Raw genomic sequence first — 45273 nt, 5'->3', positions numbered from 1 at the left:
TCATGATGGAGCGTCAGTGGCAAAGCGAATATCAGGACTACTTTCACCCCGAGCAGGAGGCCCCCTCCCTCCCCCGCTTTAATTTGATGCTCCCCCGCTCTGCTTGTCCCCACTGCGGCCATGCCATCACGGCGCTCGAAAATATCCCCATCATCAGCTGGCTCGCCCTGCGCGGGCGTTGCAGAGGCTGCCAGGCCCCCATCTCACCACGTTATCCCATGGTCGAGGCCACCACGGCCTTGCTCTCGCTCCTGGTCGCGTGGCAGTTGCCCGCCGGCTTGCCACTGCTGGCCGGTCTGCTGATCACCTGGATGCTGATTGCACTGACCCTTATCGATCTCGACAAGATGCTGCTTCCCGATGAGCTGACGCTTCCCCTGTTGTGGGTCGGCCTGCTCATCAACCTTGGCGGCACCCTGGCCTCGCTGGAAGATGCGGTGATCGGCGCCGTAGCCGGTTATCTGCTGCTATGGAGCCTCTATTGGGCTTTTAAGCTGCTCACCGGCAAGGAGGGAATGGGCTATGGCGACTTCAAACTGCTGGCGGCGCTCGGCGCCTGCCTGGGGTGGCAGAAGCTGCCGCTGATTCTGATGCTCTCTGCCCTGCTGGGGGCTCTGGTGGGGATATTGCTCATCGTGCTGCGCCGTCATGAGCAGGGTAAACCGATCCCCTTTGGTCCCTATCTGGCGCTGGCCGGCTGGGTCGCCCTACTCTGGGGAGAGCGCATCAACAACTGGTACCTCAGTACCCTGTTGTAACGAGGAGCATCCATGTACGTTGTGGCCCTGACTGGCGGCATCGGCAGCGGCAAAACCACCATTGCCAACCACTTCCACGCACTCGGTGTCGAGATGGTCGATGCCGATCTGGTCGCCCGCCAGGTGGTTGAGCCAGGGACCCCTGCCCTGGCCGCCATTGCCGAACACTTCGGCCCGGCCATCATTGCGGCCGACGGCAGCTTGGATCGCCGGGCACTGCGCGAACGGATCTTCCGCCAACCAGAGGATAAGGCCTGGCTCAACGCCCTGCTGCATCCTCTGATCCGTGAAGAGATGATCCGCCAGTGCGCCGCCACCCGCTCCCCCTATTGTCTGCTGGTGGTGCCGCTGCTGGTCGAGAACCACCTGACCGGGCTGGGTAACCGGGTACTGGTCATCGATGTGGATGAAGCGGTGCAAATCGAGCGAACCTGTCGCCGGGATGAGGTCAGCGCGTCTCAGGTGCGCGCCATTCTCGCCTCTCAGGCCAGTCGCGCCGAGCGCCTGGCGGCCGCCGATGACGTGATCCGCAATCAGGATCAGACCCCGGAAGCGCTGCAACGCGAGATTTTGCGGTTACATGAGGCATATCTGCGATTTGCCACTCAACAAGCCCACTCTCAATAGGTACACTAGCGCGTGTTTTAACTGGCTCGGTACAGGCATGATTTACGACTTCCCCCTTAATGAAAAAAGCCGGACCTACCTGCGTCTGGAATCCCTGTTTGCCCAGATCAGCGACAACCTCGAGACTGAATTGCCCTGGGGGCATATCGCCTGTTTCAAGGCCATCTTCGATCTTCAGGAACTACTCGATCGCGGCGACCTGCGTGCCGATCTCATCAAGGATCTCGAGCGCCTCAGCCAACGTTTGAGCCGCTGGGCCGCACTGCCCGAAGCCGACATCGAGCAGATAGAGCAGATGCAGTCCGAGCTGATCGCGCTCTCTCGTCAACTGCTCAGCGCCCCCCGCCCCGGCGCCAAGCTAAAAGAAGATCGCCTGCTCACCTCGATCCGTCAGCGCTTCTCCATTCCCGGCGGCCTGTGCGCCTTCGATGTTCCGCAACTGCACCACTGGCTAGCGCTTCCTCACAGCCAGCGCCTCCCGCAGATGCAGGGTTGGTTGGACGATATCGCCCTGATCATTGAGGCCATTCACCAGTTGCTGCGCCTGTGGCGTGAATCGGGCGCCTTCTGTGACAAGATTGCCGTCAACGGCTTCTATCAGGACATGGCCGATGGCGCAGAGCTTATCCGCATCAAGCTGGAGCATGGCCAGGGTTGCTACCCGACCTTAAGTGGCCACAAGAACCGCTTTGCCCTGCGTTTCCTGCCGGCCAGCGAGCACCCCATTGGGGATGTCAAATTCCAGCTCTCCTGCTGTTAAGGAGGAAAATATGGTCACCAAGGTCAAGTGTCCGACCTGCCAAAAAGAGATCGAATGGGGCCCGCAAAGCCCCTTCCGCCCCTTCTGTAGCAAGCGTTGCCAGCTCATCGATCTGGGTGAGTGGGCCAGCGAAGAGAAGCGAATTCCGGGTACCCAGGCCGATGTGCAGCCCGATTTCGGCGACGATGAATGGCAGTGATGATGCCGCAATGAAAAGAGGGCCCATCGGCCCTCTTTTCATTGCAACGCGCTATACCGCACGTTGCAGCAAACGTTGCACTATGGGGGCATTGGCATCGGGGAAGTGGTAGTCATGCAGGTGTGCAAGGGGCACCCAGCGGCACTCCTGACCCTCCTTGCCGTAAGGCTCCCCTTCGAAGCGGGTCACCCGCCAGATATCGAGCAGCACCGACTTGTCGGGGTAATCGTGGCACAGCTCCATGAAGGGGGAGCAGTCGAGCACACGAATGCCGATCTCTTCCCACAACTCGCGATCGAGCGCCGCCAGCAGGTCTTCCCCGGTTTCCACCTTACCACCGGGAAACTCCCAGCGATCGCCTTGATGTTGCTCGGCCGAGCGCTTGGCTAAGAAGATCTCGCCCCGCTCATTCTCGATGACCCCGACCGCCACCCAGACCCGTTTTTTCTCTTCCATCTTCATATCCCTCAACATAACGAGGCGGGCCATAGGCCCGCCTCATCACTACCGGTACAAACGAGTTTTTAGCTCAGCTGACCGTGGCAATGCTTGTACTTCTTGCCTGAACCGCAGGGGCAGGGGTCGTTGCGACCGATCTTCTGCTCATCGCGCACGAAGGTGGTGCTGCCTTCCTGCTCGTCAGCCAGCTGATTTTCCGCCTCTGCGTGAGAGTAGGTGTGCGCTGCGGCCTCGGCACGCTGGCGCTGCTGCTCCTCCATGGTCTCGACGTCACGCTCCTGCACCTGAACCCGGCTCAGCACGCTGATCACATCGCGCTTGAGGCTTTCCAGCATCTGGGTAAACAGCTCGAAGGATTCGCGCTTGTACTCCTGCTTGGGGTTCTTCTGAGCATAACCGCGCAGGTGGATACCTTGACGCAGATAATCCATGGCCGCAAGGTGCTCCTTCCACAGACCATCGAGGGTCTGCAGCATCACCGCCTTCTCGAAGTTGCGCAGCACATCGGTGCCAACCAACTCCTCCTTACGGGAGTAAACCTGGGCAGCCTCGGCCAGAATGCGCTCACGCAGCTTCTCTTCGTAGAGCTTGTCATCCTCTTCCAGCCACTTCACCAGCGGCAGATCGAGGGCGAAATCGCTGCGCAGGCGGGCTTCCAGACCCGGCACATCCCACATCTCTTCCAGCGACTGGGGCGGGATGTACTCATCGATGATGCCGTTGTAGACGTCATCACGGATGACATGGATGGTATCGGAGATGTTGGCGCTGTCGAGCAGCTCATTGCGCTGTTCGTAGACCACCTTACGCTGGTCGTTGGCCACGTCATCAAACTCGAGCAGGCTCTTACGGATATCGAAGTTACGCCCTTCCACCTTGCGCTGGGCATTTTCGATCGCCTTGGTCACCCAGGAGTGCTCGATGGCTTCGCCCTCTTCCATCCCCAGCTTCTTCATCATGGCGCTGACGCGGTCGGAGGCGAAGATACGCATCAGACTGTCTTCCATGGAGAGATAGAAACGGGAGGAGCCAGGGTCACCCTGACGACCGGAACGACCGCGCAACTGGTTGTCGATACGGCGGGATTCGTGGCGCTCGGTACCGATGATGTGCAAGCCGCCCGCGGCGATCACGGCATCGTGCCGCACCTGCCAATTGGCCTTGACGGTGGCGATCTGCTCGTCAGTCGGCTCCTCGAGCTTGGCAAGCTCAGATTGCAGGTTGCCACCGAGCACGATGTCGGTACCACGACCGGCCATGTTGGTGGCAATCGTGACGGCAGAAGGCTGGCCCGCCTGGGCCACGATCTCGGCCTCCATGGCGTGGAACTTGGCGTTCAACACCTGGTGGGCAATCCCTTCGCTCTTGAGGATGCCGGAGATGAGTTCGGAGTTCTCGATAGAGACAGTACCGACCAGCACCGGCTGACCGCGCTTCACACAGTCACGGATGTCCTGCACGATGGCGCCATACTTCTCCTTGGCGGTCAGGTAGACCAGATCGCCCATGTCTTTACGCAGCATCGGCTTGTTGGTCGGAATGACCACGGTGTCGAGGCCGTAAATCTGACGGAACTCGAACGCCTCGGTGTCAGCAGTACCGGTCATACCGGCCAGCTTGTCGTAGAGACGGAAGTAGTTCTGGAAGGTGATGGAGGCCAGGGTCTGGTTTTCGTTCTGGATCTTGACCCCTTCTTTCGCTTCTACCGCCTGATGCAGACCGTCGGACCAGCGGCGACCCGGCATGGTACGACCGGTATGCTCGTCAACGATGACGATCTCGCCCTCTTGCACGATATAGTCGACGTTGCGCTCGAACAGGGTGTGGGCACGCAGGCCGGCATTGACGTGGTGCAGCAGGCTGATGTTGCCGGCAGAGAACAGGGAGTCATGCTCATCGAGCAGCCCCTCCTGCTTGAGCAGATCCTCGACGAAGATCTGACCGTTTTCGGTCAGCAGCGCCTGACGGTTCTTCTCGTCCACCGTGTAGTGGCCATCACCGGTGTACTCCTCGGTGTCTTCCTTGTCCTGCTTGACCAGCTTGGGGATCAGCGTGTTGACGCGGATATAGAGCTCGGAGCTGTCTTCGGCAGGGCCGGAGATGATCAGCGGGGTACGGGCCTCATCGATGAGCACCGAGTCCACCTCATCCACCAGGGCGTAGTTGAGCGGACGCTGCACGCGCTGATCCGGCGAGAACGCCATGTTGTCGCGCAGGTAATCAAAACCGAATTCGTTGTTGGTACCGTAGGTGATATCGGCAGCATAGGCTTCACGCTTCTCACCCGGCCCCATGCCCGGCACGTTACAGGCCACCGTCATACCCAGGAAGGCAAACAGCGGGCGGTTGGCCTCGGCGTCACGCTTGGCCAGATAGTCGTTCACGGTCACCACGTGCACGCCGCGGCCGGTCAGGGCGTTCAGGTAGGCAGGCAGGGTCGCCGTCAGGGTTTTACCTTCACCGGTCTTCATCTCAGCGATGCGGTTGGAATCAAGCACCATGCCACCGATCAGCTGCACGTCGAAATGGCGCATGCCGAAGACGCGCTTGGAGGCTTCACGCACGGTGGCGAAGGCTTCCGGCAACAGCTGGTCGAGGGTTTCGCCCTGCTCAAGACGCTGACGGTATTCGGCAGTCTTGGCCTGCAGTTCGGCATCGGAGAGGGCCTCGAACTGCGGCTCCATCGCATTGATCTGTTTGACAATCTTGCGCAGCGCCTTGAGCGTTCTGTCATTGCGGCTGCCGATAATCTTGGTTAGCAGTGTGCTGATCATGTGTACCAACTGTTTCTGATTATTGTGTGTCCCCAGAGGGAGACCAAAAGGAAAAAACTAACCCCGACGCACCGTCATGAAGCGGGAGGGGTTGACCTGACGACCATCTTTCAACACTTCGTAATGCAGGTGCACACCGGTTGCACGACCGGTGCGCCCCATCAGGGCGATCCTCTGCCCCTTGTCGACCAGGGTGCCTACCTGCACCAAAGCCTTGGAATTGTGCGCATAGCGGGTGACCAGCCCATTGCCGTGGCTGATCTCGACCATGATACCAAACTCGGGGTGACGACCGGACCAACTCACGACGCCGGGCCCGGAGGCGAGGATGGGCGTGCCCACCTTGCCGCGAAAATCGATTCCCTTATGCATCTTGGCGCGGCCGTTGAACGGATCGACCCGACCACCAAACCCGGAAGAGACCCAGGCACGGCGACCCGCCACCGGCTCCCCATCGATGAGCCCCTTATCCGCAATATTGTGATTCATCATGAAGGATTCAAGGACAGCCAGCTGTTCTTCACGATTACCGAGCTGATAGCTCAGATTCTGCATCGATTGTTGCAGTTCATTGAGACCGACTTCTAGATCAGGATCATAGGAAGGGCCTCCCATGGGAGGAAGTTCGTTAAAGTTGAACTCGTCGGGATCAAGATCGGCTTCTTCGGTGAGGCGCTCACCGAGGGCATTAAGACGACCCAACTGGGCTTGCATCGTCCCCACTTGGGCGGCCAGCATGGCCAATTGCTGTTTGGAGGCCTCTTCGGCGCTACCTTCGGCCTGGCTCTGGGCAAGATCCAGGGCCAGCTCGAGGGTATCGATGCGGGTCTGCCAGTGTTGCCATATAGCCCAACTACCGGCACCCGCCAGTGAACAGAGCAATACGCCCATTCCCAGCAGACTGATACGGGGAATGTGCAGGCGGCGGCGACGTTTGCCGTTGAAAATCAGGGTAATACTCATGGAAGTGTCATCTGCTCGGTCGTCATGAAAACAGGCCGGGAGAGGCAGTATTCATATTTGAAGGGGGCGTAGAAAAACAGGACGTCGGTGCGGAGAGGATACCGACGTCCCGATTTTCATCCTATCGGGCCAGAACCAGACCGTTGTCGTAGTAGGCGATAGGAGCCTTGGCCTGCTCACCCTCAAAGGTCACCAGTTCCCAGGCTTCCTGGTTGGCGAGCAGGGCGCGCAGCAGCTTGTTGTTGAGTGCGTGACCGGTCTTGTAGGCACGGAACTCACCGATGATGCTGCGGTTGCACATGTAGAGGTCACCGATGGCATCGAGCATCTTGTGCTTGACGAACTCGTCCTCGTAGCGCAGACCCTCTTCGTTCAGCACGCGATAGTCATCCAGCACCACGGCGTTTTCCAGACTGCCACCGAGGGCCAGATTCTGGGAGCGCAGGTACTCGATATCACGCATGAAACCAAAGGTACGCGCCCGGCTGATCTCCTTCACGAAGGAGCTGCCAGAGAAGTCCAGCACACAACGCTGGTTTCGCCCTTCGATAGCCGGGTGTTGGAAATCGATCTCGAGATCCATCTTGAAGCCGTTGGCATAGGGGTGGAATTCCGCCCACTTGTCGCCGTCTTCAACCCGTACACGCTGCTTGATGCGCACAAACTGCTTGGGCGCATTCTGCTCACGGATCCCCACTTCCTGCAGCAGATAGATGAAAGGCTGGGCACTGCCATCCATCACCGGTACTTCCGGTGCATCCACTTCCACATACAGGTTGTCGATCCCCATGCCTGCCAAGGCGGCAGAGAGGTGTTCGATGGTCGATACACGTACGCCCTGATCATTGACCAGAGCAGTACACAGCAAGGTGTCACGCACCTGATCTGCATTCGCCGGCAGTTCCACCACAGGATTCAGATCGGTACGCAAGTAAACGATCCCTGTGTTCACAGGCGCCGGACGGAAGGTCATGGTCACTTTCCGTCCAGAATGCAGGCCTACACCAGTGGCCTGGACACTCGTTTTCAAGGTTCTTTGTCTAATCATGGGTGCATCCGCTCAAAGCAAAATTCATGGCTCGAAAGCCGTGGCAGCCCATCATAGCACAATCCTTAAGCAACAAACAAACCGAGGTCGGATGACCTTAGTCTGCCTGCTTGCGCAGGAAGGCCGGGATGTCCAGATAGTCGGGTTCGCGACGGGCCTGCGGCTCGGCGTTGACCACCTTGGCCGGGGCTTCTTCGATCACGCGGCCCTGCATCATGTCGTTCAGGGGCTGGCGAACCGGGCGCTCCTGCACCTGGCTGTTCTTGACCAGGGTGATGTCCGGCTTGCGCTCGGCACCGATACCGGTGGCGACCACGGTGACACGCAGCTCGTCCTGCATCTCCGGGTCGATGACGGTACCCACCACCACGGTAGCGTTCTCGGAGGCGAAAGCCTTGACCGCGTTACCCACGGTTTCGAACTCTTCGATGGTCATGTCGAGGCCGGCTGTGATGTTGACCAGGATGCCGCGAGCACCGGCCAGATCCACGTCTTCTAGCAGCGGGCTGGAGATGGCCTTCTCGGCGGCTTCTTCAGCGCGATCATCACCGGAGGCAGAGCCGGTACCCATCATGGCGGTTCCCATCTCACGCATCACGGTACGCACGTCCGCGAAGTCGACGTTGATGAGGCCCGGACGGGTGATCAGCTCGGCGATGCCCTGTACGGCGCCCAGCAGCACGTCGTTGGCGGCCTTGAAGGCATCCAGCAGGGAGATACCGCGACCCAGCACCTTCAGCAGCTTGTCGTTCGGGATGGTGATCAGGGAGTCCACATTCTTGGAGAGCTCCTCGATACCATGAGCGGCAAAGCCCATGCGCTTCTTGCCTTCGAAGGAGAAGGGCTTAGTCACCACGGCGACCGTCAGGATCCCCATCTCGCGAGCCACTTCGGCCACGATCGGTGCCGCACCGGTACCGGTACCGCCACCCATGCCGGCGGCGATGAAGACCATGTCGGAACCCGCCAGCAGTTCGCGCAAACTTTCGCGATCTTCCATGGCCGCGTCACGACCCACCTCGGGGTTGGCGCCTGCGCCGAGGCCCTTGGTGATGCCACCACCGATCTGCAGGGTGGTATTGGCGCTGGAGTTGCGCAGCGCCTGGGCGTCGGTGTTCACTGTGATGAACTCCACGCCCTCAATGTTCTGGCGCACCATATGCTCAACGGCGTTGCCACCGCCGCCACCGACACCGATCACCTTGATGACCGCTTCGTCGGTGTGACTATCCATAAATTCAAACATGTTGTCTCTCCGCTTTATTTGCTGACTTCAGCAAAATTCTTAAAACTCGCCACGCAGCCAGGTGCTGACCCGTTTAACCAGGCCACCCACACTTGTCTTGGCGATGTATTCCTTGCTCGGACCACTGCTTTGATGCATGCGGCCATACTGCAGCAGACCCACGGCGGTCGAATAGACCGGAGCCTGCACGTAATCGCTCAGGCCACGCACGTTGAGGGGCTCCCCCACCCGCACCTGGCACTGGAAAATTTGCTCGGCACACTCGACGACACCCTCAATCTGGGCGGCACCGCCGGTGAGCACTACGCCGGCAGCCAACTGATGCTTGACCCCCTGCTGTTTCAAATCGTTCTGCACCTTCACCAGCTCGTCATGCACCATGGAGAGCAGCTCGGTGTAACGGGGCTCGATCACCTCGGCCAGGGTCTGGCGTTGCAGACTGCGGGCCGGACGGCCACCCACACTCGGCACCTCAATGGTGTCTTCCTTGCTGACCAAGCGGCCCAAGGCGCAGCCGTAGCGCACCTTGATGGCTTCGGCGTCCAGCGGCGGTGTGCCGAAGGCATAAGCGATGTCGCTGGTCACCGTACTGCCGGCGTACGGGATCACCTTGGTGTGGCGCAGCGCACCACCGGTGAACAGGGACATATCCATGGTGCCACCGCCGATGTCCACCACGCAGACCCCCAGCTCCTTTTCATCCTCAGTGAGGACGGCATAGCTGGACGCCAGGGCTGAGAAGATCAGCTGGTCGACGCGCAGCCCCACCTTCTCGACACATTTTTCGATGTTGCGTGCCATGTCGTTGTGGCAGGTCACCAAATGTACCTTGGCGGCCATGCGCACGCCGGAGAGACCGACTGGATTTTTGATCCCTTCCTGGTAGTCGATGGCGAACTCCTGCGGCAGCACGTGCAGCACGCGCAGCTCATCGGAGAGACGCACCGACTTGGCGGTGTGGATCACGTTATCCACGTCCTCCTGGGTCACCTCCTCGTCGGAGATGGGCACCATGCCCGTCTCGTTACGGCAGTCGATGTGCTTGCCGGAGAGCCCCAGATAGACGGAGCTAATCTGGCAGTCGGCCATCATCTCGGCCTCTTCGACGGCCCGACGCAAGGACTTGACCACGGAATCAAGGTCGTTCACGCCCCCTTTATCCATGCCGCGCGAGGTGTGGCTGCCCATGCCGATGACGTTGAGTTCGCCGTCCGGCAGGACCTCACCGACCAGTACCGCTACCTTGGTGGTACCGATATCCAGTCCGACAATCAGGTTTCTATCTGCGGCTTTGGTCATGCACTTTCTCTTCGTTTCTCTTCCAGCCAACTGCCAATCCGGTGTCGTATCGCAGGTCCACGTAAGCGATCAGCTCACGGGGCTGGATCTCCGGAAAGACATCGATAAACCGCTGTAACCGGGCCATTTCATCCGAACGCCCGAGAAACAGCTGAACGCCTCCCTCCAGGGTCAACTCCCAAGCATGACGTGCCGTGAGATTGACCTTGACCACCCGAAATCCCTTGGGGGCCAGCAGTGCATCAAACTGGCGGTAGCTCTCGAGCACCCGCTTTGCCTGGTCATCCGGTCCCGACAGGGAGACCAGTGGAAACTTGACCCGATCCGGCGCAGAGAAAATCTCCCCAGTTTTACTCAGGAAGCGGTTATTGCTCCAGCGCGTCGCGACCGTTTGTTCAGTCAGAAAGACCTTTATCTTGTTTGGCCATTTCTTACGCACCGACACCTGGGCAACCCAAGGCAGCGCATCTAGGCGCGCCTGCACCGCATCCACATCCAGATCGAAGAAGTTGCGCAGCTCGGAGCCGTCTAACACGGCCTGGCGCACCTCCTCCGGCTTCACATATTCATGCTGCCCCTGCAGCAACAACTCGCTCATGGGCAACTGATTTGCATCCGTCAGCCAACCGCTGACATTCAAGGCGCACCGATAGAGGCCCCACAGTACCAGCAGGAAGAACATTACTCCTGCCAGAAAGCCCCCCTTGGTACGCGGTTGTGCCCTTGCCTCCAACCTGTGCTCCCCGTCCGACGCCTTATTCTGCCGGCATGTAAACCGGACTCGCCATTATATAGGCCCCGGCATGACGGTCAAAACACTCATTAAGGGCTCAAGCACCCGATTTCATGCTGCTTACATCCAATTTCATCTCGGCCAGGCGGCGGCAAAGTGCCCCGACGTTGCCGGCGCCCTGGGTCAACACCAGGTCACCTTCACCAACGATACCGGCCAGCACCGCCGGGACATCCTCCGGCGTCGCGACAAAGATGGGTTCCAAGGCGCCGCGCGAGCGGATGGTGCGGCACAGCGCGCGACCATCGGCGCCCGGAATCGGCTCCTCTCCGGCAGCATACACTTCGAGCATCACCAGCACATCCACCTTGGAGAGCACCTCGGCGAAATCCTCGTAGAGATCACGCGTACGGCTATAACGGTGCGGTTGAAACACCATCACCAGACGCTTTTCCGGCCATCCGGCCCGGGCGGCGTTGATGGTCACCTTCACCTCACTCGGATGGTGGCCGTAATCGTCGACCAGCATCGCCTTGCCACGGCCGGTCTCGAACTCACCGTATTGCTGGAAGCGGCGCCCCACCCCTTCGAACTTCTCGAGCGCGCGCACAATCGCCTCATCGGCGATGCCATCTTCGGTCGCGACCGCGATGGCGGCGGCGGCGTTGAGGGCGTTGTGGATCCCCGGCAGGTTCAGTTTCACTGCCAACTCTCCCCCCTCCTTGCGGCGCAGGCGGAAGGTGCTGTGATGGGCGGTCTGAACAAAATCGAGCACCTGCACATCGGCGTCATCACACAGGCCGTAAGTCACGGTCGGGCGACCAATCTCCGGCAGCATGCCGCGGATCACCGGGTCATCGACGCACACCACGGCCAGCCCGTAGAAGGGCAGGTTATGCAGAAACTCGATGAAGGTGCTGCGCAGCTTGGAGAAATCGCCGCCATAGGTGTCCATGTGATCCGCTTCGATATTGGTCACGATGGAGACCATCGGCTGCAAGTGCAGGAAGGACGCGTCGCTCTCGTCTGCCTCGGCAATCAGATAGCGACTGCTGCCCAGACGCGCATTAGTGCCAGCGCTGTTGAGCAGGCCACCGATGACGAAGGTCGGATCCCGCTCGGCCTCGGCATAGATGCTCGCCACCAGACTGGTGGTGGTGGTCTTGCCGTGGGTGCCAGCAATGGCAATGCCATGACGAAAACGCATCAGCTCGGCCAGCATCTCGGCACGGCGCACCACCGGGATACGCAGCTCGCGGGCGGCCAGCAGCTCCGGGTTGTCCTGTTTGATGGCGGTCGAGACCACCACCACGCTGACATCGTGAATATTCTCGGCACGGTGACCGAGGTAGATCTCCGCCCCCAGTGAGCTCAGGCGCTCAGTCACGGTGTTACGCGCCAGATCCGAGCCGCTCACCTGATAACCTTCATTGGCCAGGACCTCGGCGATCCCCCCCATGCCGGCACCACCGATGCCGATGAAGTGGATGCGACGCACGCGGCGCATCTGGGGGATCATGGTACGCAGTTTTGCCAGTTCAACCTTGGTCATAGCTCTCTCTCATTCGGCCAGCCGTTTGCATTCATCGGCGACACGCTCGGCTGCATCGGTGATCGCGATGCGGCGGGCGGCCACGGCCATGTTCAATAACGTGTCTCGACGTCCCGCCAGCCAGACCAAACGGGCGGCCAACGAGGCCGGGGTCAATTCGCTCTGGGGCAGGAATTCGGCCGCACCGCCATCGACCAGGGTCAGGGCGTTGCGAGTCTGGTGATCATCCACTGCATGGGGCAAGGGGACGAAGATGGCTGCGACACCTGCTGCCGCAACTTCGGATACCGTCAGCGCACCTGCGCGACAAACAACCAGATCGGCCCAGGCATAGGCCCCGGCCATGTCCTTGATGAAGTCACTGACCTCGGCCTCAAGCCCCAGCTGGCGGTAGGCCACCCCCACCGATTCCTGGTTGCCGCGCCCGGTCTGATGACGTACCTCGATGGGCATGGCGGCAGCCGCGACGGCCAGCGGCACCTGTTCGTTCAGCACCCTGGCGCCAAGACTACCACCAATGACGAGAAGGCGCAGTGGGCGCTCACCTGCACCCATCCGTTCGGTCGGCTCCGGCAGGGCCACCACTTCGCTGCGCACCGGGTTACCAACCACGGCGGTGCGGCTGTTCGGGGCAAAGGCGCCGGGGAAGGCCATCAGCACCCGCTTGGCGATGTGGGCCAGCAGCTTGTTGGTCATGCCGGCCGAGGCATTCTGCTCGTGCAGCAGCAAGGGGATACCACTGAGCCAAGCTGCGACCCCACCGGGGCCGGAGGCAAAGCCCCCCATGCCGAGCACCACATCGGGGCGGATCTCCTTGAGCACCTTGCGGGCCTGCAGAATCGACTTGATGATGCGATAAGGGGCCGCCAGCAAGCGCTTGAGGCCGTTGCCGCGCACCCCCTGGATGTCGATAAAGGAGATGGGATAGCCATGAGCGGGTACTAACTCCGCCTCCATCCGGTCGGCGGTGCCGAGCCAGTGTACGCTCCAGCCCTGCTCCTTGAGTCGATCGGCCACGGCGAGACCGGGGAAGACATGCCCACCGGTACCCCCCGCCATCACCAACAAGGTCTTGCTCACTATGCCTCCCGCACGCGCGCCTGGGCACTCGCCTGACGCAGCTCGAAATCAATACGAATCAACATACTCACGGCCACTGACATGATGATCAGACTGGAGCCACCGTAGCTCACCAGTGGCAGGGTCAGCCCCTTGGTGGGCATCATGCCGCTGGCGGCGCCCACGTTAACGAAGGTCTGGAAGCTGAACCAGATGCCGATACCGATGGCCAGATAGCCCTCATACAGCCGTTGAGCTTGTAGACAGGCATGGCCGAGGCGCAGAGCCTTGGCCGCCATACAAAATTGCAGCGCCAGCACCGCCAGCACGCCGATATAACCGAGCTCCTCACCGAGGATGGCGAACACGAAGTCTGTGTGGGCCTCCGGCAGGTACTCAAGCTTCTGAATCGAGTTACCGAGCCCCTCGCCAAACCAGCTGCCGCGACCGAAGGCCATCAGCGACTGGGTCAGCTGATAACCACTGCCGAACGGATCGGCCCAGGGGTCGAGGAAGGAGGTGACCCGCCGCATCCGATAAGGCTCGGCGATGATCAGGGTCACCACCGCGCTCACCCCCACCAAGATGAGGCCGATGAACTGCACCAGCCGAGCGCCGGCCAAGAACAGCATGCCGAGGGTGGTGACGAACATCACGACCACCGATCCCAAGTCAGGCTGCAACAGCAGCAGGATGGCGAGCACGAACAGCACCGCCATCGGCTTCATGAAGCCGATGAAGCGCTCGCGCACCTCGTTCTGGCGCCGCACCAGATAACCGGCCAGATAGACAAACAGCGCCAGCTTGCCGAACTCGGCCGGCTGCAGGTTGAAGGGCCCCAGGGGCAGCCAGCGCACCGAGCCGTTGACGCTGCGCCCCGCCACCAACACCAGCACCAGCATGATGATGGCGAGCAACAACATAGAGCCGTTGTACTGCTGCCAACGGGTCATCGGGATCTGCAACACCACCCAGGCGATGCCGAGCGCCATCACCAGGAACATGCCGTGGCGTTTAACGAACATGAACGGATCGTTGGCCAGCGAAATCCCCTCGGGGATCGAGGCCGAAGCCACGATGACCAGCCCAACCGACATCAGGGCAAAGGCCAGGGTCACCAGTTGGCGATCATAGAGGGCACCGGGCCGCTGGGGCATCAGCACGCCCCACAGCCAGACCCCGCTGCTGCGCAGCCAGGCCTTCATAGGGCCATCACCTGTTCGGTGAAGCGATCGCCACGCACCTCGAAGGACTTGAACTGATCCAAGCTGGCGCAAGCCGGTGCCAGCAGCACCCAGTCACCGGGACGGGCATCCGCAGCAGCACGGGCAATAGCCTCGTCCATGTCCGCCACCAGCTCGGTCTGCTCGCCGAGGGCGGCCAGCAGGGCGCCATCTTGACCGAAGCAGTACATCTTGTCGATCTGGCTGCCGAGCAGGGCCTGCAACGGCGCAAAGTCCTGACCCTTGCCCTGGCCGCCGGCCAGCAGGATCAGCTTGCCCTTGACCGCCTCGCGCACCCCGGCGACCGCCGCCAGGGTGGCGCCGATGTTGGTGGCCTTGGAGTCGTTGATCCAGCGCACGCCGTTCACCTCGCGCACGAAACGGGCACGGTGGGGCAGCCCCTCGAAGCGGCGCAGCACGGTGAGCTGCGGCTCACGCGCGATGCCGACCGCATCGCACAGTGCCATGGCCGCCAGGGCGTTGGCCTGGTTGTGAGCACCGACGATCTTCATCTCATCCACCGCCAGCAGCGGCTCACCATAGAGCGAGAGCCAGAGCCGGCCGTCGATCTCGACGCGGCCATAGGCGCTGCCATCGAGACCAAAGCTGCTCCAGGCGCTGCCGACATCCGGCCGGGTCAGGGGATCGTCGCGATTGATCAGGATGTGCTGGGAGTGCTGATGGATCTCCTGCTTGGCGGCGCGATAGTCCGCCATGCCATGGTAGCGATCCATGTGATCCTCGGAGAGGTTGAGCACCACGGAGGCGGCGGCGCGCAGACTGTGAGTGGTCTCGAGCTGGAAGCTGGAGAGCTCCAGCACATACAGATCGGCCGGTTGCTTGAGTAAATCCAGCGCCGGCGTGCCGATATTGCCGCCGACGCCCACCTTGAGGCCGGCCTCGGCAATCATCTCGCCGACCAGAGTGGTGACCGTGCTCTTGCCGTTGGAGCCGGTGATGGCGACAATCGGGGCCTTGGCCTCGCGCACGAACAGCTCGATGTCACCGACGATCTCAACACCGCGCTCGGCGGCCGCCTTGAGCTCGGGCGTCGCCAGCGCGATGCCGGGGCTGGCCACGATCAGGTGGGCCTGCTTGAAACGCTCCTCGTCCAGACCGTGAACCAGCTCCACCTCGGGTGGCAGTTGATCGCGGCCGGGCGGGTTGGCGCGGGTGTCCATCACCAGAGGGGTGACCCCCTTGGCCAGGAAGTAGTCGACGCAGGAGAGGCCGGTCTTGCCGAGGCCGATGATGATGACCATGGCTTACCTCACCTTCAGGGTCGCCAGACCCAGCAGCACGAGTACCAGGGTGATGATCCAAAAGCGCACGATGACGCGCGGCTCCGGCCAGCCCTTCTTCTCGTAGTGGTGGTGAATGGGCGCCATGCGGAAGATGCGCACTCCGCGCAGTTTGTAAGAGCCCACTTGCAGGATCACCGACAGGGTCTCCATCACGAACACACCGCCCATGATGACCAGCAGGAACTCCTGACGCACCAGCACGGCGATGGTGCCGAGCGCGCCGCCCAGCGCCAGAGAGCCCACATCCCCCATGAAGACCTGGGCCGGGTAGGTGTTAAACCACAGGAAACCCAGCCCGGCGCCGATGATAGCAGTGCACACCACCACCAGCTCGGAGGTGTAGGGTACATAGGGAATGTGCAGGTATTCGGCGAAGTTGACGTTACCGGTGGCCCAGGCGATCAAGGCAAAGCCGGCGGCGACCATGACGGTCGGCATGATGGCGAGGCCATCGAGGCCGTCGGTCAGGTTGACGGCGTTGGAGGTGCCCACGATGACGAAGTAGACCAGCACGATGAACAGCAGGCCGAGTTGGGGCATCACCTCCTTGAAGAAGGGCACCACCAGCTGGGTCTGCCCTTCATGGGTGGCGGTCGCGTACAGGACGAAGGCCACGATCAGTGCCACCAGCGACTGCCAGAAGTACTTCCAGCGGGCGATCAGGCCATCGGTGTTCTTGCGCACCACCTTGCGATAGTCATCGACAAAGCCGATGGCCCCATAGGCCCCCAGCACAAACAGCACCAGCCAGACATAACCGTTGTCGAGGCGGCACCACAGCAGGGTCGAAACAAAGATGGAGGCGAGGATCATCAGCCCCCCCATGGTCGGGGTGCCGGCCTTGCTCAGGTGGGACTCGGGCCCCTCCTGGCGGATCACCTGGCCGAATTTCAACACCTGCAAGCGGCGGATGAGGCGCGGCCCCATCCACAGCGCGAAGAACAGGCCGGTCAGGATCGACAAAATGGCGCGAAACGTCAGGTAGGAGAAGACGTTGAAGAAGGTGAAGTGCGGGGTCAGCAGTTCCGCCAGCCAGACTAGCATTGGGCCTGCTCCTGATGGTGCTTGACCATCTCGACGATCTCTTCCATCCGGGAGCCGCGGGCCCCCTTTACCAGTACCGCTATCTCGGCGTGATTCTCAATCATGGTTGCCAGCACTTCGTACAATGACGCCTTGTTATCAAAATGTCGTCCGCCCGCCGCGTCTGCGGTATGACGGCTCTCTTCCCCGACGCAGAGCACGGCATCCAGGCCGCGCGCCTTGGCGTGGCGACCGACCCGGGCATGCTGCTCGGCCGACTCGGCCCCCAGCTCGCGCATGTCGCCAAACACCAGCACCTTGTAGCCGGCCATGTTGGTCAGGGCATCGATGCCCGCCAGCACCGACTCGACGCTGGCGTTGTAGGTATCGTCGATCAGGGTCAGGCCGCCCCAGCGCTGCACGCAGAAGCGCCCCTTGACCGGAGCCATGGCGGCCAGGCCATCACGGATCGCCGTAAGCGATGCGCCCAGCGCTTGGCAACCGGCCGCCGCCGCCAGGGCATTGCCGATGTTGTGGCGCCCAGGGATGGCCAGAGTGACCGCCACCTCCCCCTGAGGGGTGACCATGACGAACTCGGCGCAGCCGCCGGCATTCATGACGATGTCACGGGCGTGGAACGGCTGGCGCTGATCGTCGATGGAGAAGGCGCAGCTGAGCCCACGCTCGCGCCACTGGGGCCAGAACTCGTTGTCGGCGTTGACGATGGCACAGCCGCCCTCGCCCAGCCCCTCGAAGATCTCGCTCTTGGCGTGGAACACCCCTTCCAGGGAGCCGAAGCCCTCCAGGTGCGAGGCCGCCACGTTGTTGATGAGGGCGGCGTCCGGCAGGGCCAGCGAGGTAGTCCAGGCGATCTCGCCAGGGTGGTTGGCGCCCAGTTCCAGCACGGCGAAGTCGTGGCCGGGCTCGAGACGCAGCAGGGTGAGCGGCACCCCGACCTCGTTGTTGAAGTTACCGGCGGTGGCCAGCACCTTCCCTTCCCGCGCGAGAATGGCCGAGGCCATCTCCTTGACCGTGGTCTTGCCACAGCTGCCGGTGATGGCGAACACCTTGGGGTTCACCCGCTGGCGCAGCAGACGACCGAGACGGCCGAGGCCGCGCAGGCTGTCTTGCACCACCAGCTGGGGAATGGCCAGCGGCAGCTCGCGCTCGACCAGCAAAGCGCTGGCGCCGGCGGCCATGGCCTGCTCGCAAAAATCGTGGGCGTCGAAACGCTCGCCACGCAGGGCGACGAAGAGAGAGCCGTGAGACAACTGACGAGTGTCAGTGCTGACGGCAGAAACAGGACAATCCTCCCCGATCAGGCGGGCATCGATGGCCGCGGCGATGTCGGAGAGTTGAAGGGTCATCATGCGAATGACTCCGGTAATGTGCGCAATACCTCGACGACCGTCTCGCGATCGCTGTAGTGGTGCTTTTGCGTGCCGATGATCTGGTAATCCTCGTGGCCCTTACCGGCCACCAGAACGATGTCTTGCTGCGTCGCCTGGCTCAGTGCCAGACGGATGGCCTTGATGCGATCGTGCTCGACCTGCACCAGCTCGGGAGCCTGCAACCCGGCCACCATGTCGGCCATGATCTGCTGCGGCGCTTCGGTGCGCGGGTTGTCATCGGTCAGGATCACCCGATCGGCGCAGCGCTCGGCCACCGCCGCCATCATGGGCCGCTTGCCGCGATCCCGGTCACCACCACAGCCGACCACACACCAGAGTTGCCCCTGGCAGTGCACCCGCAAGGCGGCCAGCGCCTTTTCGAGGGCATCCGGGGTGTGGGCGTAATCGACCACGGCCAGGGGCTTGTCCTGACCACCGAAACACTCCATCCGCCCGGTCACTGGCTGCAAGGCAGGGGCGCTGGCGAGCAGGGCGTCGAAGTCGTAACCCAGCACCAGCATCACCCCGAGGGCGGCGAGCACGTTGGCCACGTTAAAGCGGCCCAGCAAGGGGGCGGATAATACACCATTCCCCCACGGCGAGTTAATCCGGGCGCGAAAACCTTGCTGATGAAATTCCAGCGCCGAGGCGAGGATCTGCGGGCCAGGGTGGCCGGCCACGCCCCCCTCCAGGCTGTACGCCACGGCAGCAGGCCGGCGGGCCAGCCACTGACGTCCCACCTCGTCATCACCATTGATGACAGCGCGGGCCTCATCCACCCGCTCCAGCAGCAGTGCCTTGGCCTCGGCATAGGCCGCCATGGTGCCGTGGTAGTCGAGGTGATCGCGACTGAGGTTGGTGTAGGCCACCGCATCAAACTGCAACCCCGCCACCCTGTGCTGCATCAGACCGTGGCTGGAGACCTCCATCGCCACCAGCTCGGCCCCCTGCTCATGCAGAGCGCACAGGTTGCCCTGCACCTCGATGGCGCTGCCGGTGGTGTTGGCCGCCTCGACCAGCTGGCCGAACAGACCGTTGCCCACCGTGCCCATGACACCGGCGTGACCGCCGAGCAGGGTGCGCCAGTTGGCGATCAGCAGGGCCGTGGTGCTCTTGCCGTTGGTGCCCGTGACCCCGACCAGCTCCAGCGCCTGTGCGGGGTTTCCGTAGAAGCGCCCCGCCAGGGCAGAAAGATGCCGCGGCAGATCCGCCATGGGGATGCAGGGAACCGCCAGCTCAGGGGCGACAAAGTCATCGCCCGCCTCAAACAAGATGGCGGCCGCCCCCTGGGCCACCGCCTGCTCGATGAAACGGCGGCCATCCACCTGATGCCCCTTCACCGCAACAAACAGGGTGCCAGGCGCAACCCGGCGGCTGTCGAGGGTGATCGCATCCAGCGCGATGGCGGGCGCCGTCACGCCAAACGGCAGCAACAGTTGATCAAGTGCGGGGAACAAGGGGCGCCTCCTGACGGGCAAGCTTGGGATCCTGAACCGCCGTGTCGGCGTCGGGACGAATGTTGTAGAGCTGCAACACGCCGCCCATGGCTTCGGCAAACGGCGGGGTCGCCACGGCGCCGCCATAGTAGGCCTTGCCCTTGGGCTCGTTGATCACCACCACCATGGCAAAGCGCGGGTTGCTGGCCGGTGCAAAACCGGCAAACCAGGCCATGTAGTCCTTGCCGTAGCCACCGGCCACGGCCACCTTGGCGGTGCCACTCTTGCCGCCAATGCGGTAGCCCGGCACCTTGGCCTTGGGAATGGCGGAGTCAACCACGTACTCGAGAGCACGCAGCATCGCCTTGGCATCGTTCTGGTTGATCACCTGCTCACAGGTGGGTTTTTTCTCCAGCTTGGTGACCGAGATGGGGTTACGGCAACCGCTGTTGGCCAGAGTGGCGTAGGCCGAGACCAGTTGCAGCGGGGTCACCCGCAGGCCATAGCCGAACGAGAGCGTCGCCCGCTCGATGTCAGACCAGCGGCGACGCTGGGGCAGCATGCCACCGCTCTCCCCCATCAGGCCGCTGCCGGACTCGATGCCGAAGCCGAGCATGCTGAGGGTGTTGATCATGTCCTGCGCCTGCATGCGTAGGGCGATGCGCGACATGCCGATGTTCGAGGAGTAGCGCAGTATGTCGTAGAGATTGTTGGCGTGATGGACGCTCACGTCCTTGATCTGTTTGGCACCGATGAACAGGGGCTTGGAATCAATGAAATCGTCCCAGCTGGTGACCCCGGCATGCAGCGCACTGAGCAGGATCAGCGGCTTGACGGTCGACCCCGGCTCGTAGGTGTCGGTCACCACCCGGTTGCGCACCCGGAAGCTCTGGTACTGGCCACGGTTATTCGGGTTGTAGGAGGGGGTATTGACCATGGCGAGCACCTCGCCGGTCTTGATATCCAGCATCACCATGGAGCCAGAAGTCGCCATGTTCTCATCGGTCGCCTTCTTCAGCGCCCGGTAGGCGATGGACTGCACCCGCTGATCGATGCTCAAGTGCAGATCGTTGGCGTCTTTGCCCTCTTTAACCACACCGAGGTGCTCGATGACCCGGCCGTGCCTGTCTTTACGCACCCGCATCTCGCCAGGGGTGGCGGTGAGCCAGTCGTTGTAGCTGCGCTCAATCCCTTCGATGCCGTGGCCGTCGATGTTGGTCACCCCCACCAGGTGGGCACTGATCTCACCGGTCGGGTAGAAGCGGCGTGACTCGGGACGCAGGTAGACGCCACCGAGTTTCAGCCCCTTGATGTATTCGGCCACTGCCGGCGTCACCTGCCGTTGCAGGTAGACGAAGCGCTTCTTGGGGTTGGCAATCCGGTTTTTGAGGGTCTTGATATCGACTTTCAGCACCTCGGAGAGCGCCTGCCAGGCGCGCTCGTTCGCGATGGCGCCGGACTCATGTACCGTCTTGGGATCGGCCCACACCGCCTCGACCGGCACGGACACCGCCAACTGCTCTCCGTTGCGATCGGTCACCATGCCACGCACCGCCTGGGTCTCTGTGGTACGCAGGGAGCGCATGTCCCCCTCCTGGCGCAGGCGATCCGGGTCTATCACCTGGATCCAGGCCAGACGCAGGATCAGACCGCCAAAGGCGATGCCGATGAAAAACAGCAGGGTACGAAAACGCCACGGGTGAACGGTGGCACTCTCCTTGCCGCCCGCCTTGGCCCCTTTACGGTTGAAGTTGATGCGACTCATGGCTCGATGATCACCTTTTCAGTGGTGACGATGGGGCGCGCCATCTGCAACTTCTCCATGGCCAGTCCCGCCACCCGCGAGTGCTCGGCCAGGGTTCCCTGCTCGAGCAACAGATGACGCCACTCGATCTCGAGGGAGTCGCGCTCCGCCATCAGTTCGTTATATTGGGAGGTCTTGCCCCGGGTCATGTTGGTGACCAGGATCACCACGAAGGCCGTGACCAACACCGACACGCAGAGCAGCAGCTGCACCTTATGGCGCCAGAGATCGACGAAGATCTCGCGCGACAGGTTGATGCGTTCGTCAGCCATGGTTACTCCCCGAGCCGCTCAGCCACCCGCAGCACCGAGCTGCGCGAACGGCTGTTGTGGCCCACCTCGTTATCGGAAGGCTTTTGCGCCTTACCAACCGCCTTGAGCTTGCGATCGCCCTTGAGCTGGGCTTCGGTCAACGGCAGTCCGTGCGGAATTTCAGGCCCCTTCTCATGCTTGCGGATGAAGTGCTTGACCAGCCGATCCTCGAGGGAGTGGAAGCTGATCACCGACAAGCGACCGCCGGCCTTGAGAATGGAGAGGGACGCATTGAGGGCGCTCTCGATCTCGTCGAGCTCGCTGTTGATGTAGATACGGATGGCCTGGAAGCTGCGGGTCGCCGCGTGCTTGCCCTTCTCCTTGCTCGGGTTGACCCGGGCAATCATCTCAGCCAGCTGGCGAGTGCGGGTGAAGGGGGTCTGGTCACGATCGTGGACGATGGCGCGGGCAATCTTCTTGGCAAAGCGCTCCTCACCGAAGGTCTTGAGCACCCAGGCGATGTCGTCAATATCGGCATGGGCCAGCCACTCGGCGGCGCTCTGTCCGCTGGTCGGGTCCATCCGCATGTCGAGCGGGCCATCCTTCATGAAACTAAAGCCACGATCGGCATCGTCAAGCTGGGGCGAGGAGACCCCGAGATCCATTAAAAAACCGTCGATCTGGCCAGTCAGGCCACGCTCGGCAATATAATCGGCGACCCCGGAGAAGGGGCCGTGCACGATTTCAAAACGGGGGTCTTGGATGGTGGACGCCTCGGCTATCGCCTGGGGATCCCGATCGATGGCGATCAGCCGGCCATGAGGGCCAAGCTGCTCCAGGATCAGGCGGGAGTGGCCACCGCGGCCAAAAGTGCCGTCGACATAGATACCGTCCGGCTTGATAGCCAGACCTTCGACCGCCTCGTTGAGCAGCACGGTGATGTGTTCAAAGCCTTGCGTCATTTAAAGGGAAAAATCCTGTAATCGTTCGGAGCCGGACCAGTCGTCCTCGGGCAGGCCCCGGATATCTTCTTCCACCTGCTGGTGCCAACGCGCTTCGTCCCACAACTCGAACTTGTTGAGCTGGCCAACCAGCATCACCTTCTTGTCCAGTCCGGCGTGTTCACGTAGCGGCGCACTCAGCAGCAGGCGCCCGTTATTATCCAGCTCGCATTCGCTGGCATGACCAAGCAGCAGTCGCTGCACGCGCCGCTCAGCCGCATTCATGTTGGAAAGGGAGCGCAGCTTACGCTCTATCTCTTCCCACTCCGGCAGGGGATAGAGCAGCAGGCAGGGGTGAGACAAATCGATGGTGCAGACCAGCTGGCCATCGCACTCGTCGCGAAGCCAATCCCGGAATTTGGTCGGAATAGCCAACCGCCCCTTGCTGTCGAGGCTGATGGCATGAGCGCCACGCAACACCCTGCATCCCCTAAAGTGGTTGAATGGTTATTGGATCATTAAAACCACTTTGATCCACTTTTCTCCACTTTAAAGTTTAAGGAGCCCACCTCGGCTTTTCAAGCAAGGAAGGGGGTCCGGCGAGACCAAAACAGCCGCAGCGCCTCCTGAAAAGAGGGAGGCGGCTGATTTTCCACAGAATATTCCTCGAGATAAACCTTCCCAAACGATAAGAAAAAGCCCCGCATCGAGATGCAGGGCTTTCAAATTGGGGGAGTCAGCCTGTAAGCCGGGTTCTGTACCGGGTTGCCCCGGTGGCAATCATTCCTCTAGGCCTGCAATCGCTCGCAGGCTCCAGCAACCTACCCGCCCCCAACGCGGGCCGCGCCAAAGGGGGCCTATTTGGTCTTGCTTCGGGTGGAGTTTACCGTGCCACGAACTGTTGCCAGTCGCGCGGTGCGCTCTTACCGCACCCTTTCACCCTTACCTGATCCCTTGCGGGCCATCGGCGGTTTGCTCTCTGTTGCACTGGTCGTGGGCTCACGCCCCCCAGGCGTTACCTGGCACCCTGCCCTATGAAGCCCGGACTTTCCTCCCCTCCGCCCGTCTGCCCCGAGGGACACAACGACGAAGCAGCGATTGCCCGGCCGACTCCGGGCGCGGATTATAGCCGTCTTGCAGGGCCGGGGTAAACCGATAATCACCCTGGTCGGCAAATCAGTAGTGTTCGAGGCCGTACTTATAGAGCGCGTTCTTCTTCACTCCGTGAATGTCGGCGCACAAGGCCGCCGCTTTCTTGAGCGGCAATTCAGCCACCAGCAGCCCCAGGGTGCGGATCGCCTCGGCCGGCAGATCCTCCGGGTCTTTACGCGCTCCCGCCACCATCAGCACCATTTCGCCACGGGTGCGGTGCTCATCCTCACCGAGCCAGGCCAGCAGCTCAGACGCAGGCAGGCCATGGATGGTTTCAAAGGTCTTGGTCAACTCACGGGCCAGCACGACCTGGCGCTCCCCCAGGATGCGCACAATCGCCTCGACCGTCTCCAAAACCCGGCGTGGGGATTCGTAAAAAACCATGGTGCGGGGTTCATCGACCAGCTCTTGCAGCTTATCGTCACGCCCTTTGGCCTTGGCCGGCAGGAACCCCTCAAAGGTAAAGCGATCCGTCGGAAGACCGGCAGCGCTGAGTGCCGTAATGGCGGCGCAAGGGCCGGGCAGCGGTACGACCTTGACCCCGGCCTCACGGCAGCGAGTCACCAGATGGTAACCGGGATCGCTGATAAGCGGCGTGCCGGCATCAGAAACCAGGGCAATGCTTTTGCCCTCCTTGATGCGGCCAATCAGCACATCGGCCTTCTGCTGCTCATTGTGATCGTGCAGAGCAAAGGTCGGAACGGAGATCTGATAGTGACTGAGCAGGATACCTGTATGGCGGGTATCCTCCGCCGCCACCAGATCGACGCTGCGCAGAATATCGAGGGCCCGCTGGGTGATATCCGCCAGGTTGCCGATCGGGGTAGGGACTATATACAGGGTAGGCGTGTCGTTCATGACCTCTCCGCAGACCCCGACAATTGTGTCGCCATATAGCCCCGTTTACACTATGGGGACTTTTCAACACTGGTCGGGGTATGAACTTGAACCGGTTTACAAAGCTGCTAAGTGTAACACGACTCGCCGGCATCCTGATCGCCGGTCTTCTTTTGGCTTCCTGCGCCTCAGGCCCAGGTAGTGGCAACGAGCCGCTGAGCCTTCCCTCCCCCTTCTCGGCCGTGACTCAGGACGCCGGCTGGTATCTCGATCGGGTCAGCGATGAACATCCGGATGAGGCATTCGTCTGGCAGATCCTGGCAGCCCGCAGCTATCTGGCCTCCGGCAAGACAGAACCTGCCGCGGCTCTGCTGCAACAACTACGCAAGCAGGGCAAGAGCGCCGAGCAACTGGCCCAACTACAACTGCTGGAAGCTCAGGTGGTGCTGGCCAAGGGGAACTCCAAGGGCGCCTTGGCCCTGCTGGAGCAAAAGCCGGCCACCCAGCTCGACTCCGACACCGAGAAGGCGTGGTATCTGCAGCGTGCCTCCCTCCAGCTCGATAATAAAGATCGCTTTGGTGCCGCCAAGAGCCTGATAGCCCTCGATCCCTTCATTAAGGATGAGGCGCAAAAGGAAAACCATCGCCAGATATGGATCCTGCTGCAAGGCATGACCCCAGCCACCCTGCAATCCCTGCAAGAGGCACCGGCTCCTGACGTCACCACCGGCTGGTTACAGTTGGCGGCGCTGGTAAACCAGTACGGTGCCCAACCGGATCAACTGACCCGCCAGTTGCACATCTGGAAGCGCAGCTTCCCGCAGCACCCGGCGCTGGGGGATATGCCGGCCGGGCTCGACAAGCTGCTGGCCACCGAGCTGAATGAACCGCTGCAAGCCGCCGTCATGCTGCCGCTCTCCGGCAACCTGGCCGCCCAGGGGCAGGCGCTGCAGTACGGTATCCTGATGTCGTACAAGCAAAGCGGCAGCCAGCTCAAGGTGAAGTTCTACGACACCCAGAGCAAGCCTATCGCCACCCTATACCAGCAGGCGGTCCAGGAGGGGGCGGACATGATCATCGGCCCGCTACTCAAAGATAGAGTGCAGGCACTGCTGGATCTGAAGCCGACCATCCCCGTGTTGGCGCTCAACGAACTCGACAAGCCGGTAGTTGGCGAGAAGAACTTCTTCTTCTCCCTCTCGGCAGCTGCCGATGCAGGGCAGGCGGCACAGTATCTCTATCAGCAGGGGTATCGCCAGCCCATGGTGTTGGCCTCACAGGATCGAATCGGTTATGCCGGGGTGCAGAACTTCGAGAAGGCCTGGCAGACTGTCAGCCAGGGGCGCCCTGTGGTGGCCACCTTTGGCGGGCGCCAAGAGATCGAAGGCATGGTGCGTAACGCCCTGAGTGGCAAGACGGCCGGCCGGGTTCAGCAAGTTGGCGATCTCACCAGCGATGCCCCGCAACATAACACCTTCAACGGTATTGATGCGGCCTACATCATCGCCGGCCCGGTCGACACTCGTACCATCAAGCCCTATATCGATTTCAATGTCAGTCAGGCAAAAGGCGGGCTCGCTACCTTCATTGCCGCCCGTGGCTATGACAGCGCCGCTCGCGAAGTGCTACCCGAGCTCAATGGGGTACACATTTCCGATATGCCGCTGATGCTCGGAAGCTACGACGGCCTCAAAGCCCAAATCCAGCAGATGTGGCCACAGCTAAGCGGTGATCGGCTACGTCTGTTTGCCATGGGTTATGATGCCTTCACCCTGACCGGCAAGCTGCAACAGCTGCGCGCCAACCCCAGCATGCAGCTCTCCGGGTTAACCGGCCAGCTCAGCATCGACGGTAACGGCGTCGTACAGCGTCAACTGAGCTGGGGCGTCTATCAGAACGGCATCGTACGCGATCCCCATGCCCTGCCCGACAATACGGAGGCAACATCGGATGAAGCGACTGATGAACCGGATGCGTCAGGGTCTGAACAGCCTGTTGCCTCAGACCCAGCAGAGCCGGGGCAAGCACTTTGAATTGATGGCTGAGCAGAGGCTGCAATCCGCTGGATTGCAGCCTCTTTGGCGTAATTACCGCTGCCGTGGTGGCGAGATAGATCTCATCATGCGTCACGGCCATACCCTGGTTTTCATCGAGGTTCGCTATCGCGCCAGCCATCGTTATGGTGGTGCCGCCGGATCTATCACCAAAACCAAGCAACGCAGGGTACAATTGGCCGCTCGCCACTATTTGCAGCAACACGGCCTCAATGAAGCTCAGCAGGCTTGCCGCTTCGATGCCATGGTGTTTGAAGGCGATATTCCTGAATGGATCCAGAATGCGTTTTAAGAGGATAAGATGACAGACCGCATCAAAGAGAATTACACCGAAAGCATCCAGACCAAGATCGCTGCCGCAGAGGCCCTTCCCGAGGCCATTCATACTGCCGCTCAAATGATCACCATCTGTCTGCTCAACGGTCATAAGGTGCTGGCCTGTGGTAACGGCCCTTCTGCCGCATTGGCTCAGTTGTTCATCGCCGAACTGGTCAACCGCTACGAAACCGAGCGCCCGGCCCTGCCCGGCATGGCGCTGACACCGGACATGGCCACCATCAGTGCCATCGCCACCGACCATGGTTTCGAAGAGGTCTATGCAAAGCAGATCCGAGCCCTTGGCCAGCCAGGAGACATCCTCGTCGCTCTGACCACCTCAGGCCACAGCCGCAGCCTGATCAAGGCGGCGGAGGCCGCCCTGTCACGCGACATGACCATCATAGTGCTAAGTGGGGGTGATGGTGGCGAGATGGCCGGCCTGCTTGGCCCCAACGACGTCGAGATCCGCGTACCTTCAACTCGGACACCTCGCATTCTTGAGGTCAACCTGTTGACCCTGCACTGCCTGTGTGATCTCATCGACCAGACTCTTTTCCCGCAACAGGAAGATTAACCATGCAGAAGACTCCTCTTCTTATCGGTCTGCTGGCCGGCTCCCTGCTGCTGCAAGGTTGTGCAGCCGTGTTTGCCGGTGGTGCCGCCACCACAGCCAAGGTCGCCGGCGATCGCCGCACCGTGGGCGCTCAATGGGATGACCAGACCATCGAACTCAAGTCTGCCAACCTGTTGGCCGACAACAAGCAACTCTCGGCAGCCAGCAAGATCAGCGTTTATAGCAATAACGGCCGGGTCTTGCTGATCGGCCAGACGCCCAGTGAAGCCTACAAGGTCGAGGCCGGACGCATCGTCAGCCGGGTGACAGGCGTTCGCCATGTCTACAACGAGCTGCGCATCCGCCAGCCGGTTGATCTCAGCGTTCGCAGTAACGACACCTGGATCACCTCCAAGGTGCGCACCGACATGCTGGGCGCCAAGAATTTTGACAGCGGCAAGGTCAAGGTGGTGACCGAAAACGGTGAAGTATTCCTGATTGGCCTGGTAACCCGGGCCGAAGGTGACCGCGCCGTCGAGATAGCTCGCCACGTCAGCGGCGTGAAGCAAGTCATCAAGGCCTTTGAATACGTTCAGCAGTAACTTGCTGTAACGCATGAAAAAAACGCAGCCGACGGGCTGCGTTTTTTATTTCATCATTTGACCACTTTGAGGCTCGGCCGACCACTTGGGCGTGGCGGCTCGGGATCTGGTTGCGACGACTCATCCGCAGATGCCAGCCAGGCTTCATAGGCAGGCTCGGGGGGAAAGAGCGTTCCCACGCCATTCTCCCTGGCATGAATGGCAACCACAGCGGCCATCGGCACATAGACCTGCTGTGAGACTCCGCCGAAACGGGCACTAAAGCTGACGGCATCGTTGTCCATCTGAAAACCCGCCACCGCACGCGGCGCTATGTTCAGCACGATCTGCCCATCCTGGGCAAATTGCAGCGGCACAGCCACATGGGGAAGATTAACGTTGACCAGCAGATGCGGAGTCAAATCGTTATCGAGCAACCAGTCATAAAACGCCCGCAACAGATAAGGGCGGCTGGGCGTCATATTGATCTCCATGCTCATGCCCCGAGACGAATCTCACGCTCGGTTTCAGTCAGGGAAGCCTGGAAGGATTCACGTTCGAACAGGCGAACCATGTAGGCTTTCAGCTCCTTGGCGCCACGTCCAGCCAGATCGATACCGAGGCTCGGCAGACGCCACAGCAGTGGGCCCATGTAGCAATCCACCAGGCCAAACTCCTCACTCATGAAATAGGGCATTTCATTGAAAATCGGAGCAATCGCCAGCAAGTTGTCACGCAGCTCGTTGCGGGATGCCTCGACATCCACGCCAGCCATGATCTTGTCAGCCAGGGTATACCAGTCCAGCTCGATGCGATGCATCATCAGACGGCTGTTACCACGGGCCACCGGGTAAACCGGCATCAGAGGCGGATGGGGAAAGCGCTCGTCGAGATATTCCATGATGATGCGCGAGGTATAGAGAGCCAGTTCGCGATCCACCAGGGTGGGTACAGTGTTGTACGGGTTCAGTTCGGCCAGCTCGTCTGGCAGATTGTCCATATCAACCTGGCAAATATCCACGCTGACACCCTTCTCCGCCAGCACGATACGCACCTGATGGCTGAACATATCGTTGGCACCGGAAAACAGCGTCATCACAGAACGCTTATTGGCAGCTACAGCCATTGACCCCTCCAGTCATTAAAAAGCACAAACGGCAATGAAGCGACAGGCTTCATTGCCGTACACTATTTTACCCTTTTCTGGTCGCTTAGTGAACGTCGCGCCAGTACTCCTTCTTCAACAGCACGGTGAAGATGAAGAAAATCACGATGAAACCCAGTACCCAGAAGCCCATACGTTCACGTTCGAGCTGTACCGGCTCACCCGAATAGACTAGGAAGTTTACCAGATCAAGCACTGTCTGGTCATATTCTTCGGTGCTCAATTCACCATTGCCGTCAGAAACAATGCTGTGCGGCACCTTCACCTCTTCGCCATTCACCACCTCAGTGGCGTAATGCAGGCGCGGAGTACCTTGCAATGGCTCCAGCACATGGGGCATGCCTACCGCAGGGAACACCAGGTTATTCACACCGAAAGGACGGGAGGGATCGACATAGAAGGAGCGCAGATAGGTATAAATCCAGTCAGCGCCACGCACCCGTGCCACCAGCGTCAGATCGGGCGGCGGCGCCCCGAACCACTTGGCGGCCTCTTTCTCGGCGACCGCATTTTTCATCAGCTCGCCACTCTTGGCACCGGTGAAGATGAGGTTCTCCCGCATCAGATCCTCAGGGATGCTGAGATCCTGTGCCACCCGGTTGTAACGCTGGTACTGGGTACTATGGCAACCAAAGCAGTAGTTCATGAAGGTCGTGGCACCACGTTGCAGTGACACCTTATCGGCCAGATCGTAGTGAGCCTTGTCCAGCTTAAGCCCCTCACCTCCGGCCGCCATGGCGAATGCGGGAAGCAGGGTGAAGAGTGCGATGATCATTTTTTTCATTTGAAAGTCACCCTTTCCGGCAGCGGCTTGGTGCGCTCGTTCTTGCTGTAGAAAAACAACAGTACGAAGAAACCGAAGTATCCCAGCGTGCAAATCTGGGCGAGCAGAGTCAGGGTCGGCGTGGAGGGCAGCACCCCAAGAATGCCGAGAATGATAAAGCAGACGACAAACTGGGCGATGTTCAGCTTGTGCAGCGTGCTGCGATAGCGCACCGAGCGCACCTTGCAGCGATCCAGCCAGGGTAGAACGAACAGAACCCCGATGGAAAGGCCCATCATGATGACCCCGAGCAGCTTGTCCGGCACCGCCCGCAAAATCGCGTAGAAGGGAGTGAAGTACCACACGGGAGCGATGTGTGCCGGGGTCTTCAGGCCGTTGGCCACCTCGAAGTTGGGCTTTTCGAGGAAGTAACCGAACATGTCTGGCTTGAAGAAGATGATGAGGCAGAAAAAGAACAGAAAACCGGCCACGCCGATCATGTCCTTCACGGTGAAGTAGGGATGGAAGGCCACGGCGTCGAGCGGCCAGCCGTTCTCATCCTTGTGCTTCTTGATGTCGATGCCGTCCGGGTTGTTGGAGCCCACCTCATGCAGTGCCAGGATGTGCATCGCCACCAACAGCACCAGGACCAGCGGCAAGGCGATAACGTGCAGGGCAAAGAAGCGGTTGAGGGTCGCCCCCGAGATCACGTAGTCACCACGGATCCACAGGGTCAGGTCATCACCGATAACAGGGATGGCGCCGAACAGGGAGATGATCACCTGGGCCCCCCAGAACGACATCTGACCCCACGGCAGCAGATAGCCCATGAAGGCCTCCGCCATCAGCACCAGAAAGAGCAACATGCCGAAGATCCACAGCAGCTCACGGGGCTTCTGATAGGAGCCATAGATAAGGCCACGGAACATGTGCAGATACACCACGACAAAAAAGGCCGACGCACCGGTGGAGTGCATGTAACGCAGCAACCAGCCGTAATCGACATCGCGCATGATGTATTCGACCGAGGCAAACGCCCCTTCGGCTGAGGGGTTGTAGCTCATCGTCAGCCAGATACCGGTCAGTAGCTGGTTAACCAGCACCAGCATGGCCAGAGAGCCAAAGAAGTACCAGAAGTTGAGGTTCTTGGGCGCCGGGTACTTGGCCATGTGATCGTTATACATGGCGGTCAGCGGAAAGCGGGCATCGATCCAGCCCATCAGTTTACCGAACATGATCAGGCCTCCTTGCCGTCGGCACCCACCAAAATGGTGGTATCACTAAGGTATTGATAGGGTGGGATCACCAGATTGAGCGGGGCTGGCACCCCCTGAAAAACGCGGCCCGCCATATCAAACTTGGAACCATGACAGGGGCAGAAGAAGCCGGATGTCACCCCTTCCACCTGCTCAGCAAAGCTATCTGGCAGGTAGTTGGGCGAACAACCGAGATGGGTACACAACCCTACCGCGACAAAAATTTCTGGCTTGATGGAGCGATATTCGTTCTTGGCATACTCAGGTTGCTGCGGCTCATCCGATTGGGGATCTCTCAGTTTGCCATCATGGGCGGGCAATGAATCCAGCGTCATTTTAGAGCGGTTGACCACCCAAACCGGTTTACCACGCCACTCCACCCGGATGAGCTGACCCGGCTCAAGCTTGCTGATGTCGACCTCCACCGGAGCCCCCGCCGCCTTGGCCTTGGCGCTCGGATTCCATGACTTGATGAAGGGCACAGCAGTGAATGCCGCCCCAACCCCACCAACCGCAATGGTTGACCAGGTCAGAAATCTACGGCGGCCGTGATCAACAGGCGCATTGCTCATCCAGAACCTCTCCCATGTGGACTCCGCTCATTCTTATCGTTTCCCTGCATCCGACTCTCAGTGACCATAGTAACAGGAGCACGGGTTATAATTGTCACAGAAAAATCGAGGAAATATTAAGGAAAAGATAACAAGCTGACAAGAATGGTTAACTGACACGAAAGCGATAGAGAAGGGATTTTGTGCCTTTTGTGACATAGGGTTGGATTTTCCACCCACATGCCTTCACACATAAAAAAAGCCTGGCTTGCGCCAGGCTTTTTGAAACCCAATAAGGGTTCGCATACCAAAGCGAATTAACGCTTGGAGTATTGCGGACGCTTACGAGCTTTGTGCAGACCGACCTTCTTACGCTCAACCTTACGGGCATCGCGAGTAACAAAGCCAGCTTTACGCAGTTCAGAGCGCAGAGTCTCGTCATACTGCATCAGAGCACGAGTGATACCGTGGCGGATCGCGCCAGCTTGACCGGAGATGCCACCACCGTTAACGGTGATGTACAGATCCAGCTTTTCGGTCATCTCAACCAGTTCCAGCGGCTGACGAACGACCATGCGGGCGGTCGGACGGCCGAAGTACTGCTCCAGAGAGCGCTGGTTGATTACGATCTTACCGCTGCCTGCCTTGAGGAATACGCGAGCAGTGGAGCTTTTGCGACGGCCGGTACCGTAGTATTGATTTTCTGCCATGTTGCCAGTTCCCGATTAGATATCCAGTACTTGAGGTTGCTGAGCAGCGTGGTTGTGCTCGGCGCCAGCGTAAACTTTCAGCTTACGGAACATGGCACGGCCCAGCGGGCCCTTCGGCAGCATGCCTTTGACAGCAGCTTCGATTACCATTTCCGGCTTACGCTGAATCAGCTTGTCAAAGCTGATCGACTTGATACCACCCGGGAAACCGGAGTGAGCATGATACATCTTGTCGGTAGTCTTATTACCGGTTACACGTACCTTCTCAGCATTGATAACGATGATGTAATCACCGGTGTCAACGTGCGGAGTGTACTCGGCTTTGTGCTTACCGCGCAGACGGGCAGCGATCTCAGTGGCGATACGACCCAGAGTCTTGCCTTCTGCGTCAACAACGTACCAGTCACGTTTTACGGTTTCTGGCTTGGCAACGAAAGTTTTCATTAAGTTAAACCCAATTACCTGTTACAGACCCAATTGCTTGCGGGGGCTCGCCCACAAACAACAAACGATAGCCTACCTGTACCCCTTCGAATACAAGTAAGACCTTAAAGAGTGCAGTCTTATCGACTGCTTGTAACGTGGGCCGGGCGATTATAAGTGAAGTTGCCTTAAATATCACCCATCAATTTCACTGCCCATGACATTGATGAATCTCGCCCGGCCCTACCTGCCGCAGATGCCCATCCAACTGGCAGGCGCGGTATTGTGACTAAGGAAGGTGCACTCTGGCAAGGTATTCGTGCGATTGCATCTCCCGCAACCGGGACAGGCAGCGTGCAAACTCGAAATTGAGCAGCCCATGACCGTAAAGCTGGCTCATCGGAACCGCAGCCGAAATGATCAGTTTGACGTGACGCTCGTAGAACTCATCGACCATGGCGATGAAGCGGCGTGCAGCATCATCCATCCCCGCCCCCATGGGTTGCACCTTGGCCAGCAACACGGTGTGGTAGCAGCGGGAGAGCTCGATATAGTCACTCTGGGAGCGAGGGGTGCAGCACATCTGCTCAAAATCGATCCAAAGCACCCCATCGTGGGCACCCTCAATCCTGACTTCACGCCCCTGCACCGCGAGCACACCGGCCATCGGCTCAGCACCGCTCAGTTGGCGAAAGCAGAGTGTCAGATTCTGCACGGCCTGCTCATCGAGGGGGGAGTGATAGATCTCAGCCTGCTCCAGGGTACGCAACCGATAGTCGGTGCCACCATCCACATTGAGGACATGGCAATGCCGCTCGATAAGCTCAATGGCGGGCAGGAAACGGGCCCGTTGCAGACCATTGCGATAAAGATCGGCGGGCGGGATGTTCGAGGTGGCCACCAATACCACTCCTCGCGCAAACAGGGCTTGGAACAGGGTACCAAGCAGCATGGCGTCGGTGATGTCAGAGACAAAAAACTCATCGAAACAGATGATGTCCGCTTCCTGAGCCAAGGTATCGGCGACGTTCTGCAGCGGGTCAGCCACCCCGGACAACCCCTTCAACTCGGCATGGATGCGCAACATAAAACGGTGGAAGTGCATGCGCAGCTTGCGCTCTTCAGGCAGGCAATCGAAGAAGAGATCCATCAGCCAGGTTTTGCCTCGCCCGACTCCTCCCCACATGTAGAGCCCCTTCACCCCCTCGACCGGCGCCGCTCTGCGTAGCCGCTGCCACCAAGGTCGCGAGCTGGTCGGAGTCGGTCTCCGGCGTAAATCCTGATAGAGTCGTTCCAGTTCAACCACGGCGGCCGCTTGAGCCGGGTCGGCCACAAAACCGGAAGCCTGTAGCCCCTGTTGGTACTTCTGTTGCGGAGTCATTTCCTATCTGCTTCCAAGTCCCTGAATCCGGGACAAAATGGTACCACGCCCCCGAGTGGCACGGTATAGTGCCCGAGAGGGAGTATGGTCCCAAAGCCGTGGTCTCCCGTTTGAATTGGTCGTAAAAAGGAGCGTCTATGAGTCTGATAAGTGCTATTGGTTTGGCCGTTGTAGCCCTGGTTCTGGGTATCGTACTGGGACGCCTCAGCGTGAAGAGTCGCGATGCCGGTCGTTTGGAGCAGGATCTGAAGAAGGCCCGCCAAGAACTGGAGCAGTATCAGGGTCAGATCAGCACTCACTTTGCCGACAGCGCCGCCTTGATGGAACAGATGGCCGAGCAGTACCAAACCCTGTACCGTCACATGGCCGAGCAAAGCAAGTCGCTGGCCAAGGATAGCGAGAATCCGTTCAAGGCTCTGCCCGAAGAGGCTGGCGCCGACCCGGTCAAGGAACCTGACTTCCCTCCGCGCGACTACGCCGGTTCATCTGGCCTTCTCAAGCAATCCGGCCAGGGGTAAATGAACTAATTGCCCTCGGCCGTGGTCTGACATTGTCGTACAGCATTGTTTTTCCTAACGGGAGCAGTCTCTTTATGCGTAAATCTCTCTCTTTGCTCAGCGTGGTGGCCTTAAGCGTTGGAATGGCCCTCTCCGCTGCCCCCGCTCAAGCCGCCCTGCCTTCTCTGTTTGGCGGAAGTGACAGCGCCAGCAGTGAAATGCCCAGCTTGGCGCCGATGATCGAGCAGGTCACCCCGGCGGTGGTCAACATCTCCGTTTCCGGCAAGAAGATCACCCGCCAACGCCTGCCCGAGCCCTTCCGCTTCTTCTTCGGCCCCGACATGCCGAGCGAACAGGTACAGGAGCAACCCTTCCAGGCCCTCGGCTCCGGCGTCATCATCGACACCAAGAAGGGCTATGTGATCACCAACGCCCACGTGGTGCACGAAGCCGACGAGATCAAAGTCAGCCTGAAGGACGGGCGCGAGTTCACCGCCAAGAAGATTGGTGAGGACAAGCAGTCCGATATCGCCCTGCTGCAGATCAAGGCCGACAACTTGGTACAGATCCAGATGGCCGACTCCGACAAGCTGCGGGTCGGTGACTACGCCCTCGCTATCGGCAACCCGTTTGGTCTTGGCCAGACAGTGACCTCGGGTATCGTCTCGGCGCTCGGGCGCAGCGGCCTGAATATCGAGAACTTCGAGAACTTTATCCAGACCGATGCCGCCATCAACTCCGGCAACTCGGGTGGTGCCCTCATCAACCTCAAGGGGGAGCTGATCGGCATCAACACCGCCATTCTGGGGCCAAATGGTGGCAACATCGGCATCGGCTTCGCTATCCCCTCCAACATGGTGCGCGACCTGACCGATCAGATCGTCAAATTCGGCGAAGTCCGCCGTGGCCAACTGGGGATCCAGGGGACCGAACTGACCTCCGATATCGCCAAGACCTTCGGCTATGACAAACAGTACGGTGCCTTCGTCAATCAGGTGATGCCGGGCTCTGCCGCCGAGAAAGCCGGGATTAAGGCCGGTGACATCATCGTCAGCATCGATGGTAAGGAGATCCGCTCGTTCGGTGAATTGCGCGCCAAGATCGCCACCATGGGGGCCGGCAAACAGGTCAAACTCGGCTTGATCCGCGATGGCAAGGAGCAAGTTGCCGCCGTCACCCTGAAACAGGCTGATGACAGCGACGTACGTGCCGATGTGCTGCACCCGGCACTGGATGGCGCCAAACTGAGCAACGTCAGCGAACCGGTCACCGGTGTCGAGGTGAGCGATATCAATCCGCGCTCCGCCGCTGCCGCATCCGGCTTGCAGAAGGGAGACATCATTATCGGTGTCAACCGGGTACGAGTGAACAACCTGAGCGAACTCGGTAAGGTACTCAAACCGAAGAGCGATGTGCTGGCACTCAACATCCAGCGCGGCGATGCCTCTCTCTATCTGGTCATCCGCTGATCGGTATGCTGTTGAAATCAAGCCGCGGGAGATACCCGCGGCTTATTTTTAAGCATAGATAATGCTATCCTCAGCCGGCGACGGTTCGGATGAGACGCAGATGAAAATCCCCCCTACTCTCAGTTACTTGAGTAAGGCTATTGGCTTTGGCCTAGCCATGGCAGCCATCCTGCTGCTGTTTTTTCCCGCTCTGCGTGGCGGCGCCCCCATGTCTATCAGCTCAACTCGGGACATGAGTTTCTCCTATGCTGCGCATCGCGCCGGCCCTGCCGTCGTCAATATCTATACCCGCAGCTTCACCTCGCGCAATAACCAGTCAGAGCTGACCCCTCAGGGGCTAGGCTCCGGCGTCATCATGAGCGAGCGGGGCCACATCCTCACTAACTACCACGTGATTGCCGAGGCCGACCAGATCATCGTCGCCTTGCAGGATGGGCGTATCTTCACCGCCGAGCTGGTCGGTACTGACAAGCTGACCGACCTGGCCGTCCTCTACATCGAGGCAGACAGCCTGCCTGTGATCCCACAAAATCCGGAGAATCAACCCGAGGTGGGCGATATCGTGCTCGCCATCGGCAACCCCTACAACGTGGGGCAGACCATCACTCAGGGTATCATCAGTGCGACGGGGCGGATCGGCCTATCCAGCATGGGGCCGGAGAGCAACGGGCGCCAAGATCTGCTGCAAACCGACGCCGCCATCAATGAGGGCAACTCGGGGGGGGCGCTGGTCAATGCCCGTGGCGATCTGGTCGGCATCAACACCGCCGCCTACCACATCAACGGCAATCAGGAGAGCTACGGCATCAGCTTCGCCATTCCCTATAAACTGGCCAAGCGCATCATGGACGAGCTGATCACCCACGGTCGGGTCATCCGTGGTTACCTCGGCATATCCAGTATCGAGATCAACCCCATCATTGCCCGCATGATGAATCTCGGTGACCTGAGTGGTCTGGTGGTCGAAAACCTAGACCCCAATGGCCCGGCCACCAAGGCCGGGATGCTGCGTGGGGATGTGCTGCTCAAGATCAACGGCGAGGCGATCAAGGGGATCCGCAATGCCATGGATCGGATTGTCGAAACCCGCCCCGGCAGCAAACTGACCTTCACCATAGTCCGTGACGGCAAGAGCCTGGATCTGCCCGTCGTCATAGAAGAAGACCTGCGCTACCCCCAGAAGTGAAACCAAAAAGTCAGGCCGGCATAATGCCGGCCTGACGTTGTCACCTCGGAGCGAGTCTTACTCTTCATCAAATCCGCTGGCAAACAGTGCGATGACCGCCTCCAACGCCGGCTCCGCCTCCGGGCCTTCAACCAGCACCTCGATATTGCCCCCCTGCGCCGACTCCAGCATCAACATGGCGATGATGCTGTTAGCTTCCGCCTCGACACCGGCCTCATTGCGCAGCAGCACCTGGGCGTCAAACTTCTGCACCAGCTCAAAGAGCATGATCGCAGGCCTGGCATGCATTCCCAGCTTGTTTCTGACCTCGACCGAGGCGTGCAGCGTCATGCCCCCTCCTTGCTCTTGTCGAGGGTGCGGTGGCGGATCTGCACATTCTTGCCCAGAGCACGGAAAGAGGAGGCTAGCTGCTCGGCGATGAACACCGAACGATGCTGACCGCCGGTACAACCGATCCCGACCGTCAGATAGCTGCGATTATTACGCTCCAGATGAGGGAGCCAGGTCGCCAGCATGTTCTCGATCTGCAAGGTGAACTGCATCACGTCGGGTTGGCTGGCGAGGTAACGGGCAACCGGCTCATCCTTGCCCGTGTAAGGCTTGAGCTCGGGGATCCAGTGCGGGTTCGGCAAAAAACGGGCATCAAAGACGAAGTCAGCATCCTTCGGGATCCCGTATTTGAAACCAAACGACTCGAACACCAGTACTAGCTCATTCTCTTTCTTGCCGAGCACCCGGGTCTTGATGAGCTCGCTCAAGTCGTGAATGCTGAGGCTGGTCGTATCAATGCGCAGATCTGCGGTCGAGGAGAGCGGAGCCAGCAGGTGGGTCTCCTTGCGGATCGCTTCATCCAGTGAGAGGTGATCACGCGACAGGGGGTGCAGACGGCGACTCTCGCCATAGCGCTTGAGCAAAGTGGTGTTTTCGGCATCAAAGAAGAAGCTGATGTACTCTACCCGCCCATCGCCACGCACCTGTTGCAACAGGTTCTCCAGCTTGTCTGTGGTAGCAGGCAAATTGCGCACATCGATACTGACGGCGAGCCGGTCGTATTGCCCCTGCACTGCCACTATCAACTGTGGCAACAGATTGACGGGCAAGTTGTCGACACAGTAGTAGCCAAGATCCTCCAGCACCCGCAGAGCCACGGTCTTGCCAGAGCCGGAACGCCCACTGACGACGATGAGTTGCATACTTTCCTCCTCAGAATGCAGGTGGTGAAACGGCGACCAACCAGGGATCAGGCCGAAATCATGATCTGGTAGAGTTCTTCATCACTGCCCGCTTGGCGCAACTGGCGGCAAATCGCCTTATCACCAAGCCGGGAGGCCATCAAGGAAAGGGTCTTCAGGTGCTGCTTGCACTCGCTCTCGGGTACCAGCAGGGCAAACAGGAGATCGACAGGCTGGTTGTCAACCGAGTCAAAGGGAATGGGCTCTGCGAAGGTCATCAACACGGCGGTCGGCGGGAACTCGTCATCAATACGGCCGTGCGGGATTGCGATACCGGCACCGATGCCGGTACTTCCCATCTTTTCACGGGCCAGCAGGCACTCAAAAAGAGCCTGTCGGGAGGTGCCGAGGTGATCGGCGGCCAGCTCGCTGATGAGTTCCAGAGCGCGCTTCTTACTACTACAAGGGACTGCACTCTTGGTACAGTCCCTGCTCAATATGTGTTCCAGTTGCATGTTATTTTTGCTGTAGCTTGTCTTTGTGTTTGATGATCTGCCGATCCAGCTTATCGATCAAGGTATCGATGGCTGCATACATATCGGCATGTTCGGAATTAGCGAAAACCTCGCCCCCGTTGACGTGCAGCTTGGCTTCGGCAATCTGCTTGAGTTTTTCAACGTTAAGAACCACATGGACGTTATTGATATGGTCGAAATGGCGCTCCAGCCGGGCAAACTTGCCGGTGACATAATCACGCAATGCTTCAGTGATCTCTACATGGTGTCCAGTCAGGTTGATTTGCATAACGTCTTCCTTATGTTGTGCCTACACCAGGCGCTTGCGCTGATTAGATGGTGGGATCATGAGGGACTCGCGATATTTGGCGATGGTCCGTCTTGCCACCATGATCCCCTGCTCCGCTAACAGATCGGTGATCTTGCTGTCACTGAGCGGCTTAGCAGGGTTTTCGGCCGTCACCAGCTTCTTGATCAAAGCCCTGATGGCGGTCGATGAACACTCTCCTCCCCCTTCGGTGTTGACGTGGCTCGAGAAGAAATACTTGAGCTCGAAAATACCGCGTGGGGTATGCATATATTTTTGGGTCGTCACCCGCGAGATGGTCGACTCATGCATCTCGACCGCCTCGGCAATATCGTTGAGTACCATGGGCTTCATCGCCTCTTCACCGTACTCAAAAAAACCTTGTTGCTGTTCCACGATACAACTTGCCACTTTGAGCAGAGTATCGTTGCGGCTCTCCAGGCTCTTGATAAACCAGCGAGCTTCTTGCAGGTGAGAGCGAATGAACTGGGTATCGGAGCTGTTGCGGGCACTTCGCGCCATGGCCGCATAGGTCTCGTTGACCCGGATGCGCGGGGCGCTGTCCGGATTAAGCTCGACCACCCATTTGCTCCCCTTCTTCACTACGGACACATCTGGGATCACGTACTGGGAATCCCCCTGCACCACGCTGTTACCAGGGCGAGGCTCCAGCTGCTGGATCAGATCCAGCACCTCCTTGAGATCGCTCTCCTTGAGGCGGGTCTTGCGGGCCAGCGTCCGGTAGTCCCTGGCACCCAGCAGATCCATATGATGGGTGACCACCTCGATGGCTTCTTTGAGCCAGGGCAGGTCAGGGGCAAACTGACCCAGCTGGATCAACAAGCACTCTTGCACAGAACGGGCGGCCACCCCAACCGGGTCAAAACGCTGTACTCGCTTGAGCACCGCTTCCACCTCGTCCATCTCCACATCGTACTCATCCGAGCTGACTGCCGTATGAATATCCTCAAGGGAGACGGTCAGGTAGCCGGACTCATCCACTGCGTCGATAATTGCCAGCGCAATGGCGGCATCCACATCAGAAAACGGGGTTAATCGCATCTGCCACAGCAGATAATCCTGCAAGCTTTCGGTGGTTTCTCCCTGGTAGACGGAATCTTCACCATCGAAACTGGGGGCGGCGAGCTGCGCCGTTCCGGCCGAGTAGATCTCATCCCACGTCGTATCGACCGGCAACTCATCGGGCATTTGTTCCTGTGACATGGCCTCTGAAGAGTCCATCTGGCTGTTATCAGAGGCACTGTCGAGGGAGGTGACATCAGGTTCGACTTCTTCCTGCTCCAGCAAGGGGTTACTCTCAAGGGCTTGCTGGATTTCCTGCTGAAGTTCCAGGGTGGAGAGCTGGAGCAGACGAATTGCTTGTTGTAGTTGTGGCGTCATGGTCAACTGCTGACCCAGACGCAACTGCAGTGTCGGCTTCATCTATGTTGGAATATCCTTATTGTTCAGCGCTCGGGCCCGGGGCTTCCCCCTTACTATAGACTGAATTGATCACCCAGATAGACCCGCTTGACCTGCTCATCCGCCAGGATCTCACCCGGTGTTCCCTCCGCTATCATCTTGCCGTGACTGACGATATAGGCCTTCTCACACACATCCAGAGTCTCTCTGACATTGTGGTCGGTGATCAAGACACCCAAGCCGCGATCCTTGAGGTGCTGGATGATCTTCTTGATATCAATCACAGAAATCGGATCCACGCCGGCAAAGGGCTCATCAAGCAGAATGAAACGAGGATCGGCCGCCAGCGCACGGGCGATCTCCACCCGGCGACGCTCACCACCGGAGAGGCTCTGACCCAGGCTATCGCGGATATGGGTGATGTTGAACTCCTCAAGCAGTTGCTCAACATTCTCCTCCCGCTGCGCACGGGTCAACTCCTTACGGGTTTCCATCACCCCCATCAGATTGTCAAACACCGACAGACGGCGAAAGATGGAGGCTTCCTGCGGCAGATAACCGATGCCGTTACGTGCTCGTTCGTGCATGGGTTGGGTGCTGATGTCGCGCTCATCAATGGTGATGCAGCCTTCATCCCGCTGTACCAGCCCCACTATCATGTAAAAAGAGGTGGTCTTACCGGCGCCGTTCGGGCCAAGCAACCCGACGATCTGGCCGGTTCCCACTTCGAGGCTCACTTCGCTGACAACCTGACGCCCCTTGTAGCTCTTTTGCAGGCCAACTGCTTTCAATACCGCCATCTGTGATTACTCCTTCTTGCCGTCGGTTGGCTTGTCGAAGCTTTCCACCTGATCCGGCAGGAAGACCGTCTTGACCCTGGAATTATGCTGATTGCTCTCTGCCACCATCTTCTGTTTGACGATGTCGTACCGTATCACATCACCGTTGATCTGGCTGTCTTCCTGCTTGAGCTGGCCATTTCCTGTGATGGTCACCAGGCGCTTCTTAAGCTCGTAGCGGATGGTGTCGCCATGGGCGTTGACCGGCTTACCGTTATCGAGGATCTGAAAGAAGGTGGCGGGCTTGCCGTAGGCGGTCATCACCTCAGAGCCTTTCTCACCACTGCGCACCACCACCACCTTATCGGCTTTGATCTTGATGGTGCCCTGATTGATGGTCACATCCTGATTGAAGGTGAGGCGGTTATCCTGCAACTCGGCGGTCTGAGTCACCGCATCCACATAGACCGGCTCGGAGAAGTCGGACTGCTTGGCCTGCAAAGCGCCACAGCAGAGCAGGGCAGCCAGGGCCAGGTTAGCGTTTTTCATTGAAATAGATCGCATGACTCTGTTCCAGTAATTCAAAGTAACGGGTATTCAGGTTGCCGCGCAGGCCGACCCCCTGAGTCTGGAAGGAGGGGCCAACCACCAGAACCTGCTTGTTGCTGCGCACGTCCTGGTTGGTCAGATCCAACTCCATGTATTCGGTATCCAAGGTTTTGACAAAACTGTCCGGCAGCAGACCATCGGCATGCACTTCATTACGCAGCACGGCGCTGTCATTGGCATTCCATACCCCTTCCTTGGCTTTCACTCGCCACTCGGGAACACCGCTTTCGTTGTAAAGGGTCAGCTCGGGTTGCTGCAAGTTGGCCATCTCAATGGCCCGGAAATACTCAGCGTAACGGGAAGTCAAACGCTCGGTCAGCCGCCCCTGCTTGTCATATTGACGTGTCACCACATCGTGTACGACAAAATCGGGTTGGAAATGCTCCTTCTTGGGACCAGCCAGCTCATCGGGTTTACGGTCGAGCACCCGCCAACAGGCTAATGCCACAATAAACAGGACGGCAAACATCAGGGTCTGGCGATTCATGTCGATGTCTCCTGGCCAGCATCCAGCAGCCCCTTGGCCTGCAGGATAAGATCACAGACTTCACGCACAGCGCCAAAGCCTCCTTGGATACGGGTCACCATGGTGGCCTGACTGCGCACCAGCGGGTGGGCATCGGCGACGGCAATGCCAAGCCCGCAGGCCTGCATGACCGGTAGATCGATGGTGTCGTCCCCGATATAGGCCGCCTCGTCGGCCGAGAGCCCCAACTCGCCCAGCAGCCGCTCGAAGTGAGGCAGCTTCTCATCTGCCCCCTGCACCAGATGACGAACCCCCAGGCTGGTCATCCGATCGCTCACAATACGCGAAGAGCGCCCGGTGATGATGCCAATTTCGATGCCGGCGCGCATCAGTGCCTTCATGCCAGCACCATCACGGGTACAGAAGGTCTTGAACTCTTCCCCGTTGTTGCCCATGTAGATGAAGCCGTTGGAGAGCACGCCATCCACATCGCAGATCAGCAGCCGAATGCGAGCCGCCCGTTCGAACAGCTCGGCCGATACACTGCCATAAGGGGTCATTACCTCAGCCATCAGATCACCCTCGCCCGCAGCAGGTCATGCATGTTGAAGGCACCCAGTGGGCGGCGCTGGGCATCAACGACCAGCAAGCCATTAATCTTTCTTGTTTCCATCAGTTTGACCGCCTCGGCGGCCATCATCTCCGGCCCCACGGTAATGCCGTTTGCCGTCATGACCTGGCTGATGGAGGTGTGATGGATATCCACCTGCAGATCCAGAATGCGGCGCAAATCTCCGTCGGTGAAGATGCCGGCCAGAGTCCCGTCGGCCGCGACGATCCCGGTCATACCGAGCCCCTTGCGACTCACTTCCAGCAGCGCCTCGCTGATGCTGGCCTCATGGCTGACCAGAGGCAGCGCGTCGCCAGCATGCATGATATCACTGACTCGCAGCAGCAGACGCTTACCCAACGCGCCGCCGGGGTGGGAGAGCGCGAAGTCATCGGCAGTAAAGCCGCGCGCTTCGAGCAGGGCGACGGCCAGGGCATCCCCCATTACCAGGGTGGCGGTGGTGCTGGAGGTCGGCGCCAGTCCGAGCGGACAGGCCTCGCGCTCGACCCGGATGCACAGGTGCACGTTGGCCTCGCGTGCCATGGTCGACTCCGGCTTGCCGGTCATGCTGATGAGGGGGATGCCGCGGCGTTTGAGCACCGGCAACAGCGCCAGGATCTCGTCGCTCTCGCCCGAGTTAGAGATGGCGATGATGAGATCCCCCTCGGAGATCATGCCAAGATCCCCATGACTCGCCTCACCCGGGTGCAAGAAGAAGGCAGGCGTTCCGGTGCTGGCCAGGGTGGCCGCAATCTTGCTGCCGACGTGCCCCGACTTGCCCATTCCGGTCACGACTATCTTGCCGCCGCAATGCAGGATCATCTCGCAGGCGCGATCGAACGCCTCGTTCAGGTACTGGTGTAACCCGGCGATGGCCTGCTGCTCAATCTCCAGCACCTGGCTGGCACTGCGGCAAAAACGGGACATGACGGGCACCTTGGCACTGACATCAGACATGGTTAATGAGGCTCCGAAGAGATATATGAGGGGCGGGATTATAAAAAACTCTGCCAATATAAGCGAATCGGGCGCCCCTCGATACTTGTGGAGAGATTTAGCAACAGAAAACTGTCGCGCTCAGCCCCCCGACCAGTTGCTCAATAGTTGTTCCCGGTCGTTGCTTCGCTCTAGACTAGCCCCTAAAATTTGTCCCTTGTCACAACTGGATGGATCACGGCTTGAATCCCGACCTAATTACCATCAATAACCTCACCTTCAGCCATGGCGACCGCCTGCTCTATGACGGCATCAGCCTGCGCATACCGCGTGGCAAGGTGACGGCCATCATGGGGCCGAGCGGTATCGGCAAGACCACCATGCTGCGTCTCATCGGCGGCCAGATCAAACCAAGCAGTGGTGAAGTGCTGTTTGATGGCGAGAACGTACCGACCCTGTCACGCTCACGCCTCTATGAGCTGCGCAAGCGCATGAGCATGCTGTTCCAAAGTGGTGCGCTGTTTACCGGTATGACGGTATTTGACAACGTGGCCTTCCCGCTACGCGAACACTCCGGTCTGCCGGAGGAGCTGATCCATACCATCGTCATGATGAAGCTGGAGGCAGTCGGCTTGCGCGGCGCCGCCAACCTGATGCCCTCCCAGCTCTCCGGCGGCATGGCACGGCGCGCCGCACTGGCGCGCGCCATCG

Annotated in this window: 49 protein-coding genes and 1 other RNA gene (1 of these 50 cut by a window edge); 12 read left to right on the top strand and 38 right to left on the bottom strand. The window is 59.8% G+C overall.

Features of this window, described 5'->3' with window-relative positions; translation table 11 throughout:
* From BN1134_RS04545 to yacG, 4 genes are all read left to right on the top strand, one after another.
* Positions 1 to 758: prepilin peptidase (locus BN1134_RS04545; RefSeq protein WP_042045481.1), on the top strand; the 758-nt coding region annotated here is incomplete at its 5' end.
* A 12-nt stretch (positions 759 to 770) separates the two neighbouring features.
* Positions 771 to 1385 carry a dephospho-CoA kinase gene (coaE, locus tag BN1134_RS04540; RefSeq protein WP_042045479.1) on the top strand — a complete coding sequence of 205 codons (615 nt, stop codon included), beginning with the start codon at positions 771 to 773 and terminating at the stop codon, positions 1383 to 1385.
* 37 nt (positions 1386 to 1422) lie between these two features.
* Positions 1423 to 2145: a cell division protein ZapD gene (gene zapD, locus BN1134_RS04535; RefSeq protein WP_042045478.1), complete on the top strand. Its 723-nt coding sequence runs from the start codon at positions 1423 to 1425 to the stop codon at positions 2143 to 2145.
* A gap of 10 nt (positions 2146 to 2155) precedes the next feature.
* A complete protein-coding gene (gene yacG, locus BN1134_RS04530) occupies positions 2156 to 2344 on the top strand; it encodes a DNA gyrase inhibitor YacG (protein ID WP_042045477.1) in 189 nt (62 codons plus the stop codon).
* 51 nt (positions 2345 to 2395) lie between these two features.
* On the opposite strand, the gene mutT is transcribed toward yacG, so the two are convergent.
* The 20 genes from mutT to rsmI all read right to left on the bottom strand — a co-directional run bounded on the left by mutT (position 2396) and on the right by rsmI (position 24860).
* Positions 2396 to 2800, bottom strand: coding sequence for an 8-oxo-dGTP diphosphatase MutT (mutT, locus tag BN1134_RS04525; RefSeq protein WP_042045475.1), 405 nt, complete (start codon positions 2798 to 2800; stop codon positions 2396 to 2398).
* A 68-nt stretch (positions 2801 to 2868) separates the two neighbouring features.
* Positions 2869 to 5577 (bottom strand): preprotein translocase subunit SecA, encoded by a 2709-nt coding sequence (gene secA, locus BN1134_RS04520; RefSeq protein ID WP_042045473.1) that lies wholly within the window; start codon positions 5575 to 5577, stop codon positions 2869 to 2871.
* Positions 5578 to 5634: 57 nt separating this feature from the next.
* Entirely contained in the window at positions 5635 to 6540 is a 906-nt protein-coding gene (locus BN1134_RS04515) for a peptidoglycan DD-metalloendopeptidase family protein (RefSeq protein ID WP_042045472.1), read from the bottom strand.
* A 121-nt stretch (positions 6541 to 6661) separates the two neighbouring features.
* Entirely contained in the window at positions 6662 to 7588 is a 927-nt protein-coding gene (gene lpxC, locus BN1134_RS04510) for a UDP-3-O-acyl-N-acetylglucosamine deacetylase (protein WP_042045470.1), read from the bottom strand.
* Positions 7589 to 7685: 97 nt separating this feature from the next.
* The gene (gene ftsZ, locus BN1134_RS04505; RefSeq protein WP_042045469.1) at positions 7686 to 8834 is read right to left on the bottom strand and encodes a cell division protein FtsZ; all 1149 of its coding nucleotides are present in this window, start codon (positions 8832 to 8834) and stop codon (positions 7686 to 7688) included.
* 39 nt (positions 8835 to 8873) lie between these two features.
* The gene (ftsA, locus tag BN1134_RS04500; RefSeq protein WP_042045468.1) at positions 8874 to 10133 is read right to left on the bottom strand and encodes a cell division protein FtsA; all 1260 of its coding nucleotides are present in this window, start codon (positions 10131 to 10133) and stop codon (positions 8874 to 8876) included.
* Positions 10114 to 10866, bottom strand: a complete 753-nt coding sequence (locus BN1134_RS04495; RefSeq protein WP_042045467.1) for a cell division protein FtsQ/DivIB — start codon at positions 10864 to 10866, stop codon at positions 10114 to 10116. Before BN1134_RS04495 ends, ftsA begins: the two co-directional genes overlap by 20 nt.
* A 97-nt stretch (positions 10867 to 10963) precedes the next feature.
* A complete protein-coding gene (gene murC, locus BN1134_RS04490; RefSeq protein ID WP_042045465.1) occupies positions 10964 to 12418 on the bottom strand; it encodes a UDP-N-acetylmuramate--L-alanine ligase in 1455 nt (484 codons plus the stop codon).
* Positions 12419 to 12427: 9 nt separating this feature from the next.
* A complete protein-coding gene (gene murG / locus BN1134_RS04485) occupies positions 12428 to 13498 on the bottom strand; it encodes an undecaprenyldiphospho-muramoylpentapeptide beta-N-acetylglucosaminyltransferase (RefSeq protein WP_042045463.1) in 1071 nt (356 codons plus the stop codon).
* Positions 13498 to 14682 (bottom strand): cell division protein FtsW, encoded by a 1185-nt coding sequence (gene ftsW, locus BN1134_RS04480; RefSeq protein ID WP_042045461.1) that lies wholly within the window; start codon positions 14680 to 14682, stop codon positions 13498 to 13500. The genes murG and ftsW overlap by 1 nt, the downstream gene beginning before the upstream one ends.
* Positions 14679 to 15962, bottom strand: coding sequence for a UDP-N-acetylmuramoyl-L-alanine--D-glutamate ligase (murD, locus tag BN1134_RS04475; RefSeq protein WP_042045460.1), 1284 nt, complete (start codon positions 15960 to 15962; stop codon positions 14679 to 14681). Before murD ends, ftsW begins: the two co-directional genes overlap by 4 nt.
* A gap of 3 nt (positions 15963 to 15965) precedes the next feature.
* Entirely contained in the window at positions 15966 to 17048 is a 1083-nt protein-coding gene (mraY, locus tag BN1134_RS04470; protein ID WP_042045459.1) for a phospho-N-acetylmuramoyl-pentapeptide-transferase, read from the bottom strand.
* Complete coding sequence (locus tag BN1134_RS04465; RefSeq protein ID WP_042045456.1) at positions 17042 to 18397, bottom strand: UDP-N-acetylmuramoyl-tripeptide--D-alanyl-D-alanine ligase; 1356 nt, start codon at positions 18395 to 18397, stop codon at positions 17042 to 17044. The genes mraY and BN1134_RS04465 overlap by 7 nt, the downstream gene beginning before the upstream one ends.
* The gene (gene murE / locus BN1134_RS04460) at positions 18394 to 19875 is read right to left on the bottom strand and encodes a UDP-N-acetylmuramoyl-L-alanyl-D-glutamate--2,6-diaminopimelate ligase (RefSeq protein ID WP_042045455.1); all 1482 of its coding nucleotides are present in this window, start codon (positions 19873 to 19875) and stop codon (positions 18394 to 18396) included. Before murE ends, BN1134_RS04465 begins: the two co-directional genes overlap by 4 nt.
* A complete protein-coding gene (locus BN1134_RS04455) occupies positions 19859 to 21619 on the bottom strand; it encodes a penicillin-binding transpeptidase domain-containing protein (protein WP_042045454.1) in 1761 nt (586 codons plus the stop codon). Before BN1134_RS04455 ends, murE begins: the two co-directional genes overlap by 17 nt.
* On the bottom strand, positions 21616 to 21930 hold the full coding sequence (ftsL, locus tag BN1134_RS04450) for a cell division protein FtsL (RefSeq protein WP_042045453.1): 315 nt from the start codon (positions 21928 to 21930) through the stop codon (positions 21616 to 21618). Before ftsL ends, BN1134_RS04455 begins: the two co-directional genes overlap by 4 nt.
* A gap of 2 nt (positions 21931 to 21932) precedes the next feature.
* Positions 21933 to 22871, bottom strand: a complete 939-nt coding sequence (gene rsmH / locus BN1134_RS04445; protein ID WP_042045452.1) for a 16S rRNA (cytosine(1402)-N(4))-methyltransferase RsmH — start codon at positions 22869 to 22871, stop codon at positions 21933 to 21935.
* A complete protein-coding gene (gene mraZ, locus BN1134_RS04440; protein ID WP_042045451.1) occupies positions 22872 to 23330 on the bottom strand; it encodes a division/cell wall cluster transcriptional repressor MraZ in 459 nt (152 codons plus the stop codon).
* 248 nt (positions 23331 to 23578) lie between these two features.
* An RNA gene (gene rnpB / locus BN1134_RS18830) (RNase P RNA component class A) lies at positions 23579 to 23964 on the bottom strand.
* 62 nt (positions 23965 to 24026) lie between these two features.
* The gene (gene rsmI, locus BN1134_RS04435; RefSeq protein WP_042045450.1) at positions 24027 to 24860 is read right to left on the bottom strand and encodes a 16S rRNA (cytidine(1402)-2'-O)-methyltransferase; all 834 of its coding nucleotides are present in this window, start codon (positions 24858 to 24860) and stop codon (positions 24027 to 24029) included.
* Between the two features lie 80 nt (positions 24861 to 24940).
* Here rsmI and BN1134_RS04430 point away from each other — a divergent pair, with 80 nt between their 5' ends.
* Genes BN1134_RS04430 through dolP form a run of 4 tightly spaced genes read left to right on the top strand, consistent with a single transcriptional unit; the run spans position 24941 to position 28366 of the window.
* Entirely contained in the window at positions 24941 to 26872 is a 1932-nt protein-coding gene (locus tag BN1134_RS04430) for a penicillin-binding protein activator (protein WP_084214706.1), read from the top strand.
* Positions 26790 to 27185, top strand: coding sequence for a YraN family protein (locus tag BN1134_RS04425; protein WP_156991654.1), 396 nt, complete (start codon positions 26790 to 26792; stop codon positions 27183 to 27185). The genes BN1134_RS04430 and BN1134_RS04425 overlap by 83 nt, the downstream gene beginning before the upstream one ends.
* 9 nt (positions 27186 to 27194) lie before the next feature.
* The gene (locus tag BN1134_RS04420; protein WP_042045448.1) at positions 27195 to 27785 is read left to right on the top strand and encodes a D-sedoheptulose-7-phosphate isomerase; all 591 of its coding nucleotides are present in this window, start codon (positions 27195 to 27197) and stop codon (positions 27783 to 27785) included.
* A gap of 2 nt (positions 27786 to 27787) precedes the next feature.
* Complete coding sequence (dolP, locus tag BN1134_RS04415) at positions 27788 to 28366, top strand: division/outer membrane stress-associated lipid-binding lipoprotein (protein ID WP_042045447.1); 579 nt, start codon at positions 27788 to 27790, stop codon at positions 28364 to 28366.
* A 53-nt stretch (positions 28367 to 28419) separates the two neighbouring features.
* On the opposite strand, the gene BN1134_RS04410 is transcribed toward dolP, so the two are convergent.
* The 8 genes from BN1134_RS04410 to zapE form a co-directional block, all read right to left on the bottom strand.
* Entirely contained in the window at positions 28420 to 28845 is a 426-nt protein-coding gene (locus tag BN1134_RS04410; protein ID WP_198133137.1) for a ClpXP protease specificity-enhancing factor, read from the bottom strand.
* Positions 28842 to 29471: a stringent starvation protein SspA gene (gene sspA / locus BN1134_RS04405; RefSeq protein WP_042045445.1), complete on the bottom strand. Its 630-nt coding sequence runs from the start codon at positions 29469 to 29471 to the stop codon at positions 28842 to 28844. Before sspA ends, BN1134_RS04410 begins: the two co-directional genes overlap by 4 nt.
* A gap of 85 nt (positions 29472 to 29556) precedes the next feature.
* Complete coding sequence (locus BN1134_RS04400; protein WP_042045444.1) at positions 29557 to 30294, bottom strand: cytochrome c1; 738 nt, start codon at positions 30292 to 30294, stop codon at positions 29557 to 29559.
* A complete protein-coding gene (locus BN1134_RS04395; RefSeq protein WP_042045443.1) occupies positions 30291 to 31508 on the bottom strand; it encodes a cytochrome b in 1218 nt (405 codons plus the stop codon). The genes BN1134_RS04400 and BN1134_RS04395 overlap by 4 nt, the downstream gene beginning before the upstream one ends.
* A 2-nt stretch (positions 31509 to 31510) precedes the next feature.
* The gene (gene petA, locus BN1134_RS04390) at positions 31511 to 32101 is read right to left on the bottom strand and encodes a ubiquinol-cytochrome c reductase iron-sulfur subunit (protein ID WP_042045442.1); all 591 of its coding nucleotides are present in this window, start codon (positions 32099 to 32101) and stop codon (positions 31511 to 31513) included.
* Between the two features lie 296 nt (positions 32102 to 32397).
* Positions 32398 to 32790, bottom strand: a complete 393-nt coding sequence (gene rpsI, locus BN1134_RS04385; protein WP_042045441.1) for a 30S ribosomal protein S9 — start codon at positions 32788 to 32790, stop codon at positions 32398 to 32400.
* A 15-nt stretch (positions 32791 to 32805) separates the two neighbouring features.
* Positions 32806 to 33234: a 50S ribosomal protein L13 gene (gene rplM, locus BN1134_RS04380; RefSeq protein ID WP_042045440.1), complete on the bottom strand. Its 429-nt coding sequence runs from the start codon at positions 33232 to 33234 to the stop codon at positions 32806 to 32808.
* 268 nt (positions 33235 to 33502) lie between these two features.
* The gene (zapE, locus tag BN1134_RS04375) at positions 33503 to 34594 is read right to left on the bottom strand and encodes a cell division protein ZapE (RefSeq protein ID WP_042045439.1); all 1092 of its coding nucleotides are present in this window, start codon (positions 34592 to 34594) and stop codon (positions 33503 to 33505) included.
* Positions 34595 to 34731: 137 nt separating this feature from the next.
* Here zapE and BN1134_RS04370 point away from each other — a divergent pair, with 137 nt between their 5' ends.
* The 3 genes from BN1134_RS04370 (at position 34732) to degS (ending at position 37746) form a co-directional block, all read left to right on the top strand.
* Positions 34732 to 35112 carry a Z-ring associated ZapG family protein gene (locus BN1134_RS04370; protein ID WP_042045438.1) on the top strand — a complete coding sequence of 127 codons (381 nt, stop codon included), beginning with the start codon at positions 34732 to 34734 and terminating at the stop codon, positions 35110 to 35112.
* A 74-nt stretch (positions 35113 to 35186) separates the two neighbouring features.
* The gene (locus tag BN1134_RS04365; protein ID WP_042045437.1) at positions 35187 to 36560 is read left to right on the top strand and encodes a Do family serine endopeptidase; all 1374 of its coding nucleotides are present in this window, start codon (positions 35187 to 35189) and stop codon (positions 36558 to 36560) included.
* 100 nt (positions 36561 to 36660) lie between these two features.
* The gene (degS, locus tag BN1134_RS04360; protein WP_042045436.1) at positions 36661 to 37746 is read left to right on the top strand and encodes an outer membrane-stress sensor serine endopeptidase DegS; all 1086 of its coding nucleotides are present in this window, start codon (positions 36661 to 36663) and stop codon (positions 37744 to 37746) included.
* 57 nt (positions 37747 to 37803) lie between these two features.
* Here degS and npr read toward each other — a convergent pair whose 3' ends face one another.
* From npr to BN1134_RS04310, 10 genes are read right to left on the bottom strand one after another with little or no spacing between them, the layout of a single operon-like run.
* A complete protein-coding gene (gene npr / locus BN1134_RS04355; protein ID WP_042045435.1) occupies positions 37804 to 38076 on the bottom strand; it encodes a PTS phosphocarrier protein NPr in 273 nt (90 codons plus the stop codon).
* On the bottom strand, positions 38073 to 38939 hold the full coding sequence (gene rapZ, locus BN1134_RS04350) for an RNase adapter RapZ (RefSeq protein WP_042045434.1): 867 nt from the start codon (positions 38937 to 38939) through the stop codon (positions 38073 to 38075). Before rapZ ends, npr begins: the two co-directional genes overlap by 4 nt.
* Before the next feature lie 47 nt (positions 38940 to 38986).
* The gene (ptsN, locus tag BN1134_RS04345; protein ID WP_042045433.1) at positions 38987 to 39433 is read right to left on the bottom strand and encodes a PTS IIA-like nitrogen regulatory protein PtsN; all 447 of its coding nucleotides are present in this window, start codon (positions 39431 to 39433) and stop codon (positions 38987 to 38989) included.
* A 1-nt stretch (position 39434) separates the two neighbouring features.
* Positions 39435 to 39722, bottom strand: a complete 288-nt coding sequence (gene hpf / locus BN1134_RS04340) for a ribosome hibernation promoting factor (protein ID WP_042045432.1) — start codon at positions 39720 to 39722, stop codon at positions 39435 to 39437.
* A 21-nt stretch (positions 39723 to 39743) separates the two neighbouring features.
* Positions 39744 to 41183 (bottom strand): RNA polymerase factor sigma-54, encoded by a 1440-nt coding sequence (locus BN1134_RS04335; protein WP_042045431.1) that lies wholly within the window; start codon positions 41181 to 41183, stop codon positions 39744 to 39746.
* Between the two features lie 53 nt (positions 41184 to 41236).
* Complete coding sequence (gene lptB, locus BN1134_RS04330) at positions 41237 to 41962, bottom strand: LPS export ABC transporter ATP-binding protein (protein WP_042045430.1); 726 nt, start codon at positions 41960 to 41962, stop codon at positions 41237 to 41239.
* Positions 41963 to 41968: 6 nt separating this feature from the next.
* Positions 41969 to 42490: a lipopolysaccharide transport periplasmic protein LptA gene (lptA, locus tag BN1134_RS04325; RefSeq protein ID WP_042045429.1), complete on the bottom strand. Its 522-nt coding sequence runs from the start codon at positions 42488 to 42490 to the stop codon at positions 41969 to 41971.
* Positions 42477 to 43037, bottom strand: a complete 561-nt coding sequence (lptC, locus tag BN1134_RS04320; RefSeq protein WP_042045428.1) for an LPS export ABC transporter periplasmic protein LptC — start codon at positions 43035 to 43037, stop codon at positions 42477 to 42479. The genes lptA and lptC overlap by 14 nt, the downstream gene beginning before the upstream one ends.
* Complete coding sequence (kdsC, locus tag BN1134_RS04315; RefSeq protein WP_042045426.1) at positions 43034 to 43588, bottom strand: 3-deoxy-manno-octulosonate-8-phosphatase KdsC; 555 nt, start codon at positions 43586 to 43588, stop codon at positions 43034 to 43036. Before kdsC ends, lptC begins: the two co-directional genes overlap by 4 nt.
* Complete coding sequence (locus BN1134_RS04310) at positions 43588 to 44583, bottom strand: KpsF/GutQ family sugar-phosphate isomerase (RefSeq protein WP_042045425.1); 996 nt, start codon at positions 44581 to 44583, stop codon at positions 43588 to 43590. The genes kdsC and BN1134_RS04310 overlap by 1 nt, the downstream gene beginning before the upstream one ends.
* Positions 44584 to 44792: 209 nt before the next feature.
* Between BN1134_RS04310 and mlaF the strand changes: the two genes are divergently transcribed.
* Positions 44793 to 45273, top strand: the 5' portion of a protein-coding gene (gene mlaF / locus BN1134_RS04305; protein WP_042045424.1) for a phospholipid ABC transporter ATP-binding protein MlaF. 320 nt of this gene lie beyond the right edge of the window; the window shows 481 of its 801 coding nt (coding positions 1-481); the start codon lies at positions 44793 to 44795; the stop codon falls past the right edge of the window.

The sequence above is a fragment of the Aeromonas simiae genome, from assembly GCF_000820125.1.
Taxonomy (GTDB): domain Bacteria; phylum Pseudomonadota; class Gammaproteobacteria; order Enterobacterales; family Aeromonadaceae; genus Aeromonas; species Aeromonas simiae.
Note: the sequence above shows the minus strand (reverse complement) of the source record. Positions and strands in the feature narration are given on the sequence as shown.

What these genes read in the sequence shown, in the direction of transcription:
- BN1134_RS04465 (WP_042045456.1), bottom strand. Translation starts at nt 18,397, where the DNA reads ATGATGACCCTTCAACTCTCCGACATCGCCGCGGCCATCGATGCCCGC.
- BN1134_RS04410 (WP_198133137.1), bottom strand. Translation starts at nt 28,845, where the DNA reads ATGAGCATGGAGATCAATATGACGCCCAGCCGCCCTTATCTGTTGCGG.
- BN1134_RS04400 (WP_042045444.1), bottom strand. Translation starts at nt 30,294, where the DNA reads ATGAAAAAAATGATCATCGCACTCTTCACCCTGCTTCCCGCATTCGCC.
- yacG (WP_042045477.1), top strand. Translation starts at nt 2,156, where the DNA reads ATGGTCACCAAGGTCAAGTGTCCGACCTGCCAAAAAGAGATCGAATGG.
- lptA (WP_042045429.1), bottom strand. Translation starts at nt 42,490, where the DNA reads ATGAAAAACGCTAACCTGGCCCTGGCTGCCCTGCTCTGCTGTGGCGCT.
- BN1134_RS04335 (WP_042045431.1), bottom strand. Translation starts at nt 41,183, where the DNA reads ATGAAGCCGACACTGCAGTTGCGTCTGGGTCAGCAGTTGACCATGACG.
- BN1134_RS04365 (WP_042045437.1), top strand. Translation starts at nt 35,187, where the DNA reads ATGCGTAAATCTCTCTCTTTGCTCAGCGTGGTGGCCTTAAGCGTTGGA.
- rsmI (WP_042045450.1), bottom strand. Translation starts at nt 24,860, where the DNA reads ATGAACGACACGCCTACCCTGTATATAGTCCCTACCCCGATCGGCAAC.
- dolP (WP_042045447.1), top strand. Translation starts at nt 27,788, where the DNA reads ATGCAGAAGACTCCTCTTCTTATCGGTCTGCTGGCCGGCTCCCTGCTG.
- kdsC (WP_042045426.1), bottom strand. Translation starts at nt 43,588, where the DNA reads ATGGCTGAGGTAATGACCCCTTATGGCAGTGTATCGGCCGAGCTGTTC.
- ptsN (WP_042045433.1), bottom strand. Translation starts at nt 39,433, where the DNA reads ATGCAACTGGAACACATATTGAGCAGGGACTGTACCAAGAGTGCAGTC.
- mraY (WP_042045459.1), bottom strand. Translation starts at nt 17,048, where the DNA reads ATGCTAGTCTGGCTGGCGGAACTGCTGACCCCGCACTTCACCTTCTTC.
- mutT (WP_042045475.1), bottom strand. Translation starts at nt 2,800, where the DNA reads ATGGAAGAGAAAAAACGGGTCTGGGTGGCGGTCGGGGTCATCGAGAAT.
- BN1134_RS04515 (WP_042045472.1), bottom strand. Translation starts at nt 6,540, where the DNA reads ATGAGTATTACCCTGATTTTCAACGGCAAACGTCGCCGCCGCCTGCAC.
- petA (WP_042045442.1), bottom strand. Translation starts at nt 32,101, where the DNA reads ATGAGCAATGCGCCTGTTGATCACGGCCGCCGTAGATTTCTGACCTGG.
- zapE (WP_042045439.1), bottom strand. Translation starts at nt 34,594, where the DNA reads ATGACTCCGCAACAGAAGTACCAACAGGGGCTACAGGCTTCCGGTTTT.
- degS (WP_042045436.1), top strand. Translation starts at nt 36,661, where the DNA reads ATGAAAATCCCCCCTACTCTCAGTTACTTGAGTAAGGCTATTGGCTTT.
- rplM (WP_042045440.1), bottom strand. Translation starts at nt 33,234, where the DNA reads ATGAAAACTTTCGTTGCCAAGCCAGAAACCGTAAAACGTGACTGGTAC.
- rsmH (WP_042045452.1), bottom strand. Translation starts at nt 22,871, where the DNA reads ATGACGCAAGGCTTTGAACACATCACCGTGCTGCTCAACGAGGCGGTC.
- rpsI (WP_042045441.1), bottom strand. Translation starts at nt 32,790, where the DNA reads ATGGCAGAAAATCAATACTACGGTACCGGCCGTCGCAAAAGCTCCACT.
- ftsW (WP_042045461.1), bottom strand. Translation starts at nt 14,682, where the DNA reads ATGAAGGCCTGGCTGCGCAGCAGCGGGGTCTGGCTGTGGGGCGTGCTG.
- BN1134_RS04395 (WP_042045443.1), bottom strand. Translation starts at nt 31,508, where the DNA reads ATGTTCGGTAAACTGATGGGCTGGATCGATGCCCGCTTTCCGCTGACC.
- BN1134_RS04425 (WP_156991654.1), top strand. Translation starts at nt 26,790, where the DNA reads ATGAAGCGACTGATGAACCGGATGCGTCAGGGTCTGAACAGCCTGTTG.
- secA (WP_042045473.1), bottom strand. Translation starts at nt 5,577, where the DNA reads ATGATCAGCACACTGCTAACCAAGATTATCGGCAGCCGCAATGACAGA.
- sspA (WP_042045445.1), bottom strand. Translation starts at nt 29,471, where the DNA reads ATGGCTGTAGCTGCCAATAAGCGTTCTGTGATGACGCTGTTTTCCGGT.
- BN1134_RS04310 (WP_042045425.1), bottom strand. Translation starts at nt 44,583, where the DNA reads ATGTCTGATGTCAGTGCCAAGGTGCCCGTCATGTCCCGTTTTTGCCGC.
- lptB (WP_042045430.1), bottom strand. Translation starts at nt 41,962, where the DNA reads ATGGCGGTATTGAAAGCAGTTGGCCTGCAAAAGAGCTACAAGGGGCGT.
- ftsZ (WP_042045469.1), bottom strand. Translation starts at nt 8,834, where the DNA reads ATGTTTGAATTTATGGATAGTCACACCGACGAAGCGGTCATCAAGGTG.
- BN1134_RS04420 (WP_042045448.1), top strand. Translation starts at nt 27,195, where the DNA reads ATGACAGACCGCATCAAAGAGAATTACACCGAAAGCATCCAGACCAAG.
- murD (WP_042045460.1), bottom strand. Translation starts at nt 15,962, where the DNA reads ATGGTCATCATCATCGGCCTCGGCAAGACCGGCCTCTCCTGCGTCGAC.
- BN1134_RS04370 (WP_042045438.1), top strand. Translation starts at nt 34,732, where the DNA reads ATGAGTCTGATAAGTGCTATTGGTTTGGCCGTTGTAGCCCTGGTTCTG.
- rapZ (WP_042045434.1), bottom strand. Translation starts at nt 38,939, where the DNA reads ATGCAACTCATCGTCGTCAGTGGGCGTTCCGGCTCTGGCAAGACCGTG.
- coaE (WP_042045479.1), top strand. Translation starts at nt 771, where the DNA reads ATGTACGTTGTGGCCCTGACTGGCGGCATCGGCAGCGGCAAAACCACC.
- ftsL (WP_042045453.1), bottom strand. Translation starts at nt 21,930, where the DNA reads ATGGCTGACGAACGCATCAACCTGTCGCGCGAGATCTTCGTCGATCTC.
- ftsA (WP_042045468.1), bottom strand. Translation starts at nt 10,133, where the DNA reads ATGACCAAAGCCGCAGATAGAAACCTGATTGTCGGACTGGATATCGGT.
- BN1134_RS04455 (WP_042045454.1), bottom strand. Translation starts at nt 21,619, where the DNA reads ATGAGTCGCATCAACTTCAACCGTAAAGGGGCCAAGGCGGGCGGCAAG.
- zapD (WP_042045478.1), top strand. Translation starts at nt 1,423, where the DNA reads ATGATTTACGACTTCCCCCTTAATGAAAAAAGCCGGACCTACCTGCGT.
- lptC (WP_042045428.1), bottom strand. Translation starts at nt 43,037, where the DNA reads ATGAATCGCCAGACCCTGATGTTTGCCGTCCTGTTTATTGTGGCATTA.
- npr (WP_042045435.1), bottom strand. Translation starts at nt 38,076, where the DNA reads ATGACGCTGCACGCCTCGGTCGAGGTCAGAAACAAGCTGGGAATGCAT.
- lpxC (WP_042045470.1), bottom strand. Translation starts at nt 7,588, where the DNA reads ATGATTAGACAAAGAACCTTGAAAACGAGTGTCCAGGCCACTGGTGTA.
- hpf (WP_042045432.1), bottom strand. Translation starts at nt 39,722, where the DNA reads ATGCAAATCAACCTGACTGGACACCATGTAGAGATCACTGAAGCATTG.
- murC (WP_042045465.1), bottom strand. Translation starts at nt 12,418, where the DNA reads ATGACCAAGGTTGAACTGGCAAAACTGCGTACCATGATCCCCCAGATG.
- BN1134_RS04430 (WP_084214706.1), top strand. Translation starts at nt 24,941, where the DNA reads ATGAACTTGAACCGGTTTACAAAGCTGCTAAGTGTAACACGACTCGCC.